Origin of the sequence: Sphaerochaeta pleomorpha str. Grapes, assembly GCF_000236685.1 — a bacterium.
Lineage (GTDB): Bacteria > Spirochaetota > Spirochaetia > Sphaerochaetales > Sphaerochaetaceae > Sphaerochaeta > Sphaerochaeta pleomorpha.
Window position 1 is genome coordinate 2238898 of sequence record NC_016633.1, and the last position, 56830, is coordinate 2295727.

Annotated in this window: 53 protein-coding genes and 1 riboswitch (2 of these 54 running past the window's edge); of the genes, 26 read left to right on the forward strand and 27 right to left on the reverse strand. The window is 48.0% G+C overall.

Annotation, left to right across the window (positions count from 1 at the left end):
* From SPIGRAPES_RS10140 to SPIGRAPES_RS10170, 7 genes are all read right to left on the reverse strand, one after another.
* Positions 1–223 carry the beginning of a cation diffusion facilitator family transporter gene (locus tag SPIGRAPES_RS10140; RefSeq protein ID WP_014270668.1) on the reverse strand. 689 nt of this gene lie to the left of the window's left edge, so only the first 223 of its 912 coding nucleotides appear in the window; its start codon is at positions 221–223; its stop codon lies off the left edge, out of view.
* Positions 224–306: 83 nt separating this feature from the next.
* Positions 307–397, reverse strand: a riboswitch (NiCo riboswitch).
* A gap of 118 nt (positions 398–515) precedes the next feature.
* Positions 516–2312 carry an aspartate--tRNA ligase gene (gene aspS / locus SPIGRAPES_RS10145; protein WP_014270669.1) on the reverse strand — a complete coding sequence of 599 codons (1797 nt, stop codon included), beginning with the start codon at positions 2310–2312 and terminating at the stop codon, positions 516–518.
* A 102-nt stretch (positions 2313–2414) separates the two neighbouring features.
* On the reverse strand, positions 2415–5633 hold the full coding sequence (gene carB / locus SPIGRAPES_RS10150; protein WP_014270670.1) for a carbamoyl-phosphate synthase large subunit: 3219 nt from the start codon (positions 5631–5633) through the stop codon (positions 2415–2417).
* Positions 5630–6793, reverse strand: coding sequence for a glutamine-hydrolyzing carbamoyl-phosphate synthase small subunit (gene carA / locus SPIGRAPES_RS10155; RefSeq protein ID WP_014270671.1), 1164 nt, complete (start codon positions 6791–6793; stop codon positions 5630–5632). The genes carB and carA overlap by 4 nt, the downstream gene beginning before the upstream one ends.
* 273 nt (positions 6794–7066) lie before the next feature.
* Positions 7067–7438, reverse strand: coding sequence for a PspC domain-containing protein (locus tag SPIGRAPES_RS10160; RefSeq protein ID WP_014270672.1), 372 nt, complete (start codon positions 7436–7438; stop codon positions 7067–7069).
* A 30-nt stretch (positions 7439–7468) separates the two neighbouring features.
* Positions 7469–7810, reverse strand: a complete 342-nt coding sequence (locus SPIGRAPES_RS10165) for a hypothetical protein (RefSeq protein ID WP_014270673.1) — start codon at positions 7808–7810, stop codon at positions 7469–7471.
* A 19-nt stretch (positions 7811–7829) separates the two neighbouring features.
* Complete coding sequence (locus tag SPIGRAPES_RS10170; protein ID WP_014270674.1) at positions 7830–8486, reverse strand: PspA/IM30 family protein; 657 nt, start codon at positions 8484–8486, stop codon at positions 7830–7832.
* A gap of 223 nt (positions 8487–8709) precedes the next feature.
* On the opposite strand from SPIGRAPES_RS10170, the gene SPIGRAPES_RS10180 reads away from it, so the two are divergent.
* Complete coding sequence (locus tag SPIGRAPES_RS10180) at positions 8710–9708, forward strand: sigma 54-interacting transcriptional regulator (RefSeq protein WP_014270675.1); 999 nt, start codon at positions 8710–8712, stop codon at positions 9706–9708.
* A gap of 76 nt (positions 9709–9784) precedes the next feature.
* On the opposite strand, the gene SPIGRAPES_RS10185 is transcribed toward SPIGRAPES_RS10180, so the two are convergent.
* From SPIGRAPES_RS10185 to SPIGRAPES_RS10230, 8 genes are all read right to left on the reverse strand, one after another.
* Positions 9785–9991, reverse strand: coding sequence for a PspC domain-containing protein (locus SPIGRAPES_RS10185; RefSeq protein ID WP_014270676.1), 207 nt, complete (start codon positions 9989–9991; stop codon positions 9785–9787).
* Positions 9991–10647, reverse strand: coding sequence for a PspA/IM30 family protein (locus tag SPIGRAPES_RS10190; protein WP_245535427.1), 657 nt, complete (start codon positions 10645–10647; stop codon positions 9991–9993). The genes SPIGRAPES_RS10185 and SPIGRAPES_RS10190 overlap by 1 nt, the downstream gene beginning before the upstream one ends.
* Positions 10648–10989: 342 nt before the next feature.
* Positions 10990–11865, reverse strand: a complete 876-nt coding sequence (locus SPIGRAPES_RS10200) for a DUF4097 family beta strand repeat-containing protein (RefSeq protein WP_014270678.1) — start codon at positions 11863–11865, stop codon at positions 10990–10992.
* A gap of 1 nt (position 11866) precedes the next feature.
* On the reverse strand, positions 11867–12232 hold the full coding sequence (locus SPIGRAPES_RS10205) for a PspC domain-containing protein (protein WP_014270679.1): 366 nt from the start codon (positions 12230–12232) through the stop codon (positions 11867–11869).
* A 10-nt stretch (positions 12233–12242) separates the two neighbouring features.
* Positions 12243–12593, reverse strand: a complete 351-nt coding sequence (locus SPIGRAPES_RS10210; protein WP_014270680.1) for a hypothetical protein — start codon at positions 12591–12593, stop codon at positions 12243–12245.
* 18 nt (positions 12594–12611) lie between these two features.
* On the reverse strand, positions 12612–13268 hold the full coding sequence (locus SPIGRAPES_RS10215) for a PspA/IM30 family protein (RefSeq protein WP_014270681.1): 657 nt from the start codon (positions 13266–13268) through the stop codon (positions 12612–12614).
* A 353-nt stretch (positions 13269–13621) separates the two neighbouring features.
* On the reverse strand, positions 13622–13828 hold the full coding sequence (locus tag SPIGRAPES_RS10225) for a PspC domain-containing protein (RefSeq protein ID WP_014270676.1): 207 nt from the start codon (positions 13826–13828) through the stop codon (positions 13622–13624).
* A complete protein-coding gene (locus SPIGRAPES_RS10230) occupies positions 13828–14484 on the reverse strand; it encodes a PspA/IM30 family protein (RefSeq protein ID WP_245535427.1) in 657 nt (218 codons plus the stop codon). The genes SPIGRAPES_RS10225 and SPIGRAPES_RS10230 overlap by 1 nt, the downstream gene beginning before the upstream one ends.
* Positions 14485–14726: 242 nt before the next feature.
* On the opposite strand from SPIGRAPES_RS10230, the gene rsmI reads away from it, so the two are divergent.
* The 3 genes from rsmI to SPIGRAPES_RS10245 are packed head-to-tail and all read left to right on the forward strand — an operon-like array spanning position 14727 to position 17582.
* Positions 14727–15434, forward strand: coding sequence for a 16S rRNA (cytidine(1402)-2'-O)-methyltransferase (gene rsmI / locus SPIGRAPES_RS10235; RefSeq protein WP_041384611.1), 708 nt, complete (start codon positions 14727–14729; stop codon positions 15432–15434).
* Complete coding sequence (locus SPIGRAPES_RS10240; protein WP_014270683.1) at positions 15412–16215, forward strand: TrmH family RNA methyltransferase; 804 nt, start codon at positions 15412–15414, stop codon at positions 16213–16215. Before rsmI ends, SPIGRAPES_RS10240 begins: the two co-directional genes overlap by 23 nt.
* A 41-nt stretch (positions 16216–16256) precedes the next feature.
* Complete coding sequence (locus tag SPIGRAPES_RS10245) at positions 16257–17582, forward strand: MATE family efflux transporter (protein ID WP_041384613.1); 1326 nt, start codon at positions 16257–16259, stop codon at positions 17580–17582.
* Here SPIGRAPES_RS10245 and SPIGRAPES_RS10250 read toward each other — a convergent pair.
* Positions 17572–19605: a Lon protease family protein gene (locus tag SPIGRAPES_RS10250; RefSeq protein ID WP_014270685.1), complete on the reverse strand. Its 2034-nt coding sequence runs from the start codon at positions 19603–19605 to the stop codon at positions 17572–17574. The genes SPIGRAPES_RS10245 and SPIGRAPES_RS10250 overlap by 11 nt on opposite strands.
* Before the next feature lie 52 nt (positions 19606–19657).
* Between SPIGRAPES_RS10250 and SPIGRAPES_RS10255 the strand changes: the two genes are divergently transcribed.
* From SPIGRAPES_RS10255 to SPIGRAPES_RS10270, 4 genes are read left to right on the forward strand one after another with little or no spacing between them, the layout of a single operon-like run.
* Positions 19658–20410, forward strand: a complete 753-nt coding sequence (locus tag SPIGRAPES_RS10255; protein WP_041385275.1) for a Nif3-like dinuclear metal center hexameric protein — start codon at positions 19658–19660, stop codon at positions 20408–20410.
* Positions 20411–20422: 12 nt separating this feature from the next.
* Positions 20423–20953, forward strand: coding sequence for a signal peptidase II (gene lspA, locus SPIGRAPES_RS10260; RefSeq protein ID WP_014270687.1), 531 nt, complete (start codon positions 20423–20425; stop codon positions 20951–20953).
* Positions 20946–21233, forward strand: a complete 288-nt coding sequence (locus SPIGRAPES_RS10265; protein ID WP_014270688.1) for a hypothetical protein — start codon at positions 20946–20948, stop codon at positions 21231–21233. Before lspA ends, SPIGRAPES_RS10265 begins: the two co-directional genes overlap by 8 nt.
* Before the next feature lie 2 nt (positions 21234–21235).
* Positions 21236–22255 carry a glycoside hydrolase family protein gene (locus SPIGRAPES_RS10270; protein WP_014270689.1) on the forward strand — a complete coding sequence of 340 codons (1020 nt, stop codon included), beginning with the start codon at positions 21236–21238 and terminating at the stop codon, positions 22253–22255.
* A gap of 6 nt (positions 22256–22261) precedes the next feature.
* Here SPIGRAPES_RS10270 and SPIGRAPES_RS10275 read toward each other — a convergent pair whose 3' ends face one another.
* The 8 genes from SPIGRAPES_RS10275 to SPIGRAPES_RS10310 are packed head-to-tail and all read right to left on the reverse strand — an operon-like array spanning position 22262 to position 33337.
* A complete protein-coding gene (locus tag SPIGRAPES_RS10275; RefSeq protein ID WP_014270690.1) occupies positions 22262–23089 on the reverse strand; it encodes an acyl-[acyl-carrier-protein] thioesterase in 828 nt (275 codons plus the stop codon).
* A complete protein-coding gene (gene rsmD / locus SPIGRAPES_RS10280; RefSeq protein WP_014270691.1) occupies positions 23079–23639 on the reverse strand; it encodes a 16S rRNA (guanine(966)-N(2))-methyltransferase RsmD in 561 nt (186 codons plus the stop codon). The genes SPIGRAPES_RS10275 and rsmD overlap by 11 nt, the downstream gene beginning before the upstream one ends.
* 56 nt (positions 23640–23695) lie before the next feature.
* Positions 23696–25786, reverse strand: coding sequence for an ATP-dependent DNA helicase RecG (gene recG / locus SPIGRAPES_RS10285; protein WP_014270692.1), 2091 nt, complete (start codon positions 25784–25786; stop codon positions 23696–23698).
* A 1-nt stretch (position 25787) separates the two neighbouring features.
* Complete coding sequence (locus tag SPIGRAPES_RS10290) at positions 25788–26444, reverse strand: YggT family protein (protein WP_014270693.1); 657 nt, start codon at positions 26442–26444, stop codon at positions 25788–25790.
* Positions 26445–26483: 39 nt separating this feature from the next.
* Positions 26484–29945 carry a DNA polymerase III subunit alpha gene (gene dnaE / locus SPIGRAPES_RS10295; protein WP_014270694.1) on the reverse strand — a complete coding sequence of 1154 codons (3462 nt, stop codon included), beginning with the start codon at positions 29943–29945 and terminating at the stop codon, positions 26484–26486.
* A 17-nt stretch (positions 29946–29962) separates the two neighbouring features.
* Positions 29963–30850 carry an FAD binding domain-containing protein gene (locus SPIGRAPES_RS10300; RefSeq protein ID WP_014270695.1) on the reverse strand — a complete coding sequence of 296 codons (888 nt, stop codon included), beginning with the start codon at positions 30848–30850 and terminating at the stop codon, positions 29963–29965.
* Complete coding sequence (locus SPIGRAPES_RS10305; protein ID WP_014270696.1) at positions 30834–31385, reverse strand: 2Fe-2S iron-sulfur cluster-binding protein; 552 nt, start codon at positions 31383–31385, stop codon at positions 30834–30836. Before SPIGRAPES_RS10305 ends, SPIGRAPES_RS10300 begins: the two co-directional genes overlap by 17 nt.
* Positions 31382–33337, reverse strand: coding sequence for a molybdopterin cofactor-binding domain-containing protein (locus SPIGRAPES_RS10310; protein ID WP_014270697.1), 1956 nt, complete (start codon positions 33335–33337; stop codon positions 31382–31384). Before SPIGRAPES_RS10310 ends, SPIGRAPES_RS10305 begins: the two co-directional genes overlap by 4 nt.
* A 151-nt stretch (positions 33338–33488) precedes the next feature.
* On the opposite strand from SPIGRAPES_RS10310, the gene ligA reads away from it, so the two are divergent.
* From ligA to SPIGRAPES_RS10330, 4 genes are all read left to right on the forward strand, one after another.
* The gene (gene ligA / locus SPIGRAPES_RS10315) at positions 33489–35612 is read left to right on the forward strand and encodes an NAD-dependent DNA ligase LigA (protein ID WP_014270698.1); all 2124 of its coding nucleotides are present in this window, start codon (positions 33489–33491) and stop codon (positions 35610–35612) included.
* 64 nt (positions 35613–35676) lie between these two features.
* Entirely contained in the window at positions 35677–36975 is a 1299-nt protein-coding gene (locus SPIGRAPES_RS10320) for an aminotransferase class I/II-fold pyridoxal phosphate-dependent enzyme (protein WP_014270699.1), read from the forward strand.
* Complete coding sequence (locus SPIGRAPES_RS10325) at positions 36966–37355, forward strand: winged helix-turn-helix domain-containing protein (protein WP_014270700.1); 390 nt, start codon at positions 36966–36968, stop codon at positions 37353–37355. The genes SPIGRAPES_RS10320 and SPIGRAPES_RS10325 overlap by 10 nt, the downstream gene beginning before the upstream one ends.
* On the forward strand, positions 37355–38689 hold the full coding sequence (locus tag SPIGRAPES_RS10330) for an ATP-dependent 6-phosphofructokinase (protein ID WP_014270701.1): 1335 nt from the start codon (positions 37355–37357) through the stop codon (positions 38687–38689). The genes SPIGRAPES_RS10325 and SPIGRAPES_RS10330 overlap by 1 nt, the downstream gene beginning before the upstream one ends.
* A 606-nt stretch (positions 38690–39295) precedes the next feature.
* On the opposite strand, the gene SPIGRAPES_RS10335 is transcribed toward SPIGRAPES_RS10330, so the two are convergent.
* Entirely contained in the window at positions 39296–40858 is a 1563-nt protein-coding gene (locus SPIGRAPES_RS10335; protein WP_014270702.1) for a glucose-6-phosphate isomerase, read from the reverse strand.
* A 69-nt stretch (positions 40859–40927) separates the two neighbouring features.
* Complete coding sequence (locus SPIGRAPES_RS10340) at positions 40928–41398, reverse strand: arginine repressor (RefSeq protein WP_014270703.1); 471 nt, start codon at positions 41396–41398, stop codon at positions 40928–40930.
* Between the two features lie 174 nt (positions 41399–41572).
* Between SPIGRAPES_RS10340 and SPIGRAPES_RS10345 the strand changes: the two genes are divergently transcribed.
* From SPIGRAPES_RS10345 to SPIGRAPES_RS10355, 3 genes are read left to right on the forward strand one after another with little or no spacing between them, the layout of a single operon-like run.
* Entirely contained in the window at positions 41573–42124 is a 552-nt protein-coding gene (locus SPIGRAPES_RS10345; RefSeq protein ID WP_014270704.1) for a LemA family protein, read from the forward strand.
* 1 nt (position 42125) lies between these two features.
* Positions 42126–43982, forward strand: coding sequence for a DUF2207 domain-containing protein (locus SPIGRAPES_RS10350; RefSeq protein WP_014270705.1), 1857 nt, complete (start codon positions 42126–42128; stop codon positions 43980–43982).
* Entirely contained in the window at positions 43976–44233 is a 258-nt protein-coding gene (locus tag SPIGRAPES_RS10355) for a DUF1653 domain-containing protein (RefSeq protein WP_014270706.1), read from the forward strand. The genes SPIGRAPES_RS10350 and SPIGRAPES_RS10355 overlap by 7 nt, the downstream gene beginning before the upstream one ends.
* A 74-nt stretch (positions 44234–44307) precedes the next feature.
* Here the strand turns inward: SPIGRAPES_RS10355 and SPIGRAPES_RS10360 are convergent, their stop codons facing one another.
* Complete coding sequence (locus tag SPIGRAPES_RS10360; RefSeq protein ID WP_014270707.1) at positions 44308–44586, reverse strand: RNA recognition motif domain-containing protein; 279 nt, start codon at positions 44584–44586, stop codon at positions 44308–44310.
* Positions 44587–44861: 275 nt separating this feature from the next.
* Between SPIGRAPES_RS10360 and SPIGRAPES_RS10365 the strand changes: the two genes are divergently transcribed.
* From SPIGRAPES_RS10365 to SPIGRAPES_RS10415, 11 genes are all read left to right on the forward strand, one after another.
* Complete coding sequence (locus SPIGRAPES_RS10365; RefSeq protein WP_014270708.1) at positions 44862–45530, forward strand: diacylglycerol/polyprenol kinase family protein; 669 nt, start codon at positions 44862–44864, stop codon at positions 45528–45530.
* On the forward strand, positions 45527–46405 hold the full coding sequence (locus SPIGRAPES_RS10370; protein WP_014270709.1) for a DUF92 domain-containing protein: 879 nt from the start codon (positions 45527–45529) through the stop codon (positions 46403–46405). Before SPIGRAPES_RS10365 ends, SPIGRAPES_RS10370 begins: the two co-directional genes overlap by 4 nt.
* A gap of 118 nt (positions 46406–46523) precedes the next feature.
* Positions 46524–48158, forward strand: coding sequence for a chaperonin GroEL (gene groL, locus SPIGRAPES_RS10375; protein ID WP_014270710.1), 1635 nt, complete (start codon positions 46524–46526; stop codon positions 48156–48158).
* A 207-nt stretch (positions 48159–48365) separates the two neighbouring features.
* The gene (gene yajC / locus SPIGRAPES_RS10380; protein WP_014270711.1) at positions 48366–48830 is read left to right on the forward strand and encodes a preprotein translocase subunit YajC; all 465 of its coding nucleotides are present in this window, start codon (positions 48366–48368) and stop codon (positions 48828–48830) included.
* 32 nt (positions 48831–48862) lie between these two features.
* Entirely contained in the window at positions 48863–50590 is a 1728-nt protein-coding gene (gene secD / locus SPIGRAPES_RS10385; RefSeq protein WP_014270712.1) for a protein translocase subunit SecD, read from the forward strand.
* A complete protein-coding gene (secF, locus tag SPIGRAPES_RS10390; protein ID WP_014270713.1) occupies positions 50591–51796 on the forward strand; it encodes a protein translocase subunit SecF in 1206 nt (401 codons plus the stop codon).
* Positions 51797–51864: 68 nt separating this feature from the next.
* Positions 51865–52725, forward strand: a complete 861-nt coding sequence (gene ispH, locus SPIGRAPES_RS10395; RefSeq protein ID WP_014270714.1) for a 4-hydroxy-3-methylbut-2-enyl diphosphate reductase — start codon at positions 51865–51867, stop codon at positions 52723–52725.
* Positions 52726–52728: 3 nt separating this feature from the next.
* Positions 52729–53400 (forward strand): redox-sensing transcriptional repressor Rex, encoded by a 672-nt coding sequence (locus SPIGRAPES_RS10400; protein WP_014270715.1) that lies wholly within the window; start codon positions 52729–52731, stop codon positions 53398–53400.
* Positions 53401–53593: 193 nt separating this feature from the next.
* Positions 53594–53851: a (2Fe-2S) ferredoxin domain-containing protein gene (locus tag SPIGRAPES_RS10405; protein ID WP_041384616.1), complete on the forward strand. Its 258-nt coding sequence runs from the start codon at positions 53594–53596 to the stop codon at positions 53849–53851.
* Positions 53852–53865: 14 nt separating this feature from the next.
* A complete protein-coding gene (locus tag SPIGRAPES_RS10410) occupies positions 53866–55692 on the forward strand; it encodes a [Fe-Fe] hydrogenase large subunit C-terminal domain-containing protein (RefSeq protein ID WP_014270717.1) in 1827 nt (608 codons plus the stop codon).
* On the forward strand, positions 55689–56830 hold the 5' portion of the coding sequence (locus SPIGRAPES_RS10415) for a SpoIIE family protein phosphatase (protein WP_014270718.1). 52 nt of this gene lie beyond the right edge of the window; only the first 1142 of its 1194 coding nucleotides appear in the window; it begins with the start codon at positions 55689–55691; its stop codon lies beyond the right edge, outside the window. The genes SPIGRAPES_RS10410 and SPIGRAPES_RS10415 overlap by 4 nt, the downstream gene beginning before the upstream one ends.

Consider the following 56830-nt stretch of genomic DNA (forward strand, 5'->3'; position numbering starts at 1 on the left):
CGTATTGGTGGTTTTTATCCGATGCCTTTGATGCTGCGCGAAGACCGATGATGACAATTATGGAACTGACTACATCGGAAGCATTGTTTATTCCATCGTTTACCATTGCGCTGGAATTGGCGACTACACCAACGATTAGCTTGGATACAGAGAGAAGCGCGTTCAGAAAGATATTCCCACGAGAAATTCTCATGGCAATTTTTCGATCAGTTTGATGTTCCATCAGTTACCTCCGGTAGCTTTTGGCACTCCTTATGATTCGACTATATCCCCGGTGAATAAAAAAAATACATCCGTGGGGATACTAACCGTCCCACAGATGTTTCTATTCACCTGTTGTCCTTACGGACCCAGCCCCACAGGCCAGAAGGCCCATCGCCTGCTCAGTTTGTACTGTAGATTCATATTGCAGTGCAAATTCAGATGTATGTAAGGTACAAAACAATTATGCATTTGTCAATGTTTGTACTGTAAGAGAAAAAGAAAGCCCCGAGGTTTAATTCGGGGCTGTTGTACTATTCTTTTTGTTTTGGCTTGTTGATGATCAAGTGCAAATCATCAAGTTGCTGTTGGTCGAGCTCTGAAGGGGAGTCGTCCATCGGGCTTACTGCCGCGGTGTTCTTCGGGAATGCAATGACTTCATGGATTGAGGTTTGCTCACTCATAATCATTACCATCCTGTCGATACCGGGGGCAATCCCGCCATGCGGGGGTGGTCCATACCTAAAGGCATTGAGCAGGAACCCGAACCTTTCCTCTGCTGTCTCATCATCAAAGTTACAGATTCTGAAAATCCTCTTCTGCAATTCGACATCATGGATACGGATAGAACCGCTTGCACACTCATATCCGTTGCAGACCAAGTCATAGAGGTCACCTTTTACGCTACCTGGATCGGACTCAAGTGTGTCGAGGTATTCAATCTGGGGCATGCTGAACATGTGGTGAGCAGCTTCCCAGTGGCCTTCCTCTTCATTGTATTCAAACAAAGGAAAGTCGATAATCCAGCAGAATTCAAAGCTTTTTCGGATCAACTTCAAATCCTTGCCGAGTTTAGTTCTTACAGCCCCAAGGCTGGTGCAACACTTTTTCCAGTTTTCATGGGCAACGAACAGGATCAAATCGCCCTCATTGGCACCAAGCCGATCTATGAGCTCACTCTCCAAGCCCCCGAAGAATTTTGTTACACCACCGGAGAGGGCTTTGTCTGCTCCGACTTTGATCCATGCCAACCCCTTGGCCCCATAGATCTTTGCAGCGTCTTCAAGTTCAGTGATGTACTTGCGTGAGAAATCAACACCCTCGGTCTTGGGAGCACACAGTGCCTTTACATGGCCACCGTTTGCCAAAATCTCTCCAAAGGTCCCAAAACTACTTTTTGATGCAAGGTCATCGACATCAAACATGGGGATATCGAACCGCAGGTCAGGCTTGTCACAGCCATAGGTATTCATGCTCTCATGGTAGGAAAGCCTGGTAAAATGAGCAGGAAGATCGTAGTCCATAACTTCCTTGAAGACATGGTTGAACAACTCTTCAATAAGGAGCAGGACATCGTCACGCTTCACGAAGCTCATTTCGATATCAAGTTGTGTGAATTCCAGCTGGCGGTCTCCGCGGGCATCCTCATCACGGTAACAACGGGCAATCTGGAAATACTTGTCGATACCGCCAACCATCAGGATTTGCTTGAAAAGCTGAGGGCTTTGGGGAAGGGCATAGAATTTTCCAGGATAAATGCGGCTGGGAACGACAAAGTCCCTGGCTCCTTCCGGAGTACTCTTAATGAGTGTGGGGGTCTCGATTTCAAGAAAGTTTTTTTCTTCAAGGTATTTTCTGATGGAGAAAATGAAATCGTTTCGCAATTTCATTCTCTGTTGCATGCCTTGTGTACGCAAATCGAGATAACGATATTTAAGCCTGAGATCCTCACGTGGTTCATTCCCGTCGTCAATCTGGAACGGAAGTGGAGCACACTTGGAAAGAATTTCGATTTTTTCGGCTTTTACTTCGATTTCTCCGGTTGCCATCTCAGGATTGACCATTGAATCTGGGCGAAGGCGGACAATGCCCGTCACGGCGATACAAAATTCCATCCTGAGTTCTTTAGCGGTATCCTGTAATTCGATACTGGCATCGTCGTCGACGACGACCTGGGTAATACCATATCGGTCTCTCAGGTTGATAAAATGGAGTGCACCGTGGTTTCGGTCCCTATGGACCCATCCATTGAGAATAACGGTCTTGCCGTTATCTGCTTTCGTAAGTGCCCCGCACGTAGCTGTTCGTTGTGAAAATGCTTCTTCTGCCATAATGGGTCCCCGTGGGCCTCCTTTGCAAAGTACTCCCATACTATAACATCAAGATTCAAAAGGCAATTGCCTGGTTGTAAGGAAACCGGAAGCTGGAAAAGGTTATTGGGGGAGTTCCCTTACGGTAAATTGCTTTTTCTGGAGATATTCAATAGCTTGGACTGCCGCGCTTGCCGCACTGGTTGTGGTAGTATAGGGAATTTTTAAACGCATTGCTTCACTTCGTATTTCATCGTCACTTTTATGGGCATGGAAGCCTACAGGGGTATTGATTACCAAATCTACCTGTTTTGCCCTAAGGTAGTCGGTAATATTTGGGTTGCCCTCATGGACTTTCTGGACCACTTCGCTCAAGATACCCTCTTCAAACAACGATCTGGCAGTTCCTCGGGTCGCTGCAATGGAAAAACCCATTTCCTGAAGTTTTTTTGCAATGGGAATAATTGCTTTCCTGTCTTTTGCATTGACGCTTATGATTACTTTTCCTGAAACCGGTAGGCGATTTCCTGCACTTGCCTGGCTTTTGGCAAAGGCTTCACCGAACGTCTTCCCCATTCCTATGGACTCCCCAGTAGAGCGCATTTCCGGCCCGAGCAACGGGTCGACATTGGAGAACCTATCAAAAGAAAATACGGCTTCCTTGATAGCCCACCCGGTCAGGCAACGCCCTTCGCTGTAGGTACCCTGTCTTTTGACTAGGTTTTGGCTGACAAGGTCTTGTCCTTCCCATACCCTTACCGCTGCCTCAATCAGGTTGACCCCTGAAGCCTTTGATATGAAAGGGACAGTACGGGAGGCCCTTGGGTTGACCTCGATAAGATACAGTTTGTCATCCTTGGCTGCAAACTGGATATTCATCAAGCCTTTAACCTCCAAGGCAATTGCAAGCTTGTGTGCCCATTCTTTCATCTGGGACAATATCTCGGGCTTGGATTTGTAAGGGGGGAAAACCGCAGCAGAGTCGCCACTGTGAATCCCTGCTGCTTCAATATGCTGCAAAATGCCCCCTATATAGAGGTTTGTCCCATCAGAAACGGCATCAAGGTCATATTCGAAGGCATCGTCGAGGAATTGGTCGATAAGGACAGGAGCTTTTTTACTAGCCTCAATCCCGCTGTTTGAGCAGAAATCGTTGATTCCCTGTTCATCGTAGACAATGAACATTCCTCGTCCACCGAGCACAAAGGAAGGACGAATCAGCACAGGAAAGCCTACCTCGATGGCCATCGGCAGTATTTCTTCTTTGCTTCTAGCAATTCTGTTTGCTGGTTGCCTTAATTTCAATCTTTTGACCAATTGGGAAAAACGATCCCTGTCTCCTGCTTCGTCGAGTCCTTCAAGCCGTGTACCTATGATGTCTGCCCCGCTGTTTTGGAGGCTGTCAGCCAGATTCAGTGGCGTCTGGCCTCCAAGCTGGACCACAACGTGCTTGGTTTGTTCCTGCCTGAGTATTTCTTTTACATGCTCTGTTGCTAAAGGCTCTATATACAGCCTGTCGCTTATGTTGAAGTCGGTTGAAACGGTTTCGGGGTTGCTGTTCACCATAATGGTTTTTCTCCCGAGTTTTTGGTAGGCCAGGGAAGCCAGCGTGCAGCAGGTGTCGAATTCAAGTCCCTGGCCGATTCTGTTAGGTCCGCTTGCCAAAATAACTACAGCGTCTTTTCCCAGGGGCTTAGGTTCATTTATTTCCCCATAGGTGGTGTAGCAATAGGGGGTGAGTGCTTTGAATTCCCCGGCACAGGTATCGACGAAATGGGTCGAGGGATGGATTACCTGGGCAAAGCGAAGCCTTTCGATATCTTGCTCATCCTTCTTGAGGAGCTTGGCGATACGCTTGTCGCTCATTCCGGCCTTCTTTGCTCGCTCCAAGAGAGTTGGGGTGAGTCCTTTGACAATCTCTTTGTCCAGTCTGGTTTGTTGCACCAGCAGATAGAGGAACCAAGGGTCAAAAGCTGTAATCGAGGCAACCTCATCCAGTTTTTCCTCCCCGTCCTGACTCAAGACGGAATAGGCGGCCATCAAACGCAAAGGATGGGCACTATGGAGCAATTCATCAACATGTTCCCTGCTGAATTTTGTATCTTCACATAGATCGGTCAAACCCTCGAAGCCCCTCTCTGAAGATCTGATGCCTTTATTAAGGGCCTCAAGGGCTGTCCTGCCAAGGGCAAGAGCTTCTCCGACACTTCTCATCTGGGTCCCCAGGGCGCTGCAGGGAAGAGGGAATTTTTCAAGTTCGAAGCGGGGGACCTTTACTGCGCAGTAATCGAGAGCGGGTTCAAAACAGGATACCGATTGGCCCGTGATTTCGTTCAGTACTTCGTCAAGCGTATAACCGACAGCAAGTTTTGCAGAACATCTGGCAATTGGGAAGCCTGTGGCCTTGCTGGCAAGTGCGGAGGATCGGGAAACCCTGGGGTTCATCTCGATGACAATCATTTTTCCGGTTTTTGGATCGAGGGCAAACTGAACATTGCTTCCGCCGCAGTCAACCCCGACAGCGCGAAGGATGTTTATCGAAGCATCCCGCATTATCTGGTATTGCCGGTCGTCGAGCGTTTGGATTGGGGCTATGGTAATGCTATCGCCGGTATGGACCCCCATCGGGTCGATATTTTCTATTGAACACACAACAATTGCATTGTCGTTCTTGTCCCGCATTACCTCCATTTCAAATTCTTTCCATCCGATAAGTGATTCTTCAACCAGTGCTTCGTGATTGGGGCTGGTCTGCAGGGCATGTTCTATGAGAGTTGGGAATTCCTCTTCAGTGTAGGCAATCGATCCCCCCATGCCCCCAAGGGTAAAACTGGGGCGAATAATGAGCGGGAGTCCGAGCTTTTCTTTGAAAGCCTGGGCTTCCGAAAGTGAATGGATGACTACACTTTTAGCACTCTCAAGACCCAGTCCCTCTACGATTTTTTTAAAGGATCCCCTGTCTTCAGCAAGGCCAATCGATTTGATTGAGGCTCCGATTACTTCGACCCCGTACTGATTTAGAAGCCCCAGGTTATCAAGCTCGATGGCGAGGTTCAATCCTGTCTGCCCTCCCATGGTGGTCAGGATGGCATCGGGTCTTTCCCGCTGGAAAATCTGCTCGATATATTCGGGTTTCAGAGGTTCCATATAAATATGGTCTGCAATACCAGGGGTTGTCATAACCGTGGCTGGGTTGGGATTGACGAGAATAACCTCATAGCCTTCTTCTTTGAGTGCTTTCACTGCCTGGGTTCCGCTATAGTCGAATTCACAGGCTTGACCGATTACAATTGGACCGCTTCCGATAACCAGGATTCGATGAATGTCTGTTCTTGCGCTCATAGTGTAGTAACTCCTTGTTTTGCCACTTCTAGGAAGCGGTCGAAGATCCAAGAGCCATCATGGGGTCCAGGAGAAGCTTCAGGGTGAAACTGGACTGACATAACCGGTAAGTCAGTATGGATCAAACCCTCATTGGAATTATCATTTGCATTCATGAACCATTGGTTTGTGCAGGGAGGTAGTGATTCTCTATCAGCCATAAATCCATGGTTCTGGCTGGTGACGAAAGTCCGGCCCGTCACACAATCACGGACAGGATGGTTCGCCCCGTGATGTCCAAATTTCATTTTTACCGTCTTCCCTCCCAATGCGCAGGTAATAATCTGGTGTCCGAGACAAATACCAAATACGGGTAGCTTGCCGATTACTTCTTTGGTCATACGTACTGCATGGGTGAGTAGTGCAGGATCTCCAGGTCCATTGGAAAGAAACATAGCTGAACATCCTGAATTGAGGATTTCTTCACTGGTCACTGAACTTGGGAACAGGGTTACCCGTACTTGTCGTTTGTACAATTCATTGATAATGGATTTCTTAATCCCGAAATCGACCACGGCAAACCGTAGGGATTCTTTTTCAGGAATAGGAATCTCAACAACAGGGTCGACACAGATTTTTTTGACCGAGACTCCTTCGATGAGGTCTCGCTCACTGATTGAGGGAAAAGCGTGTAAGGCTTTCATTGCCAGGATAAGTTCTTTGCCTTTCAAGGTAGAGCAATCGGACCGGACCAAAAGGGCATTGCAGGAACCGAAATCGCGAAGGTGTAATGTCAGCCTTCTTGTATCTACGCCTGTGATTCCGTACACCTCATGCTTTTCCATGAATGAACGTAGGGAAGTTTTTCCCTGGGGAAGGGGTCCGTCATACAATTCGTGTACAACCAGGGCCGTTGCCGGTATGGCTTGCGGGCAAAGGGCGTTTTCGTTCAGATTTTCTTCACAACCATAATTCCCGATGTGTGGATAGGTCATTACTACCATCTGGCCATGGTAGGAAGGGTCTGTAAGGATTTCCTGGTAACCGGTCATGCTGGTATTGAATACCGCTTCCCCTATCGGGGGGAATGCATTCAGTTCGGAAGGTTTTGGAGCGAGTTTTCCAAATCCGTAGCCAGAAAAAATGCTACCGTCCGAAAGGACGAGAAAAGTTTTTTCCATGGTTGCACCTTCTAGTTCAAATTGATGGGATGATATCCGAATATTTTAGAATATGCAACATAATTTTTAAGAAATGCAACAAAATATAGGTAAGTGCTGGAAATCTATTAAAAACAGCAACAAATAATGCCTATATGCAACAAAAGACCCAAGATTTTCAATCCTGAGTCCTCGTTTCTTTCAATTTTATCATTGTATCGACATTCCCAGGGAAATTGGCGGAACCAGAGAATGTATGAAAAAGCCTTTGCTTCCTTTGCATAGTTACGTATGCTATTTCCCTTCGTGGAAGCGGTCTTCCCAGTCTCGTTCCTTGTTGAAGATGTCGTTCTCCATTTTTTCCACTTTCCGTTTCAACCGCTCGTATTCCGATTGCAGGTCCTCGTCGGAACGAGGGTCGTCGTCATCCTTTTCTCCGGAGTAATGAGTCCCGCCGTTCCCGTAGATTGTATCTGCAGGGTTCATGGGGATGATCAGTGCTGCCAGGAGGTAGAGTATTGCCCCGGGGAAGATACCGGTCACTATAATCGTAATGAACACAATCAAACGTATCGGGTCGACCGGTAAGTCACGCCATTCAGCCAGACCTGCACAAACCCCGAAAATCTTGCCCCTGGGTGACCTGTAAAGTTTTTTCGTTGCCATAGCTGTCATTTCCTTTGTTCCTTATTCGTTCTAGCCGTTGGAATTTCCCTTGCGGCTGTTCATGATGGTTTCGATGTTGTCGAGACGTTTCTGCAGATCGTCGATGCCTTTCTTCACCTGGGCCCTGTTGTTCTCTTTCTCCCAGGATCCGAGGGTATCGCTCTCGTCTGCCGTTTCTATTGTATGTTTGTATTTGTGTGTTCTTTCGCTTCGCCTCATCGAGCTGTACGTGCCGGGCTTGATGCCCTGGGACATCTCCTGCATCCTTAGCGCGGCGTCGAGCTTTCTCTTTTTGAGCTCGTGCCGGTTGTTGATGGCCGAGATGATTATCACGAAACTGAAGATTACCACGAGAATCCAAGCGGCTTCCATTTATTCTCTCCCCTATGTGCTATTTGCCTGCTATCTTGAGCAGCTCGGCGATCTCGGCGTCGATGTCATCCATCTGTTCGAGGTCCTTGAACCTGTCGTCCAGATTGCTCGAACGGGCCCTGTTGAGGGTGTTCCCTGCCTGCATGCGGTCGATTTTCTCCTCCATGGAGGAGAACCGGTCGTACGTGGCGCTTTCGGCCGCGCGCCGGAGCGTGTCCTGGGCCGCCTGCTCTTCCTTCGCCCGCTTCGCCCGCTCCACCATCACCTGGTACTTCTGCTTGACGGAGGCGAGCTTGTCCTCGATCTGGTTGATCTCGTCCTTGCTGGTCTTGATCAGCCCGTCGGCCACGTCCAGTTCCCCCGACAGCCTGTCCACCTCAGCCTTCGCCCGCTTCTTCTCCAGCAGCGCCTCGCGTGCAAGGTCCTCGCGCCCCTTGGCTATCGCCAGCTCTGCGCGGCTCTGCCAGCGCTGCATGGCGTTCTCGCTCTCCTTGTACATGCGCTCGGTCTTGGCCCTGCCGGCCATCTTCGCCGCGCAGGAGCTCTTCAGCTCAATGAGGGTATCTTCCATTTCTTGCATCATCAGCCTGATCATCTTCTCGGGGTCTTCGGCCTTGTCGAGAAGCGAGTTGATGTTGGCATTCACTATATCTAAGAACCTTGAAAAAACGCCCATCTTATGCTCCTTGGGTAGTCATGCCACCCGTGTTTGTACAAACCTATTTGCAGGAACCGTGCCAAACCCGCCTTCCCGGCAAAAAAACCCGCCAATTCCTTGTTTGCCAATGTATTGGCCCGCCTGGGGGGGCAGGGTGCTTTCCTCTCCCTGCTCCCCGTGATACTCTTCGGTTGGTAAAACCTGCCATGTATGGCTTATTTTACCAAATCGGAGGGCTCCCATGGAATCAGGACATAATGGTTACAACCAGCAACCTTTAGGCGAGAGTGAAGTCTTTCTTGACTTTCAAAACCAATTGAGCAGGGCTGCGACGGTAAACAGGTCTGTCCTGCTGGTAGGGGAACGGGGAAGCGGGAAGGAAATAGCAGCCCGCAGACTTCATTTCCTTTCCCCTCGTTGGCAACAGAACCTCGTGACAGTGAACTGTGCAGCCCTTCCTCCTTCCTTGATAGAGACGGAACTGTTCGGATATGAGCAAGGAGCGTTCACCGGGGCCCAGAAAACCCGGAAGGGGCGTTTCGAGGAAGCCGAGGGAGGTACGCTCTTTCTTGATGAAATCGGCATCATCCCCCTTGAAGTCCAAGAAAAAATCCTTAGGGTTGTCGAATATGGTACCTATGAGCGGGTTGGATCTTCTGTTACCCACGAAACGAATGTCCGTATCATCGGTGCGACCAATGCAGACCTTCCCCAACTTTGCAAGGAAGGTAAGTTCAAGGAAGATTTGCTCGACAGGCTTTCCTTTGAGGTGCTGTTTCTTCCCCCTCTGCGAAAAAGAGGTGATGACATCCTTCTATTGGCAAACTATTTTGCCGCGAAAATGGCCTTGGAATGTGGGAGGCAGGAGATGCCTATCCTTAGCGAAGAGGTATCTGCAGTCCTTCTTGGTTACTCGTGGCCAGGAAATGTCCGTGAATTGAAGAATGTGATAGAGCGGGCCGTGTATCGTAGCGATGGTCAAGTCATTGAACAACTTACGCTGGATCCTTTCGAAAATCCGTATACGATGGAAAAGGCTGCCGTTGCTGAAAATCAGGAAATGCCAAAGAAACCCTTTGATCTTTCCCAATATGAGACGGCAAGGCAAGAGTTGGACCTCCTCTACCTCCGCGAAGCACTTGCAAGGGCCAAAGGTAACCAGAAAGAAGCTGCCAAGCTTTTGTCCCTTACCTATGACCAGCTTCGCGGACTCTACCGGAAGTTCCAGGACAGGCTATAAAAAAACAGGAGATCAACGATATCCTGTTTTTACAACAACTCACATGGAAACGTCACCTGGCGCGAACAGCTTGCAGCTAGTAGCGCGGGGGCATCAGCACTGCGGCCAAGAGGTACAGTGCTGCCACCTTGAAGAACCCGACGCTGAAAAGCAGGATGAGGCCGATGATCCTCAGGGCCCAGGCAGGGAGGCCCGACCAATTGGCAAGCCCCTGGAAGACCCCGAGGAACATACCGTCGTGCTCCCTGTAGAGCTTGTTCGAATCATGTCTGTAGTAGGTCATTACAGGTTCTCCTTCATGGAGGCCTTGAGCTGGGCAAGCTCGGACTCGATGGCGCTGTCGCTCTCCATCTTGCCGAACTCGTCGGTGGGGGAGGCCCTGTGGTACCCGGCCATCTGTGCGTCTGCCTCCATGCGCTCGATCTTGCTCTCCAGCTCATTGAACTTGCCGGCGAGCTCGCTGCTGTCGCTGCTTCTCAGCGTGTCGGCGACCTTCTTCTTTTCCTTTGCGCTCCTGGCCCTCTGGACGAGGATCTGCTGCTTGTCCTTCACTTCCTTGAGCTTGTCGGCGATCTGGGAGAGCTGGGCGTCCTGGCTGGAGAGTATCGACCCGAGGTTCTCCAGCTGCGCCTCGATGCTGCGCACCCGCTCGGTAGCCTGCTTCTTCTCCACCAGGGCCTCGCGGGCGAGGTCCTCGCGGCCGTTGGCTATGGCGAGCTTGGCGCGGTCCTCCCAGCGTGCGACCGACTTCAGCAGCTCCCCCCTCTCCCTCTCGAGGCTGGTTTTCTCAGCCAGGCGGGCGGCCTTGGAGGTCCGTGCCTTGGTCAGTGTATCCTGCAGCTCGGCTATCATGTAGCTGATCATCTTCGCCGGGTCCTCGATCCTGTCCAGAGCGCTGTTTACGTTAGAGTTGAAGATATCCGCGATCCTTTTGAACATTTGCATTATTGTCTCCTTGCGCCACCGGGTGGCTTGTCTGTATGGTTTTGTGTACGCAAATACCATTGCAGATGGCGTGCCAACTTTCCCCGATTCGCTAAGCAGGGCCTTGGATTGATGTTTTCCCTTCGGTTCCGGCGAAAAAAGCATTCTTTTTGCCGTGCAATGGTAAAAAATGCCAATGTGCCAAAGGCAAAGATGCCATCTTGTCCCCTATTGTGAAGAAAGGCTGAAAAGCTTCAGCCAATCCTATTGGCTGCAACCTATCGATTAACCGGATGTAAAACAAAAGACCCTGCATTTTCAGTGCAGGGCCTTCTTAAGATAGTTGATGACTATTGGTCAATACAGAAGCTTGATTGCTCCGCTTATGGTTTTTGCAGATACCTGGGTAACACCTGTTCCTGTCTTGTCTGAGAAGGAATGAGTCTCTTGGTCTTTTGCATGTACCTGTATATCACCGCTTGTCGACCCGGCTGTAACAGATAGGTTTTCATTCCCTCTGAGATCAAGCTGTATTTCACCACTGGTAGATGAAGTCTTGATTTCTCCACCTGCTTTAACTCTTGCAGTTGCCTCGATATCGGAGCTGATGGTGCGAAGTTCTATATCTGCTCCCTGTACTTCATTGATATCAATCTGCCCGCTAGTCGTGGCTATAGAGGCTTTGTTTTCGGATTTGATGGAATAACAGCTTATTTGTCCGCTCACTGTGGCAATCGAAACCGAATTCTCTGCATTGAGGTTCAATGCATCAATGTTTCCGCTGATTGTTTTGACCGCAATAGTTTCTGCAGCAATATCTTTCATGATATCGATATCACCGCTGACAGTAGTAATGGAAAGTCTTGCGAGATACCTTTCCGGAATAATTATAACCAGACGAGAGGTATTGGTGGGGGAGAAGGAAAAGAATCCTCTCTTAATGGTACTGACCTTTATAGAAACCTTTGTTCCTATTTTTTCAACTGAAAGGCTGGCAGTTTTCCCTCCGCCAAAACTCGCAGAGGCCTGCTTTGCCTTGGGGTCTATTTCCAAAGAAATATCATTGCTTATTGTAGTGATTTCCAGTGAATCCGATTTGTTGAGGCTGAAAGTCTCTTCATTCCTATTGGCAAGGTCCTTTTTATTGCCCGAGTATTGTATCGACGTTACCAGGGCAATTACCAGAACCAGTGCCAGCATGAAAACCTTGTTGGCTTTTGAGTCGTTGAGCATGTTATTTCCCTTCGTGGAAGCGGTCTTCCCAGTCTCGTTCCTTGTTGAAGATGTCGTTCTCCATTTTTTCCACTTTCCGTTTCAGCCGTTCGTATTCCGATTGCAGGTCCTCGTCGGAACGAGGGTCGTCGTCTGCGGTGTGTTGTCCGTTTTCATATACGGAATCAGCAGGGTTCATGGGGATGATCAGTGCTGCCAGGAGGTAGAGCACGGCCCCGGGGAAGAACCCGGTCACCAAAATAGTGATGAGCACAATCCATCGTACCGGTTCGACCGGCAAGTCGCGCCATTCGGCCAGACCCGCACACACCCCAAAGATCTTGCCCCTGGGCGACCTGTAAAGTTTTTTCGTTGCCATAGCTGTCATTTCCTTTTCCTCATTCGTTATCGCCGTAGGATGTACCCTTGCGGCTGTTCATGATGGTTTCGATATTGTCGAGGCGTTTCTGCAGATCGTCGATGCCTTTCTTCAGCTGGGCCCTGTTGTTCTCTTTCTCCCAGGCCCCGGTGCCATCGCCCTCGTCTGCCGTTCCCTCTGTATGTTTGCGTTCGCGTCTTCTGTCCCTGCGCCTCAAGGAGCTGTACGTCCCCGGCTTGATGCCCTGGGACATCTCCTGCATCCGCAATGCGGCGTCGAGCTTTTTCTTCTTGAGCTCGTGCCGGTTGTTGATGGCCGAGATGATTATCACGAAACTGAAGATTACCACGAGAATCCAAGCGGCTTCCATCTCTTTCTCCCCTGCCTGTTATTTGCCCGCTCTCTTGAGCAGCTCAGCGATCTCGGCGTCGATGTCATCCATCTGTTCGAGGTCCTTGAACCTGTCGTCCAGATTGCTCGAACGGGCCCTGTTGAGGGTGTTCCCTGCCTGCATGCGGTCGATTTTCTCCTCCATGGAGGAGAACCGGTCGTACGTGGCGCTTTCGGCCGCGCGCCGGAGCGTGTCCTGGGCCGCCTGCTCTTCCTTCGCCCGCTTCGCCCGCTCCACCATCACCTGGTACTTCTGCTTGACGGAGGCGAGCTTGTCCTCGATCTGGTTGATCTCGTCCTTGCTGGTCTTGATCAGCCCGTCGGCCACGTCCAGTTCCCCCGACAGCCTGTCCACCTCAGCCTTCGCCCGCTTCTTCTCCAGCAGCGCCTCGCGTGCAAGGTCCTCGCGCCCCTTGGCTATCGCCAGCTCTGCGCGGCTCTGCCAGCGCTGCATGGCGTTCTCGCTCTCCTTGTACATGCGCTCGGTCTTGGCCCTGCCGGCCATCTTCGCCGCGCAGGAGCTCTTCAGCTCAATGAGGGTATCTTCCATTTCCTGCATCATCAGCCTGATCATCTTCTCGGGGTCTTCGGCCTTGTCGAGAAGCGAGTTGATGTTGGCATTCACTATATCTAAGAACCTTGAAAAAACGCCCATCTTATGCTCCTTGGGTAGTCATGCCACCCGTGTTTGTACAAACCTATTTGCAGGAACCGTGCCAAACCCGCCTTCCCGGCAAAAAAACCCGCCAATTCCTTGTTTGCCAATGTATTGGCCCGCCTGGGGGGGGCAGGGTGCTTTCCTCTCCCCACTCCCCGTGATACTCTTCGGTTGGTAAAACCTGCCATGTATGGCTTATTTTACCAGAAAGATACTACCCTGATTTAATGACCAGCTTCGCGGACTCTACCGGAAGTTCCAGGACAGGCTATAAAAAAACAGGAGATCAACGATATCCTGTTTTTACAACAACTCACATGGAAACGTCACCTGGCGCGAACAGCTTGCAGCTAGTAGCGCGGGGGCATCAGCACTGCGGCCAAGAGGTACAGTGCTGCCACCTTGAAGAACCCGACGCTGAAAAGCAGGATGAGGCCGATGATCCTCAGGGCCCAGGCAGGGAGGCCCGACCAATTGGCAAGCCCCTGGAAGACCCCGAGGAACATACCGTCGTGCTCCCTGTAGAGCTTGTTCGAATCATGTCTGTAGTAGGTCATTACAGGTTCTCCTTCATGGAGGCCTTGAGCTGGGCAAGCTCGGACTCGATGGCGCTGTCGCTCTCCATCTTGCCGAACTCGTCGGTGGGGGAGGCCCTGTGGTACCCGGCCATCTGTGCGTCTGCCTCCATGCGCTCGATCTTGCTCTCCAGCTCATTGAACTTGCCGGCGAGCTCGCTGCTGTCGCTGCTTCTCAGCGTGTCGGCGACCTTCTTCTTTTCCTTTGCGCTCCTGGCCCTCTGGACGAGGATCTGCTGCTTGTCCTTCACTTCCTTGAGCTTGTCGGCGATCTGGGAGAGCTGGGCGTCCTGGCTGGAGAGTATCGACCCGAGGTTCTCCAGCTGCGCCTCGATGCTGCGCACCCGCTCGGTAGCCTGCTTCTTCTCCACCAGGGCCTCGCGGGCGAGGTCCTCGCGGCCGTTGGCTATGGCGAGCTTGGCGCGGTCCTCCCAGCGTGCGACCGACTTCAGCAGCTCCCCCCTCTCCCTCTCGAGGCTGGTTTTCTCAGCCAGGCGGGCGGCCTTGGAGGTCCGTGCCTTGGTCAGTGTATCCTGCAGCTCGGCTATCATGTAGCTGATCATCTTCGCCGGGTCCTCGATCCTGTCCAGAGCGCTGTTTACGTTAGAGTTGAAGATATCCGCGATCCTTTTGAACATTTGCATTATTGTCTCCTTGCGCCACCGGGTGGCTTGTCTGTATGGTTTTGTGTACGCAAATACCATTGCAGATGGCGTGCCAACTTTCCCCGATTCGCTAAGCAGGGCCTTGGATTGATGTTTTCCCTTCGGTTCCGGCGAAAAAAGCATTCTTTTTGCCGTGCAATGGTAAAAAATGCCAATGTGCCAAAGGCAAAGACGCCATCTTGTCCCAGCATGCCTAAGCGTGTAGACTACGGTGCATGAATACTCTATATATGGTTGCCACCCCAATCGGGAATCTGGAAGATATCACCTACAGGGCAGTAAGAATCCTGAAGGAAGTCGACATAATTGCCTGTGAGGATACCCGGCATACGCAAGCCCTGCTCCAGAGATACGATATCCAGAAGCGTCTTATTGCCTGTCATGCACACAACGAGATTAATTCCGCACAGGGTATTGTCTCTCTTTTAGAGGCAGGAAATGACATTGCCTATGTCAGTGATGCAGGAACCCCTGGTATCAGTGACCCCGGGGCGAGGGTTGTCACCTCAGTACGCTCTGCAGGTTTTTCCGTTGTTCCCATCCCTGGGGCTTCCGCTGTAGCAACTTTGGTGAGTGTTGCCGGTTATGTTGGCAAGACCTTCACATTTGAAGGGTTCCTCAGTCCCCGCAAAGGCAGGCGGACAAAACGTCTGCAACTCCTTTTGGACCGTGACGAAGCTTTCATTATCTATGAATCACCGTATCGGGTAGTAAAAACACTTTTGGAAATCTTTGAGCTGGCTCCCCAGAGAAGAGTACTGGCCGGCAGGGAAATGACGAAGGCCTTCGAAGAATTTTTGGACGGTGATGCCAAGACGGTTGCCGATTCCCTTTCTTCCAGGCAAAGTATCAAGGGTGAATTCGCAATCTGCATATGTCCTAGTGAGGCCCAGAACACCGATGATAACGATAACGAAGCTTAAAAGCCTGAAGAATAGGACGTGTGTACGTAAAACTGCACTGCTTTTTCATGAACAGGCTTTGCTTGCCACCCAAGGGGAAAAGCCAGATACTGCTTACCTTGCAAGTCTTCTTTCCCTTTTTCAGGAGAACCAATTCAAACAGGTCCTTTCTCCTGGGCAAGAATCAAAACTAGAGGAGCTTGCAAAGAAAATTGCCCCTGCACAAGGTGAGGCTCTAGCCTTTGCCTGTGAGGATATCCACCAGTTTTTACTGTCCGTACTGGGTAGCGAACCTTCTGACTGGGATTTTATCCAGAAAGACGGCGAGCTTGATAGCTCCCATCGGACAATCCTTCCCCATATCCTTATACTTGACCGTCTCCGTTCCCCCTTCAATGTGGGGTCTGTTTTCAGAACAGCCGATTCTTTTGGAATTGAGGAAATCTGGCTGGTTGAAGGAACTGCAGATATCAACCATCCCCGGTGCCAAAGGACTGCAAGGGGGTGCACCCAGACTATTCCCTACCGCATAATGGATGAGAAACTGGTCGTCTCTGAACTGGAGAGGTTGAACCTTCCCTCCTTTGCCTTAGAACTCGGCGGGTGTGACCTTGCCTCTTTTTGCTTCCCTGAACGGGGAGCTGTGGTAATCGGAAGTGAAGAACTTGGGGTGAGTCCCGAACTGCTTTCTTTCTGTGACCGCTCGCTGGGAAGGGTTTCCATTCCCTTGTCTGGTACAAAAGGCTCTTTGAATGTATCTGTAGCGACAGGAATCATGCTATTCCAGTGGTTCTCCCGGTGAGTAACTCACATAACCTCTCCATTGAAGAAAATTATAAGAGAATGATTGATACACCGGTCAAGGACCTGATACTCACCTTGGCTGTCCCGACTATCATCTCCATGCTAATCACCTCATTCTACAGCATGACCGACACTATTTTTGTCAGCCATATCGGTACGACTGCAAGCGCTGCCGTGGGGATTGTCTTTTCCCTTATGAGCATTATCCAGGCAATCGGGATTACCTTTGGACAGGGGTCGGCTAATGTCGTTGCACGGCTATTGGGGGCAAAGGAGAACAAACGTGCCGATGAAGTGTTCAGCACGGCATTTTTTACCTCAATTGGAGTTGCTCTCTGCCTGTCGTTCTTTGGGTTGACCCATATGACTGGCCTGGTAAGATTTCTAGGATCTACTTCCACGATTGAACCGCTTGCCATAGCCTATGGTTCGACCATTTTGATCGGAGCCCCATGGATGACCGTATGCTATACGATGAACAACAACCTGCGCTCGGAAGGTAAGGCAACATTGGGGATGATAGGCATGAGCAGTGGGGCTATTATCAATGTTATACTGGATCCGGTCTTTATCTTTGGTCTTGATCTGGGCATCCGTGGGGCGGCACTGGCTACCATTATCAGTCAATTGATCAGTTTTGGTATCCTGCTCTCCCATTTTCTTTACCATCGGAGCAATTTGCATCTCTCAATACGGAACTTCCGTTTTTCTTGGAAGGTATATAAGGATATCTTCAAAGTTGGGCTTCCCTCGTTGATACGAAACCTTATGGGAACAGTTTCCGTAATTTGTCTCAACGTATTTGCCGGTCCCTTTGGGGATGCTGCGATTGCAGCCATGTCTATTACGAATAGGATTATGCAGTTTCTCAATTCTGCCCTGATAGGGTTCGGGCAGGGGTTCCAGCCGGTCTCCGGGTTCAGCTGGGGAGCCAAACGGTATGACCGGCTCAAAAAAGCTTTTGTTTTCTGCGTAAAAGTCGGAGTGAGCTCGTTTGCGATTATTGGGTTTCTCTGCTTTCTTGGGGCAAATAGCATAATACGGGTATTCATTTCCGACCCCAAGGTACTTGAAATCGGTACCGTAGCCATTCGGTTTCAGTGTATCTTGATGCCGTTCATGGCATTCAATACCCTTAGCGGGATGCTGTTTCAGAGTACTAACCATGGGGCGAAGAGCTCAGTGTTGGCTCTGGCAAGGCAAGGGATTTTCTTTGTTCCGCTTATAGCAACCCTACCGAAATTTGTAGGAATTCTCGGGATTCAGATTTCCCAGCCTATTGCAGACCTGCTAAGTGTTGTCCTTTCCCTTGCCCTTGTATTTCCCTTCATGAAGGAACTGTCAGAGCCAGATTCTAGCCTCTAGTCGCAACCACTGCCTGATACATCTTGCGCAACCTGTCCTCAATACTGTAATTGAAGTTGTCCGGGGTGAAGTTGCCTTTTGTATTGCGCTTCCCCGGCGGTCTACCACTCAATACCTGCATCCCTTCATCAATGGTTTTGATCGGATAGATATGGAAGGTATGGTTTTTGATAGCATCCAGGATTTCATAGGGGAGAATCAGGTTTTTTACATTCTGATAGGGGATGATAACCCCCTGCTTCCCCGTGAGGCCTGTTGCCTGGCAAGTCCTGAAGAACCCTTCGATCTTCTCATTGATACCGCCTACTGGCTGTATCATGCCCATCTGGTTGACCGAACCTGTCACGGCAATTTCCTGCCGTATCGGAAGTTCCCCGATTGCAGAGAGCAGGGCATATAATTCAGAGGAAGAGGCGCTGTCTCCATCGACTTCTGCATAGGACTGTTCGAAAGCAATCCCTGCATAGATGGAAAGCGGAAAGGTCCTTGCATAGTGCTTGCGCAGATAACCCTCAAGGATAAGCAGTCCCTTGTCATGGATTTCCCCGCTCAGCCCGGCCTCATGTTCAATGTTGACGATTCCTTCATTCCCCGGTGCGACAGTTGCAGAAATTACCGTTGGGGTTCCAAAAGAAGCCGCACCACGGTCCATGACAGCCAAACCGTTAACTACTCCGGTTTTGGAACCGGTAAGGCTGATAATCATTTCGCCATTGAGAATTTCATCATTGATGCGGCTTTCCGAGATTCCGCTTATGTAACTGCGTTCGTCGTTGGCTTTGAGGATCATTGCGCCGTCTATGGAATCCTTGCCTGCTGCCCTTGCCCAGTAATCTGCCTCGATAAGGACATCGAATAACTGGGAGAACTGGGTTGCCAGTTCGTTTCTTGATTCCGAGAACCAGGCACTGTAACGCAGCATCTGGCTGAGGGCGTCATCGCTGAGTGGAAGGAGATTGTTTTTCTCGGCATATCTGGTCAATACGGAAATCGTCTTGGCAATGTTTTCCGCAGTAGCTGCCATCGAGTAATCAAACTGTGCCGAAATCTTGAAGAGTCCCAGAAACCGTTCATCATGTTCAGTCAGGGTGTCGAAGGTATCCTCGCTTCCAATAAGTATCACTTTAACACTGATAGGGGCCATCTGTGGTCGGATACCGCCGCTTCGCATCTCTCCTTTGGGGAAACATTTGCCTTCAAGGGCCAATGCGTTGGAGTCTAGATAACGCTTGAGGGCATCCCAGAGGCCGGTTTCAGCCAATAATTCCTCGGCATTTATGACAATGAAGCCTCCTGCAGCTTCAAGAAGCGATCCTGCATGGAGCGCAAGGTGATAGTTGCTTTGGTGGGCATCCACAGAGCCGAAGAGATTGGAGAAGGTCGGGTGAGACTCGATTACCAATGGCCTGAGGGTGGTGTCAGCATGGTTGACCAGCAGATTTACCCTATAGCGTCCAGTGATCGGGTCTTTCAGGATTTTTTCCTCATTGAGCGTATTGATGCGTGGTTCCTGCCTGATAAGGTCATCTTTCAGGTGCTTGAGGAACACGACAATCTGTTTGTCCTGAAACTGTTTTTCTAGGCTTTCTACCAGTTTGGAGGACGCTTCAAGGAAATTTGTCTTCTCTACGGCAAGCTGGACAAGTTTCCGGGAGAAAATTTCCATTGCATCGGCAAATTCCTGCCCTTTTCCAGGTGAGAAGGTCAAGGCAAGAGGGCTGTCGCTTTGGGTGAAGTTACAGACGTAGGCAATATCTTTTACATGGGAGATATCCATACGTGCCTTTTCAGCCATCTGTTTGACAGCCTCCAATCTTCCGCTTCCTGTGTTTCCGCTTACAAATATGTTATATCCGGCTTTTTCAAGGGCAAATCCCATAGCAAGGGAACGTATAGCCCTCGGTTGTCCGATGATGCCTTCATCGGAAACATTCTTGCGGCATTCATGTATCATTTCGAGATCAAAGTCAAAGCAGGCTTCTTCGTAGGGAAGTTCTTTGACGGTTGTTACCATTGCAGTCATGACCGAACTATAGGTGGTGGAACAAATGGTGTCAACTCTTTATACTGCAACCATGAAACGTGATGTATTGATAAACTATCTTGACCAGTATCTGGATATTGCCTCCTTTGCCCCTATCGATCGTTCTTCGAATGGATTGGTTGTCGGGGGCCCTGACAGGGAAGTAAAGCGCGTGGCGTTTGCCGTTGATGCATGTCAGAAGACCTTTGACCTTGCCATTGAGGCCAAATCCGATCTGCTTATCGTGCACCATGGCCTTTTCTGGGGTTCCCCCCTTCCTATAACAAAGAGCCATTATAACAGGGTCAAAACATTACTTGACAATCATTTGGACCTTTATGCAGCCCATCTGCCCCTTGATGCCCACAGTGAAGTCGGGAACAATGCGGTAATGGCCCGTTTGCTTGGCTTGCTGCAGATTGAGCCTTTTGCCTTATACAAAGGAAAGACCCTTGGGTTCAAGGGTGTCTCTGCCGTTTCCCTAGACCCTGCCTCCATCGCAAAGACCTTGGGATTCTTGAATCCCATTATCCTTCCGTTCGGAAAACAGGAGATAAGGACAATCGGTATCGTAAGCGGTGGGGCAAGCGATGATGTCTATGCAGCGCTGGATGAGGGGCTTGACTGCTTCATTACAGGCGAATGTGAACATCAGGTGTATAACGATTGCCTGGAAAACAAGATTACCCTCATTGCCGGTGGCCATTATCTCAGTGAGGTGTTCGGGGTGCAGGAACTTGCAGGACACCTGAAAAAGAACTTTGGCCTGGAAACTGTCTTTGTTGCTAACCCAACGGGTCTGTAGTATATTGCCGTTATGGATACTAAACCCCGAAACAGATTTCTTCCGTTATTCTTAACCTTGCTGGTGCTTGCAGCTGACCAGCTTACAAAGGCTTGGATTGTCACCCATATTGCTGAAAACACCATTGGATATACGTTTTTCGGGGATTTCCTGTATATAGTGCATGTCCGCAATACGGCAATAGCTTTCAGTATGGGGCTTGGTTTGCCTATACTTGTAAAGTTGCTGGGATTCATCATCTTTCCTGTATTTCTTCTCATTGGCGTTGCCTATGTCTTTTTTTCGAATAAGTATAGCCTTTCCCCCTTGCAACGATGGGTTCTTGCCTTGTTCCTTGGTGGTGGGATGGGTAATCTTACCGACCGTATATTCCGTTCTTTCAGGGTGGTTGATTTTATTTCAGTCAACACCTATGGTTTTCTAGGGTTTGACCGTTGGCCGACCTGGAATATTGCCGATGCCTCTTTGGTGGTAAGCGGAATTCTCCTTGCCCTTACTTTACTATTCCCCCCGAAGGGAGAAAAGGAAACAACCGATGTCTAAGAAATCCAATACTGTCTGGTTTATGCTTGCAGCCACTATCCTGAATATAGTGATCATGCTCCTTCTCTTTGTAATCTGTTTTATATTGATTACACGCTTTGTCGACCCGAATAGCAACTTTGTTCCCCTTTGGCTTGGTTTGTCTTTTTTGGTAAGTATCGGAGGGAGTTTCTGGTTGTATTCGATTGTTATCAAATGGATGACAAAAAAATTCCAGCTTGAGGATAAATTGGCCCCACTGGTATCCAAACGGAAAAAAAACCCTCGACGTGAGGACTGACGATGAATCTTCCCTCGGTTTCTTCTTTTTCCAAAATCTCTTGGTTTCCCTTCAGTGATGAACCGGTTCTCCGAAGTCTCTGGTACCTTGGTCGCCTTTGCGATCCTTGTTTTCTGTTTCCCGACCAGGGGCCTGATGGGAAATGGCATCTCTTTGCCCATACCTGGGTAGGCCTTGAGCATTTCACCAGTGAAAATGGCATTTCCTGGGAACCTCGGAAAATGATTGAGATGAGAGGGCACTCTCCCTTTGTTTTTTATCAGGATGGTGTCTGGTATCTGTTATATGAGAAACACGATTCTTCCCTTCCTGCCCTGAGAAAGGGGCATGTGAGAAGAAGGGACTTTGAAAAAATAAGTTCAAGTCGCTTTGAATTGCGTTCCTCAACCGATCTCATTCTCTTTAGTGAACCAAAAATCATCCTTGACAGCAAGGATGTTCCGTTTGCCTCCTATCGGCTTGATAAACCCAGAATTTCCCGTCCCCAGCTTTTTAAGACAGATGAAGGGTATAGCCTGTATTTTGGAGCTTCCCATACGGTTCTTGAGGATTCCAGACAAAAAGCCTCAACCTATTTTGCCTTGGCAACGGCCGATACCCTGGAAGGGCCTTACATCCTTGCAAATGAAGGAAAGCCCCTGCTCAAGCCGGATGCGAATGACAAGTACAGGAATATGGCCTGTGGTAGCATTAAGGTCGTGCAGGCAAGCGATGGTTTTGCCGCTTTCGAATGTGCGATGCGCTGGGACAAAAAGAAGGGGAAGACTACCTCGATTCTCCTTCAGTTGGAAAGTTCCGATGGGATTTCCTGGAAAACATCTTTCAGGGCAGAAATCCTTCCCACCCCTGAGAGAGGGTGGGCTAGCAGGTATGTGGTAAGTTGTGATGCAAGGTACAAGAGCGATGAACAATGCTGGTATTGCTATTATTCAGCCAATGAGAAAAAAGGGTTTTTCCCGGTGAGGGAGTCCATAGGACTCCTGTTGGGAAAAGACCCCTCCCTCAGAAAAGTCTTTATCTGATTTTCTTCATTCAGGTCGTTTCTGCCAGGTGGTCATTCCTTCCCATACTGTTGTTTTGCTCAGGTCCTTTTCAGTCCTCACAATCTTATGAAATAGGACTGGGGTTTCTGATTGGAAGGCTTCGGCATCCAAGCTTCCCGTATATACGGTAATAGTATCCCCTGCGAATGTCTGTCTGATCCAGGATACATCTATATCCGACACTTTTACCCGGTTCCTGAATGCATCGGGAAGTGATTCCATCGCCCAGTTCAGATAGGAAATATTGTTTATATGCTGGTTGCTGTCAGAATCGAGATACTGGATGGTTGGCTTGTAGACTGACAAGGTCGTGCAACCGGATTCTTCATAGGTAGGTCTTCGTTTTAAATCGACATCAAGGTTGTATTGCTCCAATTCCTCTGGAGGTTGTCCTATGCGTTCGGAGATTACCCCAGGGCGGCAGGGCCTGCCATTATGCTCGATATCCAAGACTGCCCAGAAGGTTGTCGCGGTAAAGACCGGTTCTTTTTTCTCGTCGACACCTCGTATTACCCTAGGCAGATGCAGACGCAGCGGTTTTTGGGCCCATGTCTCAATGGAGATTGTCTCCGGCCATCTGGTATATCGGTCTATATGGATTTGGGATCGGGTGATTACCCAGGTTTTCCCTTCTTTATGCATCTCGGGGATACTGCAACCCCTGCATGCCGCATGGAGACCTGCAGCTTCCTGTACAATTTCAAAATAGAAGGCTAGCCTTGCGTAATAATAACTATCTGTCTCGTAGCTATACGTCATGAACTTGCTATGTGATACATTATTTTGGTCAATTGCTGCAAAACTAACTTCCATTATTTGCGTCTTCCTTACTATTCCTAAAGAACCGGAGGGTACTCCGGCCGTATTTTCGTTCGTCATAACAGAGAAGGTTTCCGATTTCCTTGGGCCAGTCTTTTTTTTCCTCGGCGGGATAGTGAATGATAAATAGACCACCCGGGGTCAGCAGCTTTGCTTTATCGATTGCTCTGGCCAGTTCTATTTTCCCATCCATGGGGAATGGAGGATCTGCATACACAATATCGTATTGCCGTTTTGCCGTAGGGATGAACCGTCTTACATCGGTCATAAACAATTGGATTTCTGACTCAACCATCCCTATGTTATTCAAGATTGTGGCTTTTTTACCACGGTCCTTCTCGACTAAATGTACGGGGCTAGCCCCTCTTGAGGCTGCTTCGATTCCTACGCAACCGCTTCCGGTAAATAAGTCGAGCCAGGATTGACCTTCCAAATTTCCGAGAATATCAAATAATGATTCCCTCATACAATCCATTGCAGGTCTGATAACCCCGGGGGGGCACAGAACCGTTCTGCCACGATATTTTCCACCTGTAACTCGCACTTCGCTACCTCAATGCCTTTGATAATAAAATATGGGAAGCGTTTATTCAAGGCAACTCAAAAAACCTCTTGGTTTTCTTCCTCAAATGGAGATGACTCTGAGAGGGTTCTCCTGATTACGCTATTGTCTTCAGTCAAGAAAGCCGGGTCTGTCAGCAGAATCCGGTCTGCCTCTTTCCTCGCCTGTTCTATTAAATCGAGGTCTTCGCTAAGGGATGCATAGTGGAGGCGGAGGAATCCCGATTGCCGAGTCCCTGTAATTTCCCCTGGCCCCCTGATAACCAGGTCTTGTTCGGCAATATAGAAACCGTCATTTGATTCCTTCATTACTTTCAATCGCTGTTTGGCATCGTCGGTGAGATCATTGCCGAATACCAAAAAACAATAGGATTGCAGATGGCTTCTTCCCACCCGTCCGCGAAGCTGGTGGAGGGCGCTGAGCCCAAATCTATCTGCATGCTCGATTACCATACAGGTTGCATTGGGGATGTCGATTCCGACCTCTACGACACTGGTTGAAACAAGGTATTGCAGTTTCCCTTCCTGGTAGTTTTTGAGGATTGCCATTTTCTCCTCTTCGTCGAGCTTGCTATGGATGAGGGCAGAAGGAACCTGGGGATAGTGTTCCTTCAAGAACTCAAACATATTGGTCACATCGCGTAGATTGCTTTCTCCCGTATCATCGATCCGGGGATAGACAAAATAGGCTTGGTGGCCTCGCTTGAACTCGACAGAAATTGCCTTATACATACGTTCCCTGCTTCCTTCGCTTACAAGGTGGGTAACGATAGGGACTCTTTGCGGCGGCATGGTCCTGATAGTCGAAACATTCAGGTTTCCAAATACTGTCAGGGAGAGTGTCCTGGGAATTGGGGTTGCCGTCATAAGCAACAGATCTGGGACCTCGGCTTTCTGCAACAGGGCAAGCCTTTGTTCAACCCCGAAACGGTGCTGTTCATCGATGATCACATACCGGAGATTCTTGAAACTCACTTCCTTGGAAAACAGGGCATGGGTTCCGATGATTATATCGACATTTCCCTTTGCAATTGCCTGAAGCAGGAGTTTCCTTTCTTTCCCCTTGACTGATCCTGTAAGAAATGCAATGCGAATTCCCAGCGGTTCGAGCAGTCTTGCCGCTGATTCGGCATGTTGGCGGGAAAGCAACTCAGTTGGGGCCATGAAGGCTACCTGTGCTCCGGTTGAGAGTACATGCAAAGAACTTATCCAGGCAACCAGTGTCTTGCCGCTACCTACATCTCCTTGGAGCAATCGGTTCATGGCTTGCTCGCTGTCCAGATCCTTACGGATTTCTTTTAGGACTGTCATTTGGTCTGCGGTAAGGGGAAATGGAAGATCCTCAATGAATTTCAGTTCCAGTTTTGTAGGAGTGGACGGTCCCTGGGAAGTCCCCCTTGCCAGGGAAACATTTCTCCGTCTGGCTACAAGCTGCAGGTAGAATAGCTCACTGAAGGCAAGCGTCTTTCGCGCATGGTCATGGGAAGAAAGACTTGGAGGGAAATGCCAGATCCTCAGTGCTTCATCAAAAGAGAGGAGCGAATGCTTTGTGCGGATCGAGAGCGGTAATTCTTCTTCGAAGCGGTCGACTTTTGAGAGGATTGCCAAGACATCCCGGCGTATGATCCTCTGGCTTAGGGTTCCCTTAAGCGGGTAGATAGGGAGAATTTTCCCGAAGGAATCAGGAAAGTCACCGTCCTCCGTTGCAGGGGTCATCTCGAATTGCGAACATTGCAATTCTCCCATATGGCGGCTTACTGTCCCATACAGATAGTAGATATGTCCTACTTTGAGTGTTTTCTCCAGGAAGTTCCTGCCGAAACACACGAGGGAAAGTCTTCCGTAACCTTTCTGTGAGACATCCTTTACAAGGATTTTCAAGGTTCTTTTATTTGAAAACTTTGGACCGAAGTAGGAATGGGCAACCACTTCAACGAGTGTATTTGCCGTCATCCCGTCCTCAAGCTCTCCCAAGGCATGTATCATACTCCTGTCTTCCCACGCACGGGGTGAGAGTGACAAGAGGTCAGAGAATGTAAAAATGCCCATCTCTGAGTAACATTTAGTGGCTGAAGGGCCTACTTTTGGTAATGTAGAGATACTGTCCTTGAGGTTGCGGAGATATTGCATGTCAGAACGGGATCTTTGCCAGGGCTGCTACCGCAAAACCGAGAAAACCAGCACATATAAAATAGACCAGCACAAAGAACACCAGGCTTGTCGTAACGAGTTGCCGGTCATTTATGGTTCTGTTCTTGTAGAACAATCCCTGTACCCAATTCAAGACGCCCCCGATCATAGAGTCGAGCATCTTGATGTACTGGATAGTGTTGGGTCCTCGCTTATAGCAGAAAACCAATCGGATTATCAATAAGATAATAATAAACCACAGTATAGGGCTAAGGATATAACCCCAGAGGGTTTGCAAGACCAAACCAAATACCAGTCCAACAGTAATCTTGCCGTAGGCTCCGAAAAGCCTGAGGATGCTCTGGACAATCGAGAGGGCAGCCAATGCAACCAGAGGGGTGAGGTCGAGCCTGCTTCTACGTAGCGAGGTAATTCCCTTGAACCAGGCAAGGTATGGGTCAACAATCTTGCCCAAAAACCGTGCTACGCTGTTTTCCTGCGTTTGCCCAGGAATCTTTATCCAGGTCAATATGATTCTGAGCCAGATGCATATGGAATAGAGTGAGATTATGGTCGCTAAAACATTCGCAATCGTCATAAGAGCCTGAGAAGAAGAAAAAACCCCAGGGTTGATATCATATGAATAGGTCTGGTTCATGTGGGTCCTCCATGTATTAAGATATCCAACTTTTCCAAATTAGTCGAACCATATATTCTGAACTGCAGGGATCTTTCTCACTTCACGGATGAAATCCTCACAAAAGCGGACTGCAAATTCCCTTCCGCAGGTAATGGAACTCTTTGTAAGGTCTTCTGAATTTTTTATAATAAGCTCGAGTGAACAGAGCCCCCCGAAACTGAGGCAGATATCCCTCAGCTCGGTGATATGTTCATTGGTACAGAAAGACTTTTCCATTTCTATATGGCAAGAGGAAACAGCTACCGGTGCAAGTTCGTTTGGGTCCGTGTAGACTTGGTCGATGAGGTAGGAAACCTTTTCAATACCCCTTGAATTGTCGAATTTCCCACTAAACCCGTAGATTCCATCCACATGGAGGGTATCCTTGAACTGCTCATAGGATTTCGGGAAAAGCGTTGCGTCAAAGGTGGCGTTTAGATCGGTAAGCTGCAAGAAGCACATAATCGAGCCCTTTTTGGTTGTGTAGGGCCTGAGACCTGTTACCATGGCAATGATGTTCGTGTTCTTGCCGAACGGGAGTTGTTCGGGTTTTGAGGTATTAACCGTTACCCTCTCCTTGATTGCCTGTTTGAATGCATCCATTGGGTGTCCTGAGATATAGAAACCCAAGAGTTCTTTTTCGGTTTCCAGTTTTTCCTTCAGTTCCCAGTCTTCCATCGGTCGCATGGTGAAGGTATCCATTTCGGCTTCCTGCTCTTCGTCAAAGAGCGAAATCTGTCCGAAAGCGTTCGCCTCTTTCCTTTTTTGCACATAGGTTACGGCATCAGATACGTTCTCTAGCAAGGTAGGACGGTTTACCCCCATAGTGTCGAACGCCCCGGCCTTGATCAGGGACTCAAGGAGCTTTGAGTTCGCAGCCTTTGCCTCGATGCGCATCAAGAAGTCGAGAAAATCCTTGAAGGGACCGTTTTTCTCACGTTCCTTGACAAAGGACTCTACCACTGCCTCCCCTACGTTCTTGATACCGGCCAACCCGTATACGATTTTACCTTCTACGACAGAGAAGTGTTTGTCTGAGTAATTTACAGAAGGCGGCATTATCTCCAGACCCATATCCTTGGCAACCTGGAGATATTCGGTGAATTTGTCAGGACTCCCCATCTCGTTGGTCAGGTTTGCAGCAAGGAACTCGGCAGGGTAGTTGGCTTTCATGTAGGCTGTCTGGTAGGCAACAACCGAATAGGCCACGGCATGGGATTTGTTGAATCCATACCCGGCAAACGGTTCTAGCATTTCAAATATTTCAGCTGCATGTTTTTCGGTTCTTCCCAGAGCCTTGGCTCCTTCGATGAATTTGACCTTCTCTTTCTCCAGGGCCGCAACTTTTTTCTTACCCATGATTCGTCTGAGGATGTCAGCACCGCCAAGGGAATACCCTGCGATTATCTGGGCGACCTTCATGACCTGTTCCTGGTACACAATGACCCCATAGGTTGTCTTGAGTTCGTTTTCCAATTCGGGGTTCGCATAGGTAATGGGTTGTTTTCCCAGTTTGCAGGCTACGAATTGCGGGATATAGGCCATGGGGCCTGGGCGGTACAGGGCATTCAAGGCAACCAGGTCTTCCAGGTTCGAGGGTTGCGCCTCACGCAGAATATTCTGCATTCCTGTGCTTTCAAACTGGAAAACGGCAGTACTGTCCCCCTTGCAGAGCATAGCAAAGGTCTTGGGGTCCTGTTCGTCAAGGTTCTCCATAGTGAAGTCGGGGTGTTTTTTCTTGACCAGATCTTCCGTATGTTTAAGGAGGGTCAAGGTTTTCAACCCCAGAAAGTCCATCTTTACCAAGCCACATTCTTCGATGAGGTCCATCGTGTACTGGGTTGAGATTGCCCCGGTTTTGGCATCACGATAGAGAGGGACATAGTTTATGAGCTTTTCCTTGCCAATGACGACACCTGCGGCATGGGTCGATGTATGCCTGTTAAGCCCTTCAAGACGCCTTGCGACATCAAACAACTCCGCATAGAGACCCCCGCGCGCCTCGAGTTCCCCGAGTTCCTTGTTCTGCTCAAAAGCCTTGGTCAGGTTCATCTTGGGTTCATCAGGGATGAGTTTGCAGATGTTGTTCGATTCATCGAAGGGAATGTCGAGAACCCTTGCAACGTCTTTTACGACTGCCTTCGCCTTCAAGGTTCCAAAGGTGGCAATCTGTGCTACCCTGTCCGTACCGTAATGCTCAGTGACATAGGTTATTACCTCCTGTCTTCTTTCGAAACAGAAGTCGATATCGAAGTCAGGCATGCTCACCCGTTCAGGGTTCAAAAACCGTTCGAACAGAAGGTTGAATTTTATAGGATCGACATCGGTAATGGAAATGGAATAGGCAACGAGAGATCCTGCTCCGGAACCGCGGCCCGGGCCTACGGGGATATCATGGGTTTTGGCCCAATAGATATAATCGCGGACAATAAGGAAATATCCCTCGAATTTCATTTTTATGATAATGCCCAGCTCATAGTCCAGTCGCTGCTGTAACTCTGGGGTAATTACTTTATAGCGTTCTTTCAACCCCTCGTTCGAAAGATAGGTCAAATACTGTGCAGGGTCGGTAAATCCCTCAGGGACCTCGAATTCCGGGAGCAAGGGGCCTGGGAAGTTAATCTCAAGGTTACATCTTTTTGCTATCCGATTTGTGTTAGCCAGGGCCTCGGGACACCAGGAGAAAATCTTTTCCATCTCCTGGGGGGTTTTCATATAGAACTCGGAGTTGGGGAAACGCATCCGGTCTGGGTCATTTTTTTTAGAGTTGGTGCCGATACACAGCAACAAGTCCTGGGCATTCGCATCACTTTGCTCGATATAGTGGATATCGTTGGTACAGACAAGGGGAATCCCTGTCTCCTCGCTCAGTTTTTTGAGCAGTGGGTTTGTCTGTTTCTGTTCGGGGAGGTTATGATCCTGCATTTCGATGAAATAGCGGTCGTCGTCGAAAACCGTGGAGAACCAGAGAGCCCGTTCTTTTGCTTCTTCATATTGTCCCTTGAGCAATAACTGTAGGATTTCTCCCCCCAGACAGGCTGACAGGCAGATGAGCCCCTCATTATGGGACTTCAGCAATTCGTCGTCTATTCTGGGTTTGAAATAGAAACCTTCGGTATAGGCAATCGAGTTGAGTTCCATCAGGTTGTGATACCCCTTCTCATTCATCGCAAGAAGGATCAAATGGTATTGGTGGGTCTTCTTACCGCCGGGGGCCGGTTTCTCGGTACGGCTAGAAGGGTTGCAGTAGAACTCGCAACCCAAAATCGGATTGATACCGGCTTCCCTTGCTGCATTATAGAACCGTAAGGCTCCGAACATGTTGCCATGGTCGGTGATGGCGAGACTCGTCATTCCCATTTCTTTTGCTTTTGCCATGTATTTGGGAATTGAAGCAGCTCCGTCAAGCAGAGAAAAGTCAGTATGGTTGTGTAAGTGGACAAAGCCGCCTTCCGGGATTTGCGTATCGGTAACTTCCATTGAAAACTCCAGGGAAATCAAGTTAACAGGGCTTGCGAGTTCATGCCATGCAGGACAGATTCAAACATCCTTCGGCCTCGTTCAAGCTGCAGTTCGGTGATTGAACTATGTTGTTTTTTTAATTCGGCAACCAGTTCATACGAAATTGTATTGACACGTTCGGGGTTGATCGGAAGGGTTTGACCTGACAACTTTGCCTCGATGTCTTTGTTGATATGAAAAGCTTTCTGGGGAAAGTTCATACAGAACTTTACCTTGTTGAGGGAGCTTTGTGTACTTTTGGCCTGAAATGCGAAGATAACGCATTCCTCCATGTTCCGTATAGGGTCTTCCACGATATAAAAGCGTTGGTAGTCGCCAAAATCCAGTCCAATCCTGATTCTGGTCATGAGTATTTTATCTGCATTGACCACGAGTTTCCCGTTTTTATCGTAGAGCCTGGAAATCGGTATCCATTGGGTCGAGACTTTATTTCCCTGGAAAAGCTTGATTTCGGCAGTTGCATCAAGGACCGCCAGGGTTGTGGAGAGGGAAAGCCTTTTGTCGGGGATGCAGAGTGTGCCGCCTATGGTGATTTGTCGGCGGACTATCTGGGAAGAAAGCGACTGCAGGGTTTCCAGCAGTATATCCGGCAAAACCAATTTGCCTGCAGAAAGCAGCTGGGATGCCGTAACCATTGAACCGATTTCCACGAATCGGTCATTCCTGGTTATTTTCTTCAATTCTTCCATATCCCCAAGGTCGATTATATCCTCATTGGTCTCACTGGGGTAGTAATTTTTCTGGCTCATCAGATAGGTCCCGCCAGCCCAGATTTTTGCTTTTGGGTATCGTAATGCAATGGAATTGAATTCTGACATGTTTTTAGGTATGTGGATGGCTGGGGACCTAATTCCTTCGTACACGTTTTCGCCTCCTGTAGCCAAGGGCAAGCTCCACTATCTGGAGCATTTCCGACATATCCATGCAATTGCAGGTATTCAGGGACAATTCCTGGATGATGTTTTTGTCGTCAAACGACTCATTGGTATCACTGGTAAAACGAAGCCGGCCAGTAAGCGAGGAACTGGTTTGTTCCGGATGGCTATTGGTCAGGTCCTGCAAGATCGATTCGATAATGAGGGTTTTTGATGCATAGCAGTTGGGACAGGGTGTGTTTCCCGTTGCATGGTATGCACGTTCTATATCCCTGTATTGCCTTGTTTTCTGGAAACTGTCAAAGGTCCTGATGGTTGCCTCCCTGAGACGGAAGGCCGGGACCATACAGCTCAGTACGGCCTCTTCGTTCAAGAGTACGATACAGTTTCCGCATCCGTTTCCCTGGCAATGGCTCATCAGCGACCTGTTTCCTACGTCTTCCATGAGGATCAAAGAGAGCGGTTTGTTTGAATTGACGGAAAGTGATAAGGCTTTCCCATCTATTGAGCATTCAATTTTCATGTCTTTGCCCTCATCGTTGACAGGATTGTATCCCCACTGACAGGAACATTTGGAATATTTGACCCAAGGGCCTGCTCCAAAGCCGACAGGAAGGATGCGGTGACAACCCCCTTGAGGGCACTGGAAAAGGAAGATGATATCTGATTCCCGTCTCCGACAATCTGGATATCGATGGAAAAGCTTTTCCCGCTGGAAAGCAACGCTCCTCCCTCCCTCAAGGTAGTTACGATGGTATGCCGTATTTTGCTTTTAAGGCTCTGGTCATCAAAGATTCTGCCAGTGGCGATTGTCACCCAGACATTTCGGACCAAGGGTTGAAGGGTCACCGTGTCTATCTCCAGTTCCAAGGCAACGGCGATCCAGTTGTTGCTGTAGAACATGGCATTGTTTTTGCCCGATTGCTTAGCCGAAATGACGGTCTCACAAATGGGAAGGGGTTGTAGAAACCGTTTTTCCTTGACCTGCATACAGGCTTTCTGAATTTGGAAGGGCATTCTGCCACTGTTGGCAGAAAGAACGGAAGGACCGCTGTCGATAAGTTCCTTTTCTTCGGTTGCGAAAGAGATATTGTCTTTTTCGACGTTCAGCTCCTCAGAGATTATTTGCTTCCATATTTCTGAGCTGGATCCCGTGGTATAGAACGACGTATTGCACTCGACTTTATTGTTTGGATTGAGCTGGACCTGCACTGACTGCTGCGGTAATTTCTGGCAGGAAGTGCTGAAACCGCTTATTCCCGCTCCGCAGGCCACCCCGATACCTCTGCTGTAGTTAAAGAACGTAGACATTTTCACCCGCATCTGGGATTGCATCTCATAAGCGGCATTTTTACGCTGGAAATCACAACGGAGACAAGTGTCGTTGATAATTTCTTTGAGCCTTGCATATTTTTCGCTTCGTATCACCTGGTTGTGCTCTGGGGTTTCCGAGGCATATTTGATTCTCCAGGCAGCAGGGCTGTATCCAGTCATTTTAGCCAGTACCGAGTAATGGGCTTCTGTGCAGGATAGCGCCTCACAATACCCAAGGTCGCCATAGAAGTGAGCCGGCCGGGAAGCATCTGTTTCGATTTTGATGGTTATTTCCAGGGCTTCCAACGGATAGAGGGGGACAAGCCCTGCGATCAATTGATTGCCCATCTCTTCACTGAAAAAGGGGGCAACCCCTTGGTTTACCTTGGCAAGGATTTTCTCAGCCTGTACACGCCCATCGGGGTAATACCAGGATTTCCTTGAGATTTCAATTGTAGGGCGCTTGTTTGCAATCCTGCTCTGGATTTCAACAGGGCATTTTCCCTTGAGGCAGGCTATGGCTGCAATCGAAGCCAAAATAGATGGATTGATCAGCATTTCATCGTGCGGAGCATAAAAAGGAAGCTTGTGGATAATAATTTTCTTTCTGGGAAATGTTGTTATCTCACTGACTGTGTCTCGTACATGCGATGGCCATTGGGTCGGGGTATAGATATGGAGCTTGTCTTCTTCCTGTTCTGCGGTGATACGGGTGATATCATTGCATCTTTCGTGTGGGTCGGAAAAATGGTAATTTCGTTCCAGTACAAGCAACCCCGCCGCATCAATGGCGGTCTGCAGGTTTCCATGGCTATACTCAAAGGGTTTCCTATTGTCTGTTTCCCCTTTTTCAGCATCAATATCCTGTATTTTTATCTCAATTTCTTTGCTTTTGAGTTGGACTGATTCACTGTCAAATCCGAACATGGCAAGTATGGGTTGTCCGAGGTAGGATATTTGCGAGGAGGTAAGCAAAGGAATGGATTCATCCAGCACCCTTACCCTGTTTGTCCCGGGTATATCGCGCGTTCCCACCACGACGAAATTGTTGTCGAGTTCCGGAATGCGGATTTCCCCGATTTTCCCGGAACCGACTTTTGAGGATATGACAATTCCATGGAGCATGTTAATTTTTGCATATGAAGGTTTCTTTTCTGCCATTATGTATCGGATAGACTCCCTAGTACTGAAAGATACCATGTTGCACCATTATCTGCAATGATAGACGTCTCTTTGCAACCGACCTGATAAAGACGAAAAAGTCGAAGTATACTGCCTTGTCAGGAAAACTTGCGAACAGTAAACTACCCCTATGGAAGAAAACAAACAAACCCTGCTTGAAGAGGTCCTGCAACTGTCCTCCCGTCTTAGGGAGTATCAGAAGGCCTATTATGTGGATAATCACCCCTTGGTGAGTGACTTGGAATATGACCGGTTTTTCGATAGGCTCAGCAACCTGGAGAAAGAATATCCAGAGTTTAGGTTTCCTGATTCCCCGACCCAGCGTGTCGGTAGTGACCTCAGTAGCGATTTTCCGGAAGTAGTACATTCTATTCCGGTTCTCAGTCTCGATAAAGCCTATAGCAATGAGGCCGTACTTTCCTGGGTCGCCAAGAGCCAGCAGAAAATGAGACAGGGATTGAGCTACGTCATAGAGGAGAAGATTGATGGAATTTCCATGGTCCTCTACTATGAAAAAGGGTTGCTGGTAAAGGCTGTAACCCGTGGGAACGGCACCGTGGGAAATGATGTCACCGCAAATGTGAAGACGATAGCCTCCATCCCATTGCGCCTGCCCCATCCCGATACCCTGGCAGTGAGGGGCGAAGTCTATCTGCAGAAAGCTGATTTTCTCAAATTGAACAAATCCATGGAAATACCCTATGCGAATCCAAGAAACCTCGCGGCGGGGACTATCAGAAGGATAAAAAGCAGTGAAGTGGCCAAGGTCCCCCTGCAAATGTTCGTATATGAAGGATTCTGGGAAGAAGGCCTTCCCCTTGACGACCATGTCATGATTCTCTCGAAACTTAAGGAATATGGTTTTCGGATCAACCCTACCATAGGGTTGTTCTGCAAAACGAAAGAAGAAGCACAAAAAAGACTCAAGGAGGCCTCCCTTGAAGGATTTGGTGGTTCGTTTTCCGATATCCCTTCCTATATCCAAGCGCGTACGGATGGCCGAAATGCTTTGCTCTACGAGATTGACGGGCTTGTGGCAAAGGTGAATGAATTGGCAATCCGTGAGCAGTTCGGATATACCTCGCACCATCCCCGTTGGGCGATAGCCTATAAATTCGAATCTCCCCAGGCTACGACTGTCGTGCAAAAAATTGATATCCAGGTCGGCAGGACCGGCAGGGTTACGCCTGTTGCAAGGGTGAAACCAGTCTTGATAGGGGGGTCAACGGTTTCCAATGTCACTTTGCACAACCAAGATTATATCGATATGCTTGAACTGGCCATCGGTGATACCGTGGAAATATCCAAGCGGGGTGATGTTATCCCGGCAGTTGAGCGTGTAATTGAAAAAAACGAGAACGGGGAAGCTGTTTGGAAAATGCAGGATACCTGTCCAAGTTGCCAGAAGCTATTGGTCAAAAACGGTGCCCATACCTTTTGTCCGAACCCCCTCTGTCCTGACCAGGTAAAGGGAAGGGTTGCCTTTTTCATCGGAAAAGCACAGATGGATATTGAATCCTTTGGCCCTGAGACTGCTTCGGCCTTGTTGGAAAAAGGCCTGTTGAAGGATGTAGACGATATTTATACCATTGACTACAGAAAGGTCCTCAGCGATACCCCCGGTTTCGGGGTAAAGAAAATTGAGGCGATCATTGAAGGGGTAGAAAAAAGCAAGGAGCAACCGTTCCGCCGGGTACTGGTTTCCCTCGGTATTAGTGAATTTGGGAAAAAGGCTGCCGATTTGTTGGTTTCCAGTGGAATTACCAGCATGGATGAACTTTTGACGATTGCGAGAAACGAAGACATTGAAAGATTGGTTGCTATCAAACAAATGGGCGAAAAAACCGCCCGGCTGCTTGTGGACAGTCTCAACGACCCCTCAATGCAAAGGCGAATCGAAGCACTTCGCAAGGCGGGACTCTGCTTTGAGGAATCTGGAAACAAGGATACTGGGCTCGAGCAGGTTTTCGCAGGTCAGGTTTGGTGTGTGACTGGTTCCTTCGACCATTTCAATCCAAGGGATCTGGCCTTGGAAGAGATTGAGAAGCGTGGAGGGCGTACTGTTTCCTCTATCACAGGGAAAACCACCCATCTTTTGGCGGGTAGTGGGGCCGGGAGCAAACTCACCAAGGCAGAGAATCTTTCTGTGCATATCGTAAATGAGGAAGCGTTCCTTGATTTGATTGCAGAAAAACAGTCCAGGGTGAAAAAAGAGTTGTCCAAGGAAGAATTGCAAGGCGAATTCTCTTTTTAACAAAGGTTTAGTGACATTTTTTCAGGAAACGTATATACAGGTATAAGTAAGTGGAGGATCCGTTATGCATGAACTTGCCATCGAATTGAATGAGATATTGAAAGGTACCATCGTTGACGAAATGCTATCCGACGTGGGACGTCGAATGTTTTTCCCCAAGGGGATTGTAGCCCAGAGCGCCGAGGCAAAACTGAAGGCGACTCGCTTCAATGCTACGATAGGTATGGCTACATCTGATGGACAGCCCATGTATCTTAGCGATATCTACAACCAGTTTTCCCAGGATTCCCTGACTCCTGCAGAAATTTTCTCCTATGCAGCAGGCGGTGGAGACCCTCAGCTTCGTGCTCTCTGGAAGGAAATGCTTTTCAAAAAGAATCCTTCACTGCAGGGGAAGCATTTTTCCCTTCCGATCGTAACCGGTGGTTTGACCCACGGGTTGAGTTGTCTGGCCCAGCTTTTTGCCCAGAGTGGTGACACTTTGGTTATTCCCGACCTTGCCTGGGATAACTATGAGCTGATCTTTGCCCAGCAGGTCAATGCGACGGTCAAGACGTTCCCTTTGTATGACGACAAAGGTGGCTTCAATGTGGCTGCCATGAAAGAGGTCCTTGCCTCGGTGAGCGGGGGTAAAGCCCGTATCCTTTTGAATTTTCCCAACAACCCTACCGGGTATACCCCGAGTGAGACTGAGATGAACGCTATCGCAGAGGCCTTGATCGACCTTGCCGAAGATGGCATGAAATTGATGGTTCTTTGTGATGATGCCTATTTCGGTCTGTTCTTTGAAGAGGAGACAGCCAAGGAAGGCCTTTTTACCCGGATAGCAAATGCCCATGACAATATTTTTGCCATCAAGTGTGACGCTGCGACAAAGGAAGATATGGTCTGGGGGTTTAGAATCGGGTTCTTGACCTATGCCTCCAAGTCTTTGACCCCCGCCCAGTACGATGCCTTGAATAAAAAAACCCTTGGGATTATCCGTAGCACGGTTTCCAACTGTGACCGTCCGGGGCAGAGCCTCCTGCTCCATGCGATGCGCGACGGAAAGAACTATCTCAGGGATAAAGAGAATGCCAGATTGGAGATGGCAAAGCGTTTCCATGCGTTGACAAAGGCCTTGGAAAAACATGCCGGTTCCGAGCTGTTGAAACCCTATCCGTATAATAGCGGGTATTTTATGGCATTCAAGTGCAAGGGCAGTTCCGAACAACTCAGGCAATATCTGCTTGAGAAATATCAGGTCGGATGTATCAGCATTAAAGATGATACCCTCCGCCTTGCCTATTGTTCGGTAGAATGTGATAAAATACCAGAATTGGTTGACCTGGTTTACCAGGCTGCTGGCGAAGCATGGAAGTAAAAACAAAAATATACCTGGTCGATGAAGATGGTGAAAAATTCATGGGAATCGGGGTGCTCTGGCTTTTACAACAGGTACAGGAACAGAAGTCGCTTAGAAAAGCAGCGTCTGTTCTCGATCTCTCCTATTCAAAAGCCTTTGGTATGGTTAAGAACCTTGAGAAAAACCTTGGTATTGCTGTCCTTGACCGCAAAAAAGGGGGCGCGAATCGCGATGGTGCGACGCTGACCCCTTTTGCCGAACGGTTTATAGAACTCTATGAAACCTTCGAGCAGGGCGTCAAAGAGCAGGTTTCGATACCATATAACCGATTTTCCGAACAACTTTCCCAATTGCTTGATGAAGCAGGTTCATCGGAAGAATTTCACGGAGGTGTGTGATGAGTTCAAATAAGATTGATTTTTCTATTCCAAGCCTGGGAGAGGCAAAGATTTCCTCCCCTATAATGATGAGTACGACCCATGATGACGGGCAGGCTGACTATGTAACCGACGATGACCATATCTTGTACAGTATCGACACCGATATCGACGAGAAAGGGCATCCTGTTCCCCGCCATGAAGAAACCTTGGAAGTTGCCGGCCCACGTGCGAAAATCTATTTCAACCCAGCTCATGTACATGCCGCAATCTGTACATGTGGGGGAATATGCCCAGGTTTGAATAATGTAATCCGTGCGGTTGTCAGATGTTTCTGGTATCGTTACGGGGTGAGAAGGATCAGCGGAGTCCAGTATGGATACCAGGGCCTTCTCGAAAACAGTCCTTGGCCCTTGATTCCCCTTGACCCCGATGTAGTTGATGACATCCAGGAAAAGGGCGGTACCATTCTCGGTTCTGCCCGCGGTGGTGGAAAACAGGTCGAGGAAATCGTTGATTCGCTTGAGAGGATGAATATAAACATCCTTGTTACCGTCGGCGGTGACGGAACGCTCCGAGGGGCCTTTGATATCAGCGAGGAAGTCAAAAAGAGAGGGCTTAAGATATCTGTTATCGGAATTCCCAAGACAATCGACAATGATCTTTCGTTCATCCAAAGTTCCTTTGGCGTCGATACTGCAGTACAGATGGCAGTCCCTGTTGTTCGCTGTGCCCATATCGAAGCAAAGAATTCAATCCATGGCATCGGGCTTGTAAAGGTCATGGGCCGTGAGTCAGGATTCATTGCGGCAAACACCTCCCTCGCCCAGAGCGATGTCAATTTCTGCCTGATCCCAGAGAATCCGTTCGATCTCGATGGCCCTGAGGGTTTACTTGCAAGGCTGAAGCAGAGAATCCTTGAAAGAAGCCACGCAGTGGTACTCATTTCGGAAGGAGCAGGACAGGACTTGGTTCCCTCTACCGGGGAAACCGACGCCTCGGGCAATGTGAAATACCAGGATATCGGTATTTTCCTCAAAGACAGGATTAATGCCTATTTCAAACAAGAGGGAATCGATACCAATGTCAAGTATATCGATCCTTCATACATCATCCGAAGTGCCCCTGCAGATTCTTTTGACTCGATCTATTGTGCACGGCTTGGTGCTCATGCAGTCCATGCGGCAATGTCAGGAAAAACCCAGGCCTTGATTGCGCAGGTAAACAATAGGTTCGTTCACCTTCCTATCAAAGTGGCGGTAAGTACAAGAAACCATGTGGATCTTGAGGGTTCTCTCTGGAGGGATGTCTTGGAAAATACCAGACAGCCCTTTATGATGAAGAACAAGGATTGACTACTATCCCATTCCCTGAAAAGGCGTTGCAGAAATGTGGCGCCTTTTTTCATTTGTCCGTGTACAAAGAGCCCGTGCCGAGAAAATTCGGATACAGGGCTAGGTGCGTAGGAATGCAAGTATTTATGCATTGATGCAATAATTTTATGAAAAGCGAGTAGGGTTTTTGTTAATTAGTGGCATTGTAACTAAAAGGAATAAAATATTTTTATAAAAAATTGAATAACTGCTTGATTTTTTCTCCCGTTGTTTGTACCGTACAAATCAGAAAGAGAACGACATGCTTCTGCATCCGTTGGATCAGATAGCAATTGATTCGGATTTTTTCTAACCTCCTTTTGTTCCCTCTAGGGTTTAACCTCCTTTTCCCTAGGGGGTTTTTTTATACTTTTGCAAAATAATATGAAAAATGGAACATTATTGGGAAAATATTTGTTTATACACCCTATGTTTTATTTGAAACGCTATTCCATTCATATATTCAAACCTGCTGTTGCAATTTTTTCTACACAAATTGGCCGGCTTACATGGTAGCTTTTAGCAGGAGAAAAGAAAAACGGAGTCCGGGCAAGAAACCTGGACTCCGGGGTTTACCATCATTTTTCTCTAGAGCAGGTCGGCATAGGCTTTTAGGATTGGGTCATCCTTGCATCCTTCGAGCACTTTCTTTGCAAGGATTTTCCCTAGCTGGACACCTTCTTGGTCAAAGCTGTTGAGATTCCAAGCAAAACCCTGGAACATCACCTTGTTTTCATAGTGGGCAAGCAATGCCCCAAGGGTCCTGGCATTGAGGGTCCTGGCGGTAAGCAGGGAAGAATATCGGTTCCCTTCAAATTGTTTGTTGGGGTTTTTGTCGTCTTTTCCCCGGGCGAAGGCTACAATCTGCGCAGCAAGGTTTGCATTGAGTTTTTTCTGACTGGTCGACCCTTCCACCACGATGTCCTTGCCATACTGGGATTCAGAGAACCCAATGAACTGCAAGGCGACGGTATCGGTTCCCTGATGTAACAACTGATAGAAAGAATGTTGTCCATTGGTCCCGCTTTCCCCGAAAATGACCGGTCCTGTTGCATAGGAGACTTTTTCGCCCGAACGGTTCACGTGTTTTCCGTTGCTTTCCATATCCACTTGCTGCAAATGGGCAGGGAACCGGTTCAGGCCCTGGGAATAGGGCAGGATCGCAGTGGTAGGCAAGGCTAGTACGTTGCGAAGGTATACGCCGATAAGGGCATCCATGAGGGCTGCGTTTTTGGTTATGTCATTTTCGAGGGCCATCTTGTCTGCCTCATGGGCTCCTTGTAGTAGTTCTGCAAAGGTTTCATATCCAAAGGCAAGAGAAAGGAGTACTCCACCGACTGCACTGGTGGAGCTGTAACGTCCTCCGATGTAATCATCAATGAAGAAGGCGTCCAATACGGTATCGGATGAAGCAAGGGGGCTGGTTTTGCTGGTAACAGCTACAATATGCCTTGACGGGTCTATTCCCTTGATTCCGCTTGCCTTGATTGCTTCTATCACAAGGTCCCTGTTTGTGAGGGTTTCCAAAGTAGTTCCGCTTTTTGAGACAAGGATGAACAAGGTAGTCTCGAAATCGAGCCCACTTATCACATCGGCGGCATCATCAGGGTCGACGTTGCTGATGAACTTGGCTGCAAGCTGCTTTTCGTCCTGGCTTCCTTTCAAAGCAAGGTAGAGGGCCCTTGGGCCAAGGTCGCTCCCCCCGATTCCAATCTGGACAACGGTGGAAAATGGCTTTCCCGTGGAACCGGTGATTTCCCCCTTACGGACTTTTGAGGAGAACTCTTTGATTTTCTCGAGCTGCCCCTGGTAGAACTTGCCTTTGTCTTCATTATCTGCAAAGACAGGATTCAGTATCTGGCCACGGGTAAGTTGGTGAAGCACCAGACGGTTTTCCCCGGTATTCATTGTTTCCCCGTTCAGCAGGGCTATGTATTTTTCAATTAACTGCTGTTCATTGCTGAGTTCTTGTAAAGTCTGGATGGTTGCCTCGGTAACCGGCATAGCTGCATAGTTATAGGTAAGGCCACCGCCTTCAAGAATGGAAAAGGCTTGGATACGTTCTTTCGTAAGCATGTCTTTCACTGAACAGGGTTCCTGGTTCCTGAGTTTGGCGAACGATGTACAAGAATCGAGATTTTTGAATTCCATTATTTTTTCTCCTCATGACGAAAACGCCCCTCCATTGTATTGGGAGGGGCGTGTATGTGCAAGGCTGCTTTATTCTTCTATTTCAGGTATGCGGGTTTTGAAGCTGTCCTGAAGGTCTTCTTTGCTCATTCCTTCGCGAAGGATTACGAAAATCGTATCGTCGCCTGCAAGGGTTCCCAGTATTTCTGGCAAAGCAAGGACATCGAGGGCGATGCCCACGCTGTTTGCATGTCCGGGTCTGGTTTTGATGACACCGAAATTGCCTGAGAATTCAATAGAGAGGATACCTCTGCGGACGTCTTGTATATAGCTTTTCTCTGATTCGCTTATCAGATCATTTTCGGGAAGGGCGTAATAATATCCTGACCAGCCATCAGATATTTTTCCGACTTTCAGCATTTTTAGGTCTCTCGAAAGGGTGGCCTGCGTTACGTTGTATCCTTCTGTCTTGAGCATTTCAAGTAACGTGTCCTGATTGTCTATACGGTTGTTTTTTATCAATTCTTTTACAACGGCCAACCGGTTGTGTCTTTCCCTCATGGTGATAATTCTCCTGTCTTACTTTATATAAACGGAATATTTATGCGTTTTACACGAATAAAGATACAGTACAATTGTCTGCAATGCAAGATTGAACTGGCCTCTTTTTCTATCAACCCTTGACCGACACTGTATTGTGATGCATGCTAGCGCTATATTGATAAGGAGTGTCATATGGTAGCTGTATTTATTATCATCGCAATCATAGTAGTTCTCGCAATGTATTTTGTTGGGGTATACAATCGGTTGGTCAGACTCAGAAACCAGGGAGAAGAGGCCGCTTCAGCCATTGATGCACATCTGAAACAGAGATATGACCTTGTTCCCAATCTTGTTGAGACCGTAAAAGGGTATGCCAAACATGAGCAGGGAACCCTCACAGCAGTCATTGAAGCTCGGAACAAAGCGATGAGTGCAACCACCCTTGAAGAAAAAGATGCCTTGAACAAAGGCTTTAGCTCGACCTTGAAATCACTTTTTGCACTCAGCGAAGCCTATCCGGACCTGAAAGCAAATGCAGGGTTTTTGGATTTGCAGAAGCAATTGCAGAAAATTGAGGAACAGCTTCTCTCAGCCCGAAAGTACTACAACGCAATTATCAAACAATTCAATACTATTACCGAAGTTTTTCCCTCGTCTCTGGTTGCCTCAATGGCCCATTTTTCTAAAAAACAATACCTTGCAATCGAGGAAGAGGCAAAAGCGCGCGTTGAGGTGAAATTCTAATATGAAAAAATGGTTGATTTCCTTTCTTGTATTGTTTGTCTGTTCATTTGTCTGGGCATCCGACTACTACATAGAAACTTACAACATGGATATCGCCCTCTCGCCGAGTAACGTATATTCCATACGCGAGGATTTTCAGGTCAATTTTTCGATTCCCCGCCATGGGATATTCCGCGAGATTCCTATTCGGTTTGGTAAAAAAAGGGTTGAGCTCACCAATCTCAAAAGTTCTGATCCGATACAGCAGGATTCTGTGTCTGCCGACTATGTGACCTTTCGGCTGGGTTCCGCTGACAAGACGGTTGTGGGGTTGAAGAGCTATGCAATTTCCTATGACTATGATATCGGGGATGATGGATACAGTGACTATGATGAAATGTATTTCAACCTTGTAGGGACAGGTTGGCAATGTCCGATTGCCTCATTTTCCTATACCCTCCATTTTCCCAAGCCAATTGATCCCTCAATGGTATGGTTGACCGGTGGTGCCTATGGTTCAACGCAGCAAGTAGGAGACTATTCCATTTCCGCTGACCGAAAGACCATTACGGGAACAGCCCATAATCTTTCCCCGGGAGAAGCCTTGACCATACGCGTACAGATGCAACAGGGGTATTTTACCGGGATGAGAACCTATCGGGACTATACCGTGCCTGCTTCCCTCCTAGCGGTAATCTTCGGTCTTGCCCTCTGCATCCTTGCCCTGCTTATTTTTAAAAAATATGGTAAAGAGGATTTGTTTGTCCCTGTAGTTCGTTTTGATCCGCCTGAGGGGCTTTCTCCTCTTGAAGTAGGGTATCTTGCAGACGGAAGCGTCGACAACAAGGATTTGACTTCATTGATTTTCTATTGGGCTGACCAAGGGTGCCTGACTATTGAAGAGGAAACCAAGAAGAAGATGACTTTCACCAAAGTGAAGGAACCTGCCACTGAAAAAAAACATGAGCTGCTCTTGTTTGATGCCTTGTTCGACTGCGGTGATGGGTCTAGCGTAACGCTTAAGGAACTGGAAACCAATAAGTTTGCCTCTGCAATGCAACGCGCTAAAAGTGGTGTCCATTCCTACTTCAAGGGAGAGAGGAATCTAAAAAACAGCAAATCTGAATCCAAGCGTATTATCGTTGTACTTTTTGCAGCTTTGGTAGTAGTAGGGAATTCCATCGCGTCTACGGTTATGTATCTTGCAGAGGGAACCCTTACTTTGATGGCCTTTGGTGGGTTCATTGCCCTGGCAAGCGGTTTCATTACTTGGAACATGATGCGCAAATGGGAAATCCTCAGAAGAGGCCAGCAGATTTTCAAAGTGTTTTCCTTTGGGCTCTTTGCTCTGGTTACCTATGCCGTAATGGTTTTCCTGCAGGTTTACCTGATTGGAAACAGTTCCCTCTATGCTATCCTGATGGCAATTCCCTCTACGGTATTTCCTTTGTGCCTTTCTTTTCTTGCAATCGTAATTTCAAAGCGAAGCGACTATGCCAATAGTCTCCTTGAACAGACTGTTGGATACCGGGAGTTTATTGATAAGGTGGAAATTGATAAGCTCAAGATGATGATCGATGATGATCCCCAGCTTTTTTACCATGTACTGGGGTATGCGATTGTCCTTGGACTCGAAGACAAGTGGGCCAAGAAATTCAAGAGCCTTACCCTAGAGCCTCCCAATTGGTATCGTGGTACGAATCCCATGTATGATGCATTGTTTTATAGTGCCCTTGCCCATAGACTCCACTCAAACGTCATGGAACATACGATGTATGCCCAGGCAAAAGGAGGGGCTTCCAGTCCGGTCCGCTCGTCATTTGGGTCGAGCGGCTTCAGTGGAGGCGGGTTCGGAGGCGGAGGTGGCGGTGCATGGTAAAGCAGGAAGTTGATCGAAAGAAGATTGAAAAAGGGGTATACCGTCATTTCAAGGGCGGTCTCTATGAGGTTTTTGATACGGTTATAGATAGTGAGACGCTTTCTACGATGGTATTGTACCGTCCGGAGGGAAGCCAGTCTCTCTGGGTCAGGCCGTACGAAATGTTTGTATCTATGGTCGATCGCGACGGGGTGATCCAAAAGCGGTTTTCGTTCGTGAGGGACTTGGAAAAGGGTTCTCTCCCTGTTTAGCACAAATAAACGGAGCCATCGCTGGCTCCGCCCCATTACTGAATCATAATATATCCAAGTGAAAAAATGCGAAATTAATCGCGGTAGTTATTGCGTGCCGGACGTGGCTTTGCAATTGCCTCGTTGACACGAAGGTTGCGTCCACCCAGATCCTTGCCATCGAGCTGGGAAATTGCGGCATCGGCTGCAGAATCTTCTTCCATCTCTACAAATCCGAACCCCTTGGGGCGACGGGTTTCACGGTCGATGATGATACTGGCACTGAGCACGGTACCATACTGAGAAAACAGGTCCCGAAGTTCTTCCTCGGAAGTGTTGTAACTCATGTTACCAACGTAAATTTTCTTGGCCATAAAAAAGCATCCTTCACAGGTTTGTTCCCTGTATATACAATTATTGCTTCATTTGGCGCAGTCTTGAACTTTTACCTGTCTGCGGGAGCGATTCAGTAACGCACACGGCCATAGGGTAGGATAACGGACTAGCTGCAACTCAAAATCGAAAGCAGATTAACGTTAGCATGAGCAGTATTGCATGTCAATTGAGATAGGGGTTCGTTTAAATAAGGATTTGTTATTCGTGGTCTGTTCCCCTTGCATTTATTTCACCTTCTTTGCATGATACCCCCATGGATAACAATATTGCAGGTTTGGTCGTGTCGTTTATTTTCCTTGGTTCGATAATTGTTTTTGCTATTGCACTGGGGAAATTTGCCAAGGTTTCGAGCGAAACGGTTCGGAAGATAGTTCATGTTGGGGTTTCAAACTGGTGGTTTGTGGAAATGTTCTATTTTACCCAGCTCAAGTTTGCCTTGGTAGGACCGATTGTTTTTATCATTACCAATAGTCTCTTCACGTTTCTTGATTGGGGTAAGGCTATCGGTTTCGATGACCGGAAGCGTAATTACGGGTTGATTTATTTCCCTGTAACTCTCCTTCTTCTTGTCCTTTTACAGTACAACGGATTTCTTTCAAGCCTTGCCTGCCTAATCGGTGTTTTGGTGATGGGGTATGGTGATGGGTTTGCTGCACTGATTGGAAAAAAATGGGGTAAAAAGAAATTGCCGATTCCTTCGGGCGGTAAAACCTATGTAGGGACTCTTGCAATGTTCCTGATAAGTTTGACTATCAGCCTCGTGCTGATTCTTACGCTTTCCTCCCTTCCTTTGGCAACGGCTGTCGGGGTTTCTCTGTTAATAGGTGCTGTCGCTTCCTTGATCGAGGCTATTACCCCGTTGGGGATAGACAATCTGTCAGTCCCCCTGATCTGTGCTTTCATCGCGGGGGTTTTCGTATGAACTCCTTTGCAAACCTAGTTCCCCCGTCAGGTTCTTTTGCAAGCTTTCTCAACGGTTGGTTTTTTTCGCTTGGGGGTGCTTTCTGGATTCTTGCCTTGGTTATGGTTTGTATAGCCCTTGTTTCATATCTGACCAAGCAACTTACCATCGGTGGGGCCTTGTCCTCCCTCTTGGTTGGATTTGGGACTACTTGGGTCCTGGGGTTCGGGGCATTGTTCTCGCTCATGCTTTTCTTTATTGCCGCAGGAGTCCTTGGTGTCATTGGGAGGGGCCGAAAGGCCAAGGAAACTTCCAAGATACAGAAAAAGGGTGGGTGTCGTGATTCCATGCAAGTGTTTGCGAATGGAGGAATGGCCCTTTTGTGTGCTTTGCTGTATGCCCTCTCTCCTTCTATGATCACATTGGTAATGTTCGGTACAGCAATTGCAGAGGCTGCAAGCGATACGTTTGCCGGAGAAGTCGGGATCCTTTCCAAATCAAAGCCCGTATCGATTATCACGGGTAAGCCCATGGCTCCGGGGCTTTCAGGGGCCGTAAGTACCTTGGGAAGCGTAGCCGGTCTGCTTGGTTCTTTCCTGGTCGCCCTTTGTTGGCTCGGAAATTTCCTTCCCCTTTCCGGAAAAAATATTGCCTATGCCTCTGTCATTACCCTTGGAGGGTTTGCAGGTTGTCTGTTTGATAGTATCCTGGGTGCAACGGTACAGGCCCATTATTTCGACGAAAAGTCGGATCTGCTTACTGAGCATCGGTATTTGCATGGGAAGCAACTTCCCTTGGCAAGGGGGATTCATTGGGTAGACAACGATATGGTCAATCTAATAAGTAATATTTTCGGGGCGATTCTTAGTGGAGCTCTTGCACTAGTAATAGGATAATTGGTTTTTTCACTTGCTTCTCAGCGTTTTTATTTGTATGTTACATGTCGGTGGGCGTGACGCTACGCTTTCCCATTCGTTTATTACGAACTAAATATTCTTAAGAGAGGATATATGTATGGCAAAACAATTGCAGTTCAATGAAGAAGCACGCAAGTCATTGGTGACTGGTGTCGAGAAAATTTCCCGTGCAGTGATGGTTACGCTTGGCCCAAAAGGCCGGTTGGTTGTCCTTGACAAGAAATTTGGCGCTCCTACTGTCACAAAGGACGGAGTATCTGTCGCCCGTGAGATCGAGTTGGAAGACCCGTTTGAAAACATGGGTGCCCAGCTGCTTAAAGAGGTAGCAACCAAGACAAATGATGTGGCCGGTGATGGAACAACCACCGCTACCGTTCTTGCCTGGTCAATTACCAAGGAAGGAATGAAGAGTGTCGCTGCCGGAGTCAACCCGATGGGTATCCGCCGCGGTATCGACAAGGCTGTTGCCGATACGATTACTGAAATCAAGAAACAGGCAAAGATGATCAAGGACAAGGAAGAAATTTCCCAGGTTGCTAGCATCAGTGCCAACAATGACCGGACCATCGGTGATGAAATTGCCAATGCGATGGAGAAAGTCGGCCTCGACGGTGTCATTACCGTAGAAGAGTCCAAGACTATCGAAACTACCACCGACTTCGTGGAAGGTATGCAGTTTGACCGTGGCTATCTGTCCTCCTATTTCTGTAACAACCACGATACCATGACCTCTGTCATGGAAGACCCGTTTATCCTTATTTATGACAAGAAAATTTCCAACATGAAAGAACTTCTTCCTGTGCTGGAAAAAGTTGCACAGACCAGTAAACCCCTGTTGATCATCGCAGAAGATGTCGATGGAGAGGCCCTTGCCACTCTGGTTGTCAACAGTGTCCGCGGAATCCTGAATGTCGTAGCCGTCAAGGCTCCTGGATTCGGCGATCGCCGCAAGGCAATGCTCGAGGATATCGCAGTATTGACCGGTGGACAGGTTATCAGCGAAGAACTTGGCCTTAAACTTGAGAATGCAGATATTTCCCAGCTCGGGCGCGCAAAGAATATCAAGGTAGAGAAAGAAAACACCACCATTATCAATGGAAGTGGCAAACAGGCTGATATCAAAGACCGGATTGCCATGATCAAAGCCCAGATTGGTGACACTACCAGTGATTATGATCGCGAGAAGCTTCAGGAACGTTTGGCTAAGCTTGCAGGTGGCGTTGCCGTATTGAACGTCGGTGCAGCTACCGAGGTAGAGCTCAAAGAGAAGAAACACAGGGTTGAAGATGCCCTAAGTGCTACTCGTGCAGCTATCGAAGAGGGTGTAATCCCCGGCGGTGGCGTAGCTCTTGTCCAGGCTGCAAGGGTTCTTGAGAATGCTGATCTCTCCAAGCTTACCGAGGAAGAACGGGTCGGCTACAAGATCGTAAGGCGTGCACTCGAGGAACCGATTCGCCAGATTGCAGAGAATGCAGGTCTTGACGGTTCTATCATTGCAGACAAGTGCAAGAACGAGAAAGCCGGAATCGGATACGATGCCGAGAACATGAGATGGGTCAATATGTCCGAAAGCGGCATCATCGATCCTGTGAAGGTAACTCGCAGTGCATTGCAGAATGCAGCTTCGATTGCTGCATTGATTCTTACCACCGAATGTGCCATCACTGATATCCCAGCACCGGCAGGTCCTGCTATGCCAGCTGGCGGAGAGGGAATGGGCGGAATGATGTAAGGGGAAAAACCTCTGGGAGAGGCCGCGAAGAAGCGATTCTTTGCGGCCTTATTCATGTTTATCCCTAGTCTGAATACTGCTAATGGTAAAACTTGACTACCATAGCTTGAACGTGCTACTTTTATCGGTACTTGGAAAATTGGATGCGAATAGCGTATTCCATCTCTTTCAGGCATCCGATTTCTATCTAAAAGCGAGGATTCAACCATGCTGTCATTACTTAGTGCTTTGGCGACTCCAGAAAGTTCAGGGGCTGCATCTGGCTCCACCGGTTCGATGATGACGACGTTCGTTACGTTTGGCCTTATCATCGTTATCTTTTATTTCTTAATTATCAGGCCACAAAAGAAACGGGACAAAGAAACCAAGGACATGCTTTCATCTATCAAGAAGGGAGACAAAGTGGTATCCATTGGTGGAATTCATGGCACGGTTATGGCTGTTAAGGAAACTACCGTCGTTGTGAAGGTTGATGACAATACCCGTATGGAATTCTCCAAGAGTGCAATCAGCAACATCGTTGACCGAAAGGCTGAACCTGCTTCTGCTTCCAAGAAAAAGGGGAAGAAAGAGTCCAAGGCCGACGAGAAAGTAGAGAAAGTGAGTGCTCCTGAGAAGGATGCTGCCACCGATGCGACCGTTATTGAGACAGCCCCTGAGACTGACAAATAATATAAAACTATAGAGACATTCTGGAGAGTATCATGAAAAAACGGAGTCGTCTGGTGATTGTTCTTTTGGTTGTTCTGATGTGTGGGTACTTTTTGTATCCTACATTCAAGTGGTACACCGCTGTACCTAAGGCTACCAAAGAATTGGCAACAGGCTCGAACGTGCAGATCAAGGAATATTCACGCGGACAAGCTTCGCGGGACCTTCGTGCACTTAAGGAATTGGTGGCGAAGGATTCCCAAGCAGCCCTTCCTGACGAGTATGGGTATCTGAAGGACGTGGCCAAGGCCAACTATAAAGCAATGAAACAGCCAGTTCCCAAGACTTGGACAGTAGAAGCTCTCTTTGGTGGTTTCTACAATGAACAGGGGTTGTTTGATTCCTGCGAAGACCATTATCGTACGGAACTGCTTGCCTACAAAAAACTAAGTAACAAAGCACTTCAACTTGGCTTGGACCTCCGTGGAGGTATGAGCATACTGCTTGAAGCTGACAAGGCTTCCTACGAGGAAAAGAAGGGTTCTTCTGTTTCCGCCGGTGAAGTTACTGCTGCTGTTAATCAGGATATCGAAATCCTGGAAAAAAGAATTGACCAGTTTGGCGTAAGTGAACCGGTTATTCGTTTACAGGGTACCGATCAGATTTTGGTTGAGATTCCAGGAGCTGCAGACCCTGAACGAGTGAACTCGTTCCTTAGGGGAAAAGGGTCCTTGGTTTTCAAAATGGTTGATCCTGACCTTACAAGCCAGTTGACTGAGTACTATAAGGCAAATCCTTCAGAGGTTTATACCGATGCAGGTGTGCTGAAACAGCCAGATTTCCTCCCTGCAGGAAAGATTGCAACCGGTTATTACGTGAGTGATAACTATGGGATTGACGAGCTGAAAAGCTTTGTAGTAGTCAATGAGGAAGTTGGTCTTGACGGTAGCCATTTGCAGAGTGCCACGACAAGTACTGATGGAATTACCGGTAAACCTGTTGTAAATTTCCAGCTTGATGATGTTGGCGGAGATGTTTTCTATAAACTTACTTCAACCCATGTCAATGAGACTTTGGCTGTCGTAATGGATGGAAAAGTCAAGGCAATGGCAAATATCAACGAAGGAATCCGTAGTTCGGTTCAGATTTCTGGATTTACCTCAGCTGAAGCCAGTGACCTTGCCATCGTGCTTCGTACTGCAGCCCTGCCTATCGAGTTGATTGTTTCCAGCCAGCAGGCTGTCGGCGCTACCCTAGGTGAAGATGCCGTTGCAGTTGGTTTGAAAGCCATTGCCATTGGATTGGTGCTTGTTGTAATCCTGATGTTTGCCTTCTACAGTATAAGTGGATTGGTTGCCGACCTTGCTTTGATATTCAACCTGTTCATCATGATGGCTATCCTTTCTGCTTTCAATTTTACCTTGACGCTCACCAGTGTTGCCGGTCTTATCCTGACTTTGGGTATGGCAGTCGATACAAACGTTATTATCTTTGAAAGAATGAAAGAAGAACGTCGTCTGAAGAAGACCGCTCAGGCCTCCGTTAAAGCAGGTTTTGACAAGGCGTTCTGGACCATTATGGATGCAAATATCACAACGATCATTGCAGCACTGGTTCTTTCCCAGCTTGGAAGCAGTACGGTCAAGGGTTTTGCAAACACCTTGGCAATCGGTATCATAAGCTCCTTGTTCACTGCCTTGTTTGTATCTCACTTGATTTTTGATGCAGCAGTTACAGACCGTGAAGGGAAAAAGTTGCATATCAGCTGGAGGAAAAACTAAATGCTCAAGAAAGATATTCCTGTTATCAAATTCCGCTGGTATACCAGCGCTTTGGCAGTAATCCTTTTGATTTCTGGCATTGTTGCCCTTATTGTCAACGGCGGGTTTAACCTCGGCGTAGATTTTGAGAGCGGCTTAAGCCAGCGGATTCAATTTGCTCCTACTGGTTTGACTGTCTCCTATTCCGGTGGCGATGATGCAACCCTCTCCATTTCAGGTTCTTCCCTTTTGCTGGAAGTCCGTGGTGCTGATGGTGTTTCCACTACTGTTCTTGATTCGGTTGGCTATCCAACTGCTGCAGACCTTGCAAAGGGCCTGTCCAGCGTAGCCAAGATATCGACAACGGTTGTGGATGGTTCCTTGAAGACTGAAAATCTGCTTTCAGGTTATGGGTTCCCTGCAACCCTTACCGCAGAGCCGACTCTCTTGAACTTCCAGGCAACCGGTGACAAAACCATAGAGACTATCCGTGAGGCCCTCTCTTCCCTCGGGAACGTTAAGGTCCAGACCGTTGGGGCTAGCGAGAACCAGACTTTCCAGGTCAGGCTCGGGATCAAAGACGGTGACACACAGTCCTCCATGGAGAGTGCAGTCAAGGCTGCCCTTGATTCCTATTTCGGTAAGGGAAGTGCTGTTATCCTCCAGAGTGATTACATCGGTGCAAAATTCAGTGCTACTTTGGTTTCAAGCTCCATTCTCGCAATTATCGTTGCGATGGGTTTGATTCTGGTGTATGTCTGGATTCGATTCCGTTTTGCTTTCGCCGTTTCTTCGTTGATTGCCCTTATGCACGACATTTTGATGATGCTGGGTGTTATAGCTATTTTCCGGTTTGAGTTCTCAGGTACCACCATTGCGGCACTTTTGACAATCATCGGTTATTCGTTGAACAACACCATAGTCATTTTTGACCGTGTCCGTGAAAACATCAGCCTGAATAAAGGGGCAACACTTGCCTCCCAGATTGATAAGAGCGTAACGCAGTCAATGACAAGAACGATGATGAGTGGTATTACAACCTTGATTGCAATTATGCCTCTGGCGATTTTCGCTTCTGGTGACATCAAGATGTTCGCTATCAATATGGGCTTCGGAATTATTTTCGGTACCTATTCATCTAACTTCCTTGCACCTTCCTTCCTGTACTGGATCAGTAAGGCGCAGAAAAAAGATAATGCGGTTGAAAAGGCGCCTAAAAAGGTCTGATCCCCTGTATTTTGCTAATTGCGCCGCCGTAGGGATTCCTTGCGGCGGCGTTTTGCATTGGAGGCACAATGGAACTTATCCTTTCCGATACCATGGGCTATTGTGGAGGGGTCTCCCGGGCAATCGATTTGGTTGAACAAGCAATCAAGACGGCAAGGGAGAGCGGAAAACCTGTCTATTCAGTTGGGAATGTAATTCACAATACCCAGGTTTGCGATTCATTCTCCCGTGAAGGTCTCATAGCTATCGAATCTCCAGAAGGTCATGATCCGGGGTATGTGGTTCTCAGGGCCCATGGGGTTCCTGACCGGCTCCATCGGGTTTTCCTTGAGGCCGGGTTTACTGTAATCGATGCAACTTGTCCTGTCGTTAAGAGAAACTTGTCCCTCCTTGCCGAATATTGTGCGGAGTATTCAATCATTGTCATAGGGAAAGAAGGTCACCCGGAAACAATTGCGCTCCAGGGCGTTGAAAGGGATGGCAAGGTGTGCCCTACTATACTGATTAGTGAAAGCAGTCAGGTTTTACAGCTTCCCAAAGGCAAAAAATTTGCGGTATTTGTCCAGACCACGTTTGAAAGAACCGTTTGGGATGAAATACGGGTTGCTTTGCATATGATGGAAAAAGAGGGAAGGTCGTTTGTTTTCGCCAATAATGTATGTCCTAGTTCCCGTAATAGGCGCAACGCAGCCTTGCGGTTATGTTCACAGTGTGATGCTATTATAGTAATTGGTGGGAAAAATAGTGCAAACACTACTGCGTTGTATCAATTGATCAAGCAACAAGGCAAGAAAGTGTGGCATATTGAAACAGAGCAAGAGGTAACGGAGGAAATGCGCTCATACTCGCCTTTGGGACTTACCGCCGGGGCTTCTACACCTCCGTCGACCATCGAAACCGTAAGAATGAAATTAATGGAGGAAAAATAAACTATGGAAGATTTAAAACGGGGTATTCCGATACCTACAATCAAAAGATTTCCTTCATATCTGAGGTTGCTCAGGCAATACCTGGAAGAAGGTAAGGAAATGGTCTCTGCAACTACCTTAGCCGAGGAACTTGGATTGAAGCCAATACAGGTGAGAAAAGATATTTCTTGCACGGGGATTGAAGGGAAACCTAAAGTAGGGTTCATCATCTCCTATCTTATCGAAGCTATCGTGCATACCCTGGGTTGGGATAATGCAACCGATGCAGTGCTCATCGGTGCCGGCCATCTTGGTTCAGCTTTAGCAAGATATGAAGGTTTCGAGAGCTATGGATTGAAAATTGTTGCTGCATTTGATATCGACAAGGATAAGTGTGGGACAAAACTTGGGGAGGTCCCGGTGTTCCCCCTCGAAAGTCTGAAGGGCTATATCAAGGAAAACCATGTGAATATCGGGGTTGTGGCGGTTCCGGCAATCCAGGCACAGGGCATTGCAGAGCTTCTGGTAGAATGTGGTATTGTAGCGATTTGGAACTTTGCCCCGAAGGATTTGAAGCTCCCGGAGAATGTTGTTGTCCAGAGGACAGATCTTGCTACGAGTTTTGCTGTCTTGTCTGCGAAAGTCAAACGAAAGATAGCAAATGATGAGCTGTCTGGCGAAGTTGATGAATGGTAGATGATGGGAAGCGGTAATAGTGGTATTCTGTGCAGATGTAAAATAATGTGTAATCAGTAATATTAAAACTATAAAAAACAGGGTTAAGATTCATATAATCATGTAAAAAGTATAATTAATTTTAAAAAAAGATTGATTGTTGACTCTTTAGCGGGAAATTGTTAACATCTTTTTATAAAAAATGGGGTTTGTAATGGAAAAGGTAAAGGTTGAATTGTGCATGGGTAGTTCTTGTTTTGCCCGGGGAAATTCGCAGGCGCTTGCTAATCTGGAAAGTTATATTTCCGAGAATCATCTGGAAGACCGCGTAGAATTGATCGGGCATCTTTGCCTTGGAGCCTGTTCAAGTGGTCCTAACATGAAAATAGATGATATCTCTTTTTCTGGTGTCCGCAGTGAATGTGTTGTAGACTTGCTCATCGATGCCCTCAATCGAAAAGATAACTCCTAAGGGCGGAGGCCACAATGATTCATCCGATTTACACTGAACTGACAGAATGCCGGGATTGCTATAAATGTGTTCGCTCTTGTCCTGTAAAAGCCATTCAGGTAAAGGATGGGTCGGCTGTCGTAGTAAAAGACCGGTGTATTTATTGTGGCCATTGTGTCGATACCTGTCCTTCCCATGCAAAGAAAATCAGAAATGATATTGCACGGGTACAACTCTTTTTGAAAAGCGGGAGAAAGGTATACTGCAGCCTTGCCCCATCGGTGTCCTCCGAGTTTCCCCAGTCGGTAGACGCTTTGCTCGTTGCCCTGAAGCGATTGGGGTTCACTGGAATCAGTGAAACTGCCATAGGGGCTACCCTTGTCAGTGCCGGTATCGAAAGATATGCAGAGGAACATGGTGGGGAATGCCCTTGGATTTCTACAGCCTGCCCCACTGTCGTGCAGTTAGTGAAAAAATATTATCCACAACTGGTTCCCAATCTAAGCAAAATGCCTTCCCCCTTGCAGTGCCATAGCGCCTACCTAAGGTCTCTTTATGGGGAGGATATCGGTATTGTGTTTATCGGCCCCTGTATTGCAAAGAAAGTGGAAGCTGACGATACCCCAGGATACCCCGATTTTGCCCTTACTTTCGGGGAATTGAGGACTTGGCTTGAGAGGGAGAACCTTGATCTCGATACCATAGAGAATGAGTTGGATGCCCACCAAGTGGAAATTCCGCCGTTTGTGCCCTGTTCTGCAGGCAAGTCGACACTCTACCCGGTTGAGGGTGGAATGATTGCTTCCATGAAATGGGGTAGCGATCCTTTTCAAACCAAGGCAGTGGCTATCAGTGGTTCTGAACAGGTTCTTGGAACCTTGAGGGAATTACAGCCACTGGGCTCTGGCCAGAATGCAGATTTTTTGGAGCTGCTTTTTTGTGAGGGGGGTTGTATCAACGGTCCTGGGAGTATCCCCGGCAAATCTTCGGCATTTAAGAAAGGGTATGCAAGCAGATTTACAAGAAGGCGTATAGAAAAACCAATAGAGACCTTCCAGGCTCCTCCTTCTTTTGTGGAGAGACTACTCAAGGAAGGGTATAGGATTATCAGGGAACCCGAAGTCGGTATATCCGCTCTGCCAGGAGTGTTTTCAGCAAAACACAAGGAAGACGAAATCCAGAAGGCTCTCAAAGCCTTGGGGAAAACAGATAGGAGTGACGAACTCGATTGTGGTGGGTGTGGCTATAATAGTTGCCGGGAAATGGCGATTGCCTATCTTGACGGCATGGCGGAACCCGAAATGTGTGTAACCAAAATGCGTAAAGAAGCCCAGAGCAAAATTGATGTTCTTCTAAGGACTATACCCATTGGTGTCGTAATAGCCGATGACCAGCTTCGTATCGTAGACTGCAACAGCGGTTTTCTCAATCTTTTCGGGGATGTAGATTATCCTGTTGAAAAAGAAATCCTGGACCTTATCAGTGGGTTGCCCCTTGAGCGGTTTGTCCCTTTCATTGATAAGTTCCAAGAACAGTTTTCGAATGCGAAAACCGAGCAATACCGATTACATTACAAGGACAAATTTCTTCGGGTTACCTTTTTCTCCGTTGAGAAACAGAGGTTGGTAGGGGCTTTATTTGAAGATATCACCACGCCTACGGTCCGAAGGGAGACTGTCGTCAAAAAGGCTGAGGATGTTATCCAGAAGAGTCTGGAGACGGTCCAGCAGATTGCCTCTCTGCTGGGAGAGAACGCCGCCGATACGGAAATAATGCTCAATAGCCTCATTGATGCATTCAAAGTACCGGGTAACGGGGAGATTGATGGATTTACCCGCGATGACCAACAGGATTTTTCATGAATGATATTTTCATCGATGTAGACTATGCACAGATGTACAAGCATGGTCAGCAAATTGGAGGAGACGTATTTCTCTTGTCCCGTAATCCTGAGAGCGATCAGATTGTCTGTACGCTCAGTGATGGGTTGGGAAGTGGCGTAAAAGCCAATGTATTGGCCAGCCTGACAGCACATATGGCACATAAATTGAGCTTCAGTCCAATGGATCTTACACACTCTGCGAAGATTATCATGAATACTCTTCCGGTCTGCAAGGAAAGGAAGATAAGCTACTCGACCTTTACCATTGCCGATATCCGTCACCTTTCCCTTGACGATATTCGAGTGAACCTTGTTGAATATGACAACCCGCTTTCCCTGCATTTCAAGGGGAGTGAGTGTCTTTCCTGGAACCGTGAGAAGATTGACCTGATGCGTGAGGGAGCCTTCAAGAAAGAAGAGCTGATCTGTTCCCATTTTAAACTTGAGGTCGGCGACCGTCTCATTATGTTCAGCGATGGGGTGACCCAGGCGGGTCTGGGCAAGGCATTGCCTTTGGGGTGGCGACTGGATGGAGTGAAGAAATATGCTGCACAGGTAATAGAGAAGAATCCGGGGATTTCGTCCCATGATCTTTCTCTTGCCATCGTCCAGAAAGCAAATACCTTGGATGGATTATCTTCCAAGGATGATATTACTTGTGTGGCTGTGTATGTCAGGGCTCCGAGGAGAACAGTCGTAGTGACTGGACCTCCGTTTACCAAAGACAAGGATGCCTTGCTTGGTGAAAAACTAAAGCAATTCGAAGGCAAGAAAATTGTTAGTGGCGGCACTACTGCCTTGATCGTTTCCCGGCTGTTTGACAAAAAGCTTAAAGTTGACATGCATTGTTGGTCACCGGATGTCCCCCCTTCCTCCACCATGGAGGGTGTCGACTTGGTAACAGAGGGGATGCTTACCCTTAGCAAGGTAGCAAATGTTTTGGAGGCAAAGACTCCGACGAATAAGCTCCCCTGCGATGCCGTAAAGAAATTTGTTGAGATTTTGCAGGATAGTGACCAAGTGCATTTCATTGTAGGAACTAAAATCAACGAGGCTCACCAGGACCCCAACATTCCTGTGGAAATCGGGATCAGGCGGACCATTATCGGTAGGCTGCG

Coding starts and splice junctions, on each gene's coding strand:
- aspS (WP_014270669.1), bottom strand. CDS start 2,312: ATGGCAGAAGAAGCATTTTCACAACGAACAGCTACGTGCGGGGCACTT.
- carB (WP_014270670.1), bottom strand. CDS start 5,633: ATGAGCGCAAGAACAGACATTCATCGAATCCTGGTTATCGGAAGCGGT.
- carA (WP_014270671.1), bottom strand. CDS start 6,793: ATGGAAAAAACTTTTCTCGTCCTTTCGGACGGTAGCATTTTTTCTGGC.
- SPIGRAPES_RS10160 (WP_014270672.1), bottom strand. CDS start 7,438: ATGGCAACGAAAAAACTTTACAGGTCACCCAGGGGCAAGATTTTCGGG.
- SPIGRAPES_RS10165 (WP_014270673.1), bottom strand. CDS start 7,810: ATGGAAGCCGCTTGGATTCTCGTGGTAATCTTCAGTTTCGTGATAATC.
- SPIGRAPES_RS10170 (WP_014270674.1), bottom strand. CDS start 8,486: ATGGGCGTTTTTTCAAGGTTCTTAGATATAGTGAATGCCAACATCAAC.
- SPIGRAPES_RS10180 (WP_014270675.1), top strand. CDS start 8,710: ATGGAATCAGGACATAATGGTTACAACCAGCAACCTTTAGGCGAGAGT.
- SPIGRAPES_RS10185 (WP_014270676.1), bottom strand. CDS start 9,991: ATGACCTACTACAGACATGATTCGAACAAGCTCTACAGGGAGCACGAC.
- SPIGRAPES_RS10190 (WP_245535427.1), bottom strand. CDS start 10,647: ATGTTCAAAAGGATCGCGGATATCTTCAACTCTAACGTAAACAGCGCT.
- SPIGRAPES_RS10200 (WP_014270678.1), bottom strand. CDS start 11,865: ATGCTCAACGACTCAAAAGCCAACAAGGTTTTCATGCTGGCACTGGTT.
- SPIGRAPES_RS10205 (WP_014270679.1), bottom strand. CDS start 12,232: ATGACAGCTATGGCAACGAAAAAACTTTACAGGTCGCCCAGGGGCAAG.
- SPIGRAPES_RS10210 (WP_014270680.1), bottom strand. CDS start 12,593: ATGGAAGCCGCTTGGATTCTCGTGGTAATCTTCAGTTTCGTGATAATC.
- SPIGRAPES_RS10215 (WP_014270681.1), bottom strand. CDS start 13,268: ATGGGCGTTTTTTCAAGGTTCTTAGATATAGTGAATGCCAACATCAAC.
- SPIGRAPES_RS10225 (WP_014270676.1), bottom strand. CDS start 13,828: ATGACCTACTACAGACATGATTCGAACAAGCTCTACAGGGAGCACGAC.
- SPIGRAPES_RS10230 (WP_245535427.1), bottom strand. CDS start 14,484: ATGTTCAAAAGGATCGCGGATATCTTCAACTCTAACGTAAACAGCGCT.
- rsmI (WP_041384611.1), top strand. CDS start 14,727: ATGAATACTCTATATATGGTTGCCACCCCAATCGGGAATCTGGAAGAT.
- SPIGRAPES_RS10240 (WP_014270683.1), top strand. CDS start 15,412: ATGATAACGATAACGAAGCTTAAAAGCCTGAAGAATAGGACGTGTGTA.
- SPIGRAPES_RS10245 (WP_041384613.1), top strand. CDS start 16,257: ATGATTGATACACCGGTCAAGGACCTGATACTCACCTTGGCTGTCCCG.
- SPIGRAPES_RS10250 (WP_014270685.1), bottom strand. CDS start 19,605: ATGACTGCAATGGTAACAACCGTCAAAGAACTTCCCTACGAAGAAGCC.
- SPIGRAPES_RS10255 (WP_041385275.1), top strand. CDS start 19,658: ATGAAACGTGATGTATTGATAAACTATCTTGACCAGTATCTGGATATT.
- lspA (WP_014270687.1), top strand. CDS start 20,423: ATGGATACTAAACCCCGAAACAGATTTCTTCCGTTATTCTTAACCTTG.
- SPIGRAPES_RS10265 (WP_014270688.1), top strand. CDS start 20,946: ATGTCTAAGAAATCCAATACTGTCTGGTTTATGCTTGCAGCCACTATC.
- SPIGRAPES_RS10270 (WP_014270689.1), top strand. CDS start 21,236: ATGAATCTTCCCTCGGTTTCTTCTTTTTCCAAAATCTCTTGGTTTCCC.
- SPIGRAPES_RS10275 (WP_014270690.1), bottom strand. CDS start 23,089: ATGGAAGTTAGTTTTGCAGCAATTGACCAAAATAATGTATCACATAGC.
- recG (WP_014270692.1), bottom strand. CDS start 25,786: ATGCAATATCTCCGCAACCTCAAGGACAGTATCTCTACATTACCAAAA.
- SPIGRAPES_RS10290 (WP_014270693.1), bottom strand. CDS start 26,444: ATGAACCAGACCTATTCATATGATATCAACCCTGGGGTTTTTTCTTCT.
- dnaE (WP_014270694.1), bottom strand. CDS start 29,945: ATGGAAGTTACCGATACGCAAATCCCGGAAGGCGGCTTTGTCCACTTA.
- SPIGRAPES_RS10305 (WP_014270696.1), bottom strand. CDS start 31,385: ATGAAAATTGAATGCTCAATAGATGGGAAAGCCTTATCACTTTCCGTC.
- SPIGRAPES_RS10310 (WP_014270697.1), bottom strand. CDS start 33,337: ATGGCAGAAAAGAAACCTTCATATGCAAAAATTAACATGCTCCATGGA.
- ligA (WP_014270698.1), top strand. CDS start 33,489: ATGGAAGAAAACAAACAAACCCTGCTTGAAGAGGTCCTGCAACTGTCC.
- SPIGRAPES_RS10320 (WP_014270699.1), top strand. CDS start 35,677: ATGCATGAACTTGCCATCGAATTGAATGAGATATTGAAAGGTACCATC.
- SPIGRAPES_RS10325 (WP_014270700.1), top strand. CDS start 36,966: ATGGAAGTAAAAACAAAAATATACCTGGTCGATGAAGATGGTGAAAAA.
- SPIGRAPES_RS10330 (WP_014270701.1), top strand. CDS start 37,355: ATGAGTTCAAATAAGATTGATTTTTCTATTCCAAGCCTGGGAGAGGCA.
- SPIGRAPES_RS10335 (WP_014270702.1), bottom strand. CDS start 40,858: ATGGAATTCAAAAATCTCGATTCTTGTACATCGTTCGCCAAACTCAGG.
- SPIGRAPES_RS10340 (WP_014270703.1), bottom strand. CDS start 41,398: ATGAGGGAAAGACACAACCGGTTGGCCGTTGTAAAAGAATTGATAAAA.
- SPIGRAPES_RS10345 (WP_014270704.1), top strand. CDS start 41,573: ATGGTAGCTGTATTTATTATCATCGCAATCATAGTAGTTCTCGCAATG.
- SPIGRAPES_RS10350 (WP_014270705.1), top strand. CDS start 42,126: ATGAAAAAATGGTTGATTTCCTTTCTTGTATTGTTTGTCTGTTCATTT.
- SPIGRAPES_RS10355 (WP_014270706.1), top strand. CDS start 43,976: ATGGTAAAGCAGGAAGTTGATCGAAAGAAGATTGAAAAAGGGGTATAC.
- SPIGRAPES_RS10360 (WP_014270707.1), bottom strand. CDS start 44,586: ATGGCCAAGAAAATTTACGTTGGTAACATGAGTTACAACACTTCCGAG.
- SPIGRAPES_RS10365 (WP_014270708.1), top strand. CDS start 44,862: ATGGATAACAATATTGCAGGTTTGGTCGTGTCGTTTATTTTCCTTGGT.
- SPIGRAPES_RS10370 (WP_014270709.1), top strand. CDS start 45,527: ATGAACTCCTTTGCAAACCTAGTTCCCCCGTCAGGTTCTTTTGCAAGC.
- groL (WP_014270710.1), top strand. CDS start 46,524: ATGGCAAAACAATTGCAGTTCAATGAAGAAGCACGCAAGTCATTGGTG.
- yajC (WP_014270711.1), top strand. CDS start 48,366: ATGCTGTCATTACTTAGTGCTTTGGCGACTCCAGAAAGTTCAGGGGCT.
- secD (WP_014270712.1), top strand. CDS start 48,863: ATGAAAAAACGGAGTCGTCTGGTGATTGTTCTTTTGGTTGTTCTGATG.
- secF (WP_014270713.1), top strand. CDS start 50,591: ATGCTCAAGAAAGATATTCCTGTTATCAAATTCCGCTGGTATACCAGC.
- ispH (WP_014270714.1), top strand. CDS start 51,865: ATGGAACTTATCCTTTCCGATACCATGGGCTATTGTGGAGGGGTCTCC.
- SPIGRAPES_RS10400 (WP_014270715.1), top strand. CDS start 52,729: ATGGAAGATTTAAAACGGGGTATTCCGATACCTACAATCAAAAGATTT.
- SPIGRAPES_RS10405 (WP_041384616.1), top strand. CDS start 53,594: ATGGAAAAGGTAAAGGTTGAATTGTGCATGGGTAGTTCTTGTTTTGCC.
- SPIGRAPES_RS10410 (WP_014270717.1), top strand. CDS start 53,866: ATGATTCATCCGATTTACACTGAACTGACAGAATGCCGGGATTGCTAT.